This is a genomic window from Streptomyces sp. RLA123, from assembly GCF_056270165.1.
The window spans coordinates 2,468,748-2,526,418 of the sequence record NZ_JBWDOR010000003.1; the positions used below are offsets into that span (position 1 = coordinate 2,468,748).

Annotated in this window: 47 protein-coding genes (2 of these 47 cut by a window edge); 9 read left to right on the forward strand and 38 right to left on the reverse strand. The window is 72.2% G+C overall.

The features are described from left to right. Positions 1–571, forward strand: partial view of an alpha/beta fold hydrolase gene (locus RV983_RS11005; RefSeq protein WP_475985611.1) — the 3' portion only. 134 nt of this gene lie to the left of the window's left edge; 571 of the gene's 705 nt are visible here — the last part of the coding sequence; the start codon falls outside the window, past its left edge; its stop codon occupies positions 569–571. A gap of 126 nt (positions 572–697) precedes the next feature. Here RV983_RS11005 and RV983_RS11010 read toward each other — a convergent pair whose 3' ends face one another. From RV983_RS11010 to eccB, 11 genes are all read right to left on the reverse strand, one after another. After that, positions 698–1,366 (reverse strand): hypothetical protein, encoded by a 669-nt coding sequence (locus tag RV983_RS11010; protein ID WP_475985612.1) that lies wholly within the window; start codon positions 1,364–1,366, stop codon positions 698–700. A gap of 44 nt (positions 1,367–1,410) precedes the next feature. Then, positions 1,411–2,928 carry a putative T7SS-secreted protein gene (locus RV983_RS11015; RefSeq protein ID WP_475985613.1) on the reverse strand — a complete coding sequence of 506 codons (1,518 nt, stop codon included), beginning with the start codon at positions 2,926–2,928 and terminating at the stop codon, positions 1,411–1,413. After that, a complete protein-coding gene (locus RV983_RS11020) occupies positions 2,925–3,653 on the reverse strand; it encodes a hypothetical protein (protein WP_475985614.1) in 729 nt (242 codons plus the stop codon). Before RV983_RS11020 ends, RV983_RS11015 begins: the two co-directional genes overlap by 4 nt. Continuing rightward, positions 3,650–3,958 carry a hypothetical protein gene (locus RV983_RS11025; RefSeq protein ID WP_475985615.1) on the reverse strand — a complete coding sequence of 103 codons (309 nt, stop codon included), beginning with the start codon at positions 3,956–3,958 and terminating at the stop codon, positions 3,650–3,652. Before RV983_RS11025 ends, RV983_RS11020 begins: the two co-directional genes overlap by 4 nt. Before the next feature lie 51 nt (positions 3,959–4,009). Beyond that, the gene (locus tag RV983_RS11030; RefSeq protein ID WP_475985616.1) at positions 4,010–5,389 is read right to left on the reverse strand and encodes a S8 family serine peptidase; all 1,380 of its coding nucleotides are present in this window, start codon (positions 5,387–5,389) and stop codon (positions 4,010–4,012) included. Positions 5,390–5,471: 82 nt separating this feature from the next. Further along, entirely contained in the window at positions 5,472–6,935 is a 1,464-nt protein-coding gene (locus RV983_RS11035) for a hypothetical protein (RefSeq protein ID WP_475985617.1), read from the reverse strand. Positions 6,936–6,991: 56 nt separating this feature from the next. Next, on the reverse strand, positions 6,992–7,312 hold the full coding sequence (locus RV983_RS11040; protein WP_475985618.1) for a hypothetical protein: 321 nt from the start codon (positions 7,310–7,312) through the stop codon (positions 6,992–6,994). Positions 7,313–7,334: 22 nt separating this feature from the next. Then, on the reverse strand, positions 7,335–8,459 hold the full coding sequence (gene mycP, locus RV983_RS11045) for a type VII secretion-associated serine protease mycosin (protein ID WP_475985619.1): 1,125 nt from the start codon (positions 8,457–8,459) through the stop codon (positions 7,335–7,337). Between the two features lie 301 nt (positions 8,460–8,760). Continuing rightward, positions 8,761–9,051, reverse strand: a complete 291-nt coding sequence (locus tag RV983_RS11050) for a WXG100 family type VII secretion target (RefSeq protein ID WP_475985620.1) — start codon at positions 9,049–9,051, stop codon at positions 8,761–8,763. A gap of 100 nt (positions 9,052–9,151) precedes the next feature. Continuing rightward, positions 9,152–9,478: a WXG100 family type VII secretion target gene (locus RV983_RS11055; RefSeq protein WP_475985621.1), complete on the reverse strand. Its 327-nt coding sequence runs from the start codon at positions 9,476–9,478 to the stop codon at positions 9,152–9,154. A 198-nt stretch (positions 9,479–9,676) separates the two neighbouring features. Further along, complete coding sequence (gene eccB / locus RV983_RS11060) at positions 9,677–11,206, reverse strand: type VII secretion protein EccB (protein WP_475985622.1); 1,530 nt, start codon at positions 11,204–11,206, stop codon at positions 9,677–9,679. Between the two features lie 260 nt (positions 11,207–11,466). On the opposite strand from eccB, the gene eccE reads away from it, so the two are divergent. From eccE to RV983_RS11075, 3 genes are all read left to right on the forward strand, one after another. Then, on the forward strand, positions 11,467–12,804 hold the full coding sequence (gene eccE, locus RV983_RS11065; RefSeq protein ID WP_475985623.1) for a type VII secretion protein EccE: 1,338 nt from the start codon (positions 11,467–11,469) through the stop codon (positions 12,802–12,804). After that, entirely contained in the window at positions 12,804–13,649 is an 846-nt protein-coding gene (locus RV983_RS11070) for a hypothetical protein (protein WP_475985624.1), read from the forward strand. Before eccE ends, RV983_RS11070 begins: the two co-directional genes overlap by 1 nt. A 356-nt stretch (positions 13,650–14,005) precedes the next feature. Then, a complete protein-coding gene (locus tag RV983_RS11075; protein ID WP_475985625.1) occupies positions 14,006–16,372 on the forward strand; it encodes an SCO5717 family growth-regulating ATPase in 2,367 nt (788 codons plus the stop codon). A 95-nt stretch (positions 16,373–16,467) separates the two neighbouring features. On the opposite strand, the gene RV983_RS11080 is transcribed toward RV983_RS11075, so the two are convergent. The 9 genes from RV983_RS11080 to rimP form a co-directional block, all read right to left on the reverse strand. Beyond that, positions 16,468–17,421 (reverse strand): bifunctional riboflavin kinase/FAD synthetase, encoded by a 954-nt coding sequence (locus RV983_RS11080; protein WP_475985626.1) that lies wholly within the window; start codon positions 17,419–17,421, stop codon positions 16,468–16,470. A gap of 189 nt (positions 17,422–17,610) precedes the next feature. Continuing rightward, the gene (locus RV983_RS11085; protein ID WP_475985627.1) at positions 17,611–21,294 is read right to left on the reverse strand and encodes a serine protease; all 3,684 of its coding nucleotides are present in this window, start codon (positions 21,292–21,294) and stop codon (positions 17,611–17,613) included. Between the two features lie 1,387 nt (positions 21,295–22,681). Continuing rightward, on the reverse strand, positions 22,682–23,554 hold the full coding sequence (truB, locus tag RV983_RS11090; protein ID WP_475985628.1) for a tRNA pseudouridine(55) synthase TruB: 873 nt from the start codon (positions 23,552–23,554) through the stop codon (positions 22,682–22,684). Continuing rightward, the gene (rbfA, locus tag RV983_RS11095) at positions 23,551–24,033 is read right to left on the reverse strand and encodes a 30S ribosome-binding factor RbfA (RefSeq protein WP_475985629.1); all 483 of its coding nucleotides are present in this window, start codon (positions 24,031–24,033) and stop codon (positions 23,551–23,553) included. The genes truB and rbfA overlap by 4 nt, the downstream gene beginning before the upstream one ends. Positions 24,034–24,075: 42 nt before the next feature. After that, positions 24,076–24,369, reverse strand: coding sequence for a DUF503 domain-containing protein (locus tag RV983_RS11100; RefSeq protein ID WP_319665367.1), 294 nt, complete (start codon positions 24,367–24,369; stop codon positions 24,076–24,078). A gap of 144 nt (positions 24,370–24,513) precedes the next feature. Next, positions 24,514–27,675: a translation initiation factor IF-2 gene (infB, locus tag RV983_RS11105; RefSeq protein ID WP_475985630.1), complete on the reverse strand. Its 3,162-nt coding sequence runs from the start codon at positions 27,673–27,675 to the stop codon at positions 24,514–24,516. Positions 27,676–27,835: 160 nt separating this feature from the next. Then, positions 27,836–28,114 (reverse strand): YlxR family protein, encoded by a 279-nt coding sequence (locus tag RV983_RS11110; protein ID WP_475985631.1) that lies wholly within the window; start codon positions 28,112–28,114, stop codon positions 27,836–27,838. Positions 28,115–28,192: 78 nt separating this feature from the next. Continuing rightward, a complete protein-coding gene (gene nusA / locus RV983_RS11115; protein ID WP_475985632.1) occupies positions 28,193–29,179 on the reverse strand; it encodes a transcription termination factor NusA in 987 nt (328 codons plus the stop codon). A gap of 2 nt (positions 29,180–29,181) precedes the next feature. Then, positions 29,182–29,706 (reverse strand): ribosome maturation factor RimP, encoded by a 525-nt coding sequence (gene rimP, locus RV983_RS11120; protein WP_475985633.1) that lies wholly within the window; start codon positions 29,704–29,706, stop codon positions 29,182–29,184. Positions 29,707–29,874: 168 nt separating this feature from the next. On the opposite strand from rimP, the gene RV983_RS11125 reads away from it, so the two are divergent. The 3 genes from RV983_RS11125 to RV983_RS11135 are packed head-to-tail and all read left to right on the forward strand — an operon-like array spanning position 29,875 to position 31,840. Beyond that, positions 29,875–30,441 carry a hypothetical protein gene (locus tag RV983_RS11125; RefSeq protein WP_475985634.1) on the forward strand — a complete coding sequence of 189 codons (567 nt, stop codon included), beginning with the start codon at positions 29,875–29,877 and terminating at the stop codon, positions 30,439–30,441. A gap of 7 nt (positions 30,442–30,448) precedes the next feature. Beyond that, entirely contained in the window at positions 30,449–30,877 is a 429-nt protein-coding gene (locus RV983_RS11130; RefSeq protein WP_475985635.1) for a ferritin-like domain-containing protein, read from the forward strand. Between the two features lie 30 nt (positions 30,878–30,907). Beyond that, entirely contained in the window at positions 30,908–31,840 is a 933-nt protein-coding gene (locus RV983_RS11135) for an aminoglycoside phosphotransferase family protein (RefSeq protein WP_475985636.1), read from the forward strand. Between the two features lie 96 nt (positions 31,841–31,936). On the opposite strand, the gene RV983_RS11140 is transcribed toward RV983_RS11135, so the two are convergent. The 11 genes from RV983_RS11140 to RV983_RS11190 form a co-directional block, all read right to left on the reverse strand. After that, positions 31,937–33,625: a proline--tRNA ligase gene (locus RV983_RS11140; protein ID WP_475985637.1), complete on the reverse strand. Its 1,689-nt coding sequence runs from the start codon at positions 33,623–33,625 to the stop codon at positions 31,937–31,939. Positions 33,626–33,694: 69 nt separating this feature from the next. After that, positions 33,695–34,228 carry a GNAT family N-acetyltransferase gene (locus RV983_RS11145; protein ID WP_475985638.1) on the reverse strand — a complete coding sequence of 178 codons (534 nt, stop codon included), beginning with the start codon at positions 34,226–34,228 and terminating at the stop codon, positions 33,695–33,697. Positions 34,229–34,242: 14 nt separating this feature from the next. Then, complete coding sequence (locus RV983_RS11150; protein ID WP_475985639.1) at positions 34,243–35,088, reverse strand: GNAT family N-acetyltransferase; 846 nt, start codon at positions 35,086–35,088, stop codon at positions 34,243–34,245. 139 nt (positions 35,089–35,227) lie between these two features. Further along, positions 35,228–36,382, reverse strand: coding sequence for a flavodoxin-dependent (E)-4-hydroxy-3-methylbut-2-enyl-diphosphate synthase (ispG, locus tag RV983_RS11155; RefSeq protein WP_475985640.1), 1,155 nt, complete (start codon positions 36,380–36,382; stop codon positions 35,228–35,230). A gap of 100 nt (positions 36,383–36,482) precedes the next feature. Continuing rightward, positions 36,483–37,808, reverse strand: coding sequence for a M50 family metallopeptidase (locus RV983_RS11160; protein WP_475985641.1), 1,326 nt, complete (start codon positions 37,806–37,808; stop codon positions 36,483–36,485). After that, the gene (gene dxr, locus RV983_RS11165) at positions 37,805–39,082 is read right to left on the reverse strand and encodes a 1-deoxy-D-xylulose-5-phosphate reductoisomerase (RefSeq protein WP_475985642.1); all 1,278 of its coding nucleotides are present in this window, start codon (positions 39,080–39,082) and stop codon (positions 37,805–37,807) included. The genes RV983_RS11160 and dxr overlap by 4 nt, the downstream gene beginning before the upstream one ends. A gap of 77 nt (positions 39,083–39,159) precedes the next feature. Next, positions 39,160–41,097, reverse strand: coding sequence for an acyl-CoA dehydrogenase family protein (locus RV983_RS11170; RefSeq protein ID WP_475985643.1), 1,938 nt, complete (start codon positions 41,095–41,097; stop codon positions 39,160–39,162). 512 nt (positions 41,098–41,609) lie between these two features. Beyond that, the gene (locus RV983_RS11175) at positions 41,610–43,055 is read right to left on the reverse strand and encodes an aldehyde dehydrogenase family protein (protein ID WP_475985644.1); all 1,446 of its coding nucleotides are present in this window, start codon (positions 43,053–43,055) and stop codon (positions 41,610–41,612) included. An 88-nt stretch (positions 43,056–43,143) separates the two neighbouring features. Continuing rightward, a complete protein-coding gene (locus RV983_RS11180) occupies positions 43,144–44,682 on the reverse strand; it encodes a PucR family transcriptional regulator (protein WP_475985645.1) in 1,539 nt (512 codons plus the stop codon). A 319-nt stretch (positions 44,683–45,001) separates the two neighbouring features. Beyond that, complete coding sequence (locus tag RV983_RS11185; RefSeq protein ID WP_475985646.1) at positions 45,002–45,238, reverse strand: hypothetical protein; 237 nt, start codon at positions 45,236–45,238, stop codon at positions 45,002–45,004. A gap of 527 nt (positions 45,239–45,765) precedes the next feature. Further along, positions 45,766–48,078, reverse strand: coding sequence for a type IV secretory system conjugative DNA transfer family protein (locus tag RV983_RS11190; protein ID WP_475985647.1), 2,313 nt, complete (start codon positions 48,076–48,078; stop codon positions 45,766–45,768). Between the two features lie 191 nt (positions 48,079–48,269). On the opposite strand from RV983_RS11190, the gene gabT reads away from it, so the two are divergent. After that, the gene (gene gabT / locus RV983_RS11195) at positions 48,270–49,601 is read left to right on the forward strand and encodes a 4-aminobutyrate--2-oxoglutarate transaminase (RefSeq protein WP_475985648.1); all 1,332 of its coding nucleotides are present in this window, start codon (positions 48,270–48,272) and stop codon (positions 49,599–49,601) included. Positions 49,602–49,956: 355 nt separating this feature from the next. Continuing rightward, positions 49,957–50,580, forward strand: a complete 624-nt coding sequence (locus RV983_RS11200; RefSeq protein WP_475985649.1) for a phosphatase PAP2 family protein — start codon at positions 49,957–49,959, stop codon at positions 50,578–50,580. Here the strand turns inward: RV983_RS11200 and RV983_RS11205 are convergent. The 7 genes from RV983_RS11205 to RV983_RS11235 all read right to left on the reverse strand — a co-directional run. Beyond that, on the reverse strand, positions 50,552–52,057 hold the full coding sequence (locus tag RV983_RS11205) for a CoA-acylating methylmalonate-semialdehyde dehydrogenase (protein ID WP_475985650.1): 1,506 nt from the start codon (positions 52,055–52,057) through the stop codon (positions 50,552–50,554). The two genes, RV983_RS11200 and RV983_RS11205, sit on opposite strands and share 29 nt — an antisense overlap. A 100-nt stretch (positions 52,058–52,157) precedes the next feature. Further along, positions 52,158–52,850 (reverse strand): nucleotidyl transferase AbiEii/AbiGii toxin family protein, encoded by a 693-nt coding sequence (locus tag RV983_RS11210; protein ID WP_475985651.1) that lies wholly within the window; start codon positions 52,848–52,850, stop codon positions 52,158–52,160. A gap of 103 nt (positions 52,851–52,953) precedes the next feature. After that, positions 52,954–53,424, reverse strand: a complete 471-nt coding sequence (locus tag RV983_RS11215) for a hypothetical protein (protein ID WP_475985652.1) — start codon at positions 53,422–53,424, stop codon at positions 52,954–52,956. A gap of 168 nt (positions 53,425–53,592) precedes the next feature. Then, positions 53,593–54,987: an NAD(P)/FAD-dependent oxidoreductase gene (locus RV983_RS11220; protein ID WP_475985653.1), complete on the reverse strand. Its 1,395-nt coding sequence runs from the start codon at positions 54,985–54,987 to the stop codon at positions 53,593–53,595. A gap of 54 nt (positions 54,988–55,041) precedes the next feature. Further along, positions 55,042–55,842 (reverse strand): ABC transporter permease, encoded by an 801-nt coding sequence (locus RV983_RS11225; protein ID WP_475985654.1) that lies wholly within the window; start codon positions 55,840–55,842, stop codon positions 55,042–55,044. Then, positions 55,842–56,777 carry an ABC transporter permease gene (locus tag RV983_RS11230; RefSeq protein WP_475985655.1) on the reverse strand — a complete coding sequence of 312 codons (936 nt, stop codon included), beginning with the start codon at positions 56,775–56,777 and terminating at the stop codon, positions 55,842–55,844. The genes RV983_RS11225 and RV983_RS11230 overlap by 1 nt, the downstream gene beginning before the upstream one ends. Next, positions 56,777–57,671, reverse strand: the 3' portion of a protein-coding gene (locus RV983_RS11235; protein WP_475985656.1) for an ABC transporter ATP-binding protein. Its footprint extends 287 nt past the window's final position; the window shows 895 of its 1,182 coding nt (coding positions 288–1,182); its start codon lies beyond the right edge, outside the window; its stop codon occupies positions 56,777–56,779. The genes RV983_RS11230 and RV983_RS11235 overlap by 1 nt, the downstream gene beginning before the upstream one ends.

Consider the following 57,671-nt stretch of genomic DNA (forward strand, 5'->3'; position numbering starts at 1 on the left):
CGACACGGCGGGGCTGGAGGAGTACGCGGACGCGGTCGCCGCCGCCGTGGGCGACCGCGCGCACCTGGTGCTGGTCGCCCAGTCGATGGCCGGCTTCACCGCGCCGCTGGTCTGTGACCGTCTCAAGGACCGGGTCGACCTGCTCGTCCTGGTGAACGCGATGATCCCGGCCCCCGGTGAGACCGCCGGGGACTGGTGGGCCAACACGGGCCAGCCCGCCGCCCGGCGCGCGCTCGACCTGGCCGAGGGCCGCCCGGCGGACGCGGATTTCGACCCCCTGGTCACCTTTTTCCACGATCTGCCGAAGGCCCTGGTCGATCAGGCCCTCACCCGTGACCCCCGCCAGTCCGACACCCCGTTCGGCGTCCCCTTCCCGCTGTCCGGCTGGCCGGACGTACCGACCCGCGTCGTCGTCGGCCGCGACGACCGGCTCTTCCCCCGGGACTTCCAGCGGCGCGTCGCCCGCGAGCGCCTCGGCATCGACCCGGACGTCCTGCCGGGCGGCCACCTGGTCGCGCTGAGCAATCCGACGGGCCTGGCGCGACTACTGGCGGGCTACCGGACGGACTGAGGGCACCGGGGCTCACGGGGTCGCTTGGTGCCCTGCGGCTCCGTCGGCTACCTCATGGATACGAGGGCACACCGCCGCGCGGATCGACTCCGCACGACACGGTGGGCACCATCCTGACCACCCACGTCACAACGGGAGCACGTTGTTCCCCGAGCGGAGAACGGCTTGGGCGTATGCGGCCCGGACGTCCAGGCGTCGTGGATCGAGGTCGTACACCGCGGTACTGACGCCCCGTCGGTCAAGCACCGTGCCGGCACCCGGCGTACGCCACCTGGTGCGCTGCGGGCCGTCGAGGTCGATGGGATCCGAGCCGTCGACCAGCGAGTACACCAGTTGCACGAGCCACAGCGGGAACCAGATCGGGGCGAGCAGCAGGTAGAACGTCCACGCGTACCAGGAACCGGCCTTGCCCACGGTCGGTGGTGCCGCGTCGGCGGGCCGGATCGTCCACCGGACGCGCCGCGGCCAAGGCAGGACGCGTCCCGAACGGCGGCTGATCCGGGCCAGCGGGGCGCCCTCGGGGGTACAGACCTCGTACTCGGCGCGGTCGGCCGGGCGCACGACGCACAGCAGTCCGCCGTCCGCACCGCCGTGGATCCACAGCGCGTTGGAGGAAGCGGCGCCCGGGTTTCGGGACCCGGGGGATTCATAGACGTACGCCAAGGCCGCGGCGTCCCGTGGGTTGCCGGGCTGCCTGATCGCCAGGACCAGCCGGGACCCCTGCCGCTCCGGGTCGGCGGGACCGGGCGGGGAGACCCGGAACGCCTGCCGGGACGCGGGTGCGGGGAACGGCATCTGCTGAGCCGGGGCCGACCACCCCGGGTGACTGTTGCTCACGGCTATCCGAAGGGGTTGATGGTGTCGACGATCCGACCGGCCGTGGAACGGGCCTGATCGATACTTTCATGGACCTTGTCCGACGTGTACTGCACGTCCTCTGTCACGTGGCGCACGCCCTCCTTGTACAGATCCTTCGCGCCCATGGCGGCCTCGTACCCGCGTGCCGTCCAGGACCGCGGGTCGATGTACTTCCCGACGACGGTGCCCGCCTCGTTCACGACCGGCCTGACGGAGTCCGCGAGAGCGGGGATACGTGACAACGGCGTGCGCTCGATCAGCTCCGGCATGATCTTCCGGAACGGGGCGTCGAGGAGGGACGTCCCCGCCCGGTACAGCGTGGAGTCGCCGAACTCCTTGGCAACGGCGAGGGCGAACCGGTCCGCGAACTTGTCCGCGGTGACGTGGATGGCGTGCGCCTTGTTGCCGAGGGAACCCCAATTGCGCGCCACCCACTTCTCGGCGTCGTCACCGAACTTCGCGGTTCCGCCGACCGCGTCGATCAAATCGCCGGCGCGTTTCCATGAATCCGCCGCCTTCGCGCCGAAGTCGAGGACGTTCATGGGGATTTTGACACCCTTGAGTGCGCCCACGGCAACCTTGCCACCGCGTGCGAAGTCGCCGAAGGGCACGAATCCGACGATGTCGAGGCCGATGTCCAACCACGAGCCGTCCTTGGCCCCCAGAGCCCAGCCACCGGCGTGGAAGGCGAGTGCTCCGGCGTTCAGGGCCATGCCGATGGCCTCGAAGACCACGGCACCCACGATGGTCTCCGAGAAGACGAGCGCCAGGACGTCGCACGCCGCGCTCGCGTAGCCGAGCCAGTCGCCGATCTTGTAGAGCAGGTCCGCGTTGTTCTTCAACCAGTCCAGGACGTCGGCGGCGAGATCCTTGATCCTTTCGCCCAAATCCTTCAGGGAATCCAGGAAGCGGTCGAAGAGACCGGGCTCGTCCGGCGCGCGTTCGGCGGCCTTGCGGATCGCCTCCGCCGCGGCACGGGCCGCCGCCTCGTGGTCGCTCAGCAGGTCCTGGGCCTTCTTGATGACGGTGTTCAAGCCGTCCGTAGCCTCGTTGACCCGCTTGACGGCGAAGTCGAGCCGCTTTTGAGCGTCCTGCAGCGCAGCGTCGGTGTCGAAGGTCCGTCCCGCCAGTTGGAGATCCGGAGCGGACTGCGCCGAGGTCAGAGTCCGGCGGGCCTGCTCGGCCTCCGTCTCGTACCGGACTGCGAGCGTCTGGAAGTCCGTCAGTTGTGACTGCCAGCGGTGCAGGGCGTGAGCGGCGTCGATCAACGAGCCGTACCCGTCGATCAGATATTTCGGCAGTTCGCCGACTTTCCTGGCGAAGCCGTCCGCCGCGTCCCCCTCCCAGACACCGTCGCTCTTGCCCAGCCGGGTCAGCGTGCCGTGCGCCTCATTCAGCTGATTGCCGACTTTGCTCAGGGTGGTGACGAGCTGGGCCACCGACGACGGAACCCCGGGCGCCGGGTCAAAACCGAGGGCGTCGTAAGTCTGCGTGGTCATGCGTACGTCGTCCTCTCCTGGGCCTTCGCGGCGGTCGCCGGCGGGGCGCCGTCACCCGTACCGTCCTCCGTGCCCGCGAAGCTGACGGTGTCGGCGATGTCCGCGAGTACCGCCTGGTAATGGAACAGATCCTGGGCGTCGGAAGTACTCAAACAGAACAGGAGCATCCGGTTCTCCTGCGGAAACGGCAACCAGAGCTCGATCCGAACGAAAAACCTTTCCTGTTCACCGTCCGGAAGTGTCCACACGGCGCGTGAGCCCGCGACGTTCACCACGGCAGGTCCGGCGGGAAGGGTGACGAGCTGGGCTTCGCCCCCGTCGTTGGTGGAAGCGAGCGTCTCCACGATGCCGGCGGCGGCAAGCGCGGGATCCGCATTGTCCAGCTCCCGCACGCTGATCAACAGCGTGCAACGGCTGACCCGTTCGGGTGCCTGAGTTCCGTCGGCCGTTCCCCCGATGGGGAAGATGCCGAGTGCCTGGTAGACGACACCATCTGCGGCGAGCTGTTGCGCGTTCGCCGCGTGCACGGCCGTGAACATCCTGCGCAGCGGCTCCCAGTCCTCCCGGTCACCCCAGTAGTCGCGGGCGTATGCCCGCATCCGCTCCGTGAACGTGTCTTCATCCAGGCCTATACCAAGGGGTACCTCATGGAACTCCGGCTGCACCTCGAACCGGAACGCCGCGGCACCTTCCTCCTCCGGCCCGCTCTTGGGCGTCGATGTCATGTCGTCCCCCCCTTGCCCGACGGGTTGAAGGAGGCCGCGACCTGCTGCTCCAGGGTCTCGTACACCTTCCGGGTATCCTCCAGACCCTTGGTGACGCCGCCCGTCGCGTCCGCGATCAGCCCGATCCCGTACCCCCAGGCGTCCTGGAAGTCGTCGCAGGCCGCCTCCAGATCCGCGAAGCCGGAGCCCTTCGGGCCGATGTCCTTCAGAACCTTCATCGCCGAGCGCATCTCATCGGCGCAGTTCCCCAACTGGGTACCGAGATCCGCGAGCGCGTCGAGTTCCACCTTGTAGTAACCAGCCATAGCCGATGTCGTCTCCCCGTTGGATGTGCCGGACGTGCGAGCGGCTGTTCGTTACTGGCGCCCCGAGCCCCATGACGAGGGCGGCGGCGTCTGCTGCTGCCCCCCGTACGGGTTCTGCGCGTACGGGTTGCCCTGCTGCTGGGGCTGGTATTGGTGCGGCGACGCTTGCGGCTGCCCGTACTGCGGGTGTCCGCCGCCGGGCGCGCCGGGACCGCCGGGCCCGTTGTTGCCGCCGCCCTTGTTGCGGCGGGCGATCTTAACAATCACGAAGACGATCAGAGCGAGGACGAGGAGGCCGGCCAGACCGATCACGCTGAGGGCGATGAGCTGCTTGCGGTCTGCTGCGACCTGCTCGTCGTCGCTCATGGCGCCGCCGGTGACGTTCGGCGCGGCGGACGAAGGGTCGGCCGTGGCTCCCTGGCCGCCACCGTCCTGCCCGGTCTTCAGCGACTCCGGCACAGCGAGCGGGCCGTACGTCGGTCCGGCAGGCACGTCCTGGGTGAGCGCGGCGAGGGGCTGGATGTAGCCGTAGCCGTAGTGCTTGTCCGGGAGCGGGATGCCCTTCGCGGACGCGGGCAACCCAGCGGTCCTGGTGAGGCGGTTGACAATCTGACCTGCAGTCAGGTCGGGGAACTTGGCGCGGAGCAGGGCCGCCGCGGCGGCGACGAAGGCGCTTGAGTCCGAGGTGCCGGTGCCGGAGCGGTAAGCCGCGTTGGTCTTGCCTCCGGCGCTCACGATGGAGGTTCCAGGTGCCGCAAGCAGCACTTGGGGACCGAAGTTGGAGTCCTCCCAGATCTCACCGTCGTTCTGGACGCCCCCCACCGCGACTGCGCCGGGATGACCTGCCGGATAGCTGACCTGACTGCCCTCGTTACCCGAGGCCGCGATCACGACGACGTTCTTCCGGAGTGCGTACGCGACGGCGTCCGCTTCCGCGTCGGCCTTGACCGCACCTCCGGACGACACGTTGATCACGGACGCTCCGTGATCAACGGCATACCGAATCGATTCGGCGAAGCCGCCGTCGCGATGTCCGTCATCGCGGATATCGAGAATCTTGGCATCGGGAGCGAGTCCCATGACCCCGTCGGCCCCGCCCGGACCATGGCCGTGGGCCGCGATGATCGAGGCCATGGCGGTGCCATGGTCATCGCCAGGCTCAGGAGCTGTCGAGCCGCCGTCGATGAAGTCCTTGCCTTCGATCACATTGCCGCTGAGGTCGACGTGATCGGCGTTGACCCCGGAGTCGATGACCGCGACGGTGACGCCCTCGCCCTTGGAGACCTTCCAGACGGATGCCGCGTCGAAGGCCTTCAGCGGCCACTGGTCTTCTCTCGTCTGGTCCGCTGAAGCAACCGGTGCAGCGGCGAAGATCAGCGCACCTGCGAGCACAACGCCGCCCATTGAGCGCAGCGTCGGTTTGAAGGCCATTCCATGTCCTCTCTCAGGCAGTGTGGGGGCTACGGCTTCGCCGGCCGAGCCCCCACGCTGTTCTACAGGCTGCTGTGTGCCACTACTCGATGACCCGAGGAGCGTTGTTGCGTTCCGGCGTCCAGGTCTCCTCGTCCTCGACCAGGTAGTCGGGACGCTCACCCTCGCGCCGCTCTTCTTCTTCCGCCTGACCGCTCTGGCCTCGGCCCATCATGCGGTTCGCGCCCTTGCCGGTATTGCTCCCGCTGCCCGCACCCGCGGCGCCACGGCTCTTGTGCAGGCCCGAGCCGCCGGGCGTGCCGCGCGTGCCCGATCCGGTGCCCTTGGCGGCGCCCACGACACCGCCGCCACGGCGGGCGAGGCTGCCACCACGTCCGGCGGTGGCACCGCCCCTGCCGCCCGCTCCGGCGCCCGCACCGCCGGCACCCGGCATTCCGCCCCGGCCTGCCGCTCCGGCGCGGGCGGCGCCGCCCGCGCCGGAACCGCCCGCCCTACCGCCACGCCCGCCCAGGCCTCCCAAAGCCCCCGGGACACCGGCACCGGCGCCGCCGACGCCCGCGCTACCACCGGCCCCGGGGCCGCCGACACCACCGACACCACCACCGACGCCGGCGGTGCCGCCGCCATAGCCACCAGTCCCGGTCGTGCCCCCGGCGGTACCGTCGATGGCGGTACCGACCTGAGGTTTCGTACTCGGGGCCGGCTTCTGCACCCCGCCGGTGATGCCGTTGTCCCGGGGCGGCTTCACCTCCCTGACCGGCGACACTGTGCCCCCCGACGTCCGTCCCGTCGAACGGCTTGAGGTGTCCGTGCTGGGCCGCACGATTTCCGGGGGCACCACGACCGGAACGGGCGCGACGCCGCCCGGGTCACCCGGGTAGTCCTCCGACTCGTCGTAACGCCTGGGCGCCGGCTTCTTCGTCCACGTCCCCATCGAGCGCGACTGCGCGTTGTACCCCGCGCCCAGCTGCTCCATCTTCACAGCCATTTCGAGCTGCGCTTCCTTGCCCGCCGACAGCGAGCCGCGGCTGCGGTCGAGCGCGGACTGCGTGTCCACCCCGTTCGCGAGGTCCGCGTGCAGCTGCGCGTCGCTGCGGTCGAAGCCGTCGCCGAGCGCGTCGCCCCAGCTGGACAGGGTGCCGGGCTTCTCCATCGCGTCGACCTGCGGCTTGATCGTCTTGAGGACGGACGCCGCGTTGGTCATCGCCTGCGAGGTGTACTTCGCATACGTGGAGCAGTCCGTGATCATCTTGCTGATGACCGTGGCCTGCGCGCGGAACCCCTCCGCCGCGGCGCCGTCCCAGTGCTGGGTGATGTGCTCGACGGCGGCGTCGAAGACCGACTTGGCGCTGCCCGATCCGGTGATCAACTGGTCGTGCACCTGGAGCCAGCCCTTGGCGCAGGACTCGACCTCCACGTGATCGGCGTTGGCGACCATGGCCTTCATCTGGTCCATGTTCTTCGCGCCGGCGAAGTTCGTGGTGTGATCCCCGGCGTAGCACTGCGTCGGGGCCTGGTACTCGTAGTACGTTCCCTCGTCAGCCATGATTCCTGTCCCCCTCGGCGACCGGCACGACGTTCATCGATCCGCGCATGATGTGCTCACTTACCGCTGCCGGACATGCCGCCCTGCGCGTCGTATTCGGCGTCCGAGTAATGGCCGTGCACCTTCTTGGTCTTGCCGCCGAAGTCGTTCATGACGCCGTGGATGTAGGACACAACCGACTCGATGTGCGTCTTCATCTCCTCGTGCGCACGGGCCAGTTTGTCGGCCTCCTCGAATCCGGATCCGAGCGCGCCGGGCGGCAGATAGGTGTCGTTCACGGCGCAGACGTTGGCAACACCCAATTGGCTGATCACGCCGTTGAGCTTGGTGATCGTGTCCTCTAGCTCACTCAGATCGACCTTGTACTGGTCACTCATCGTGTGGCTTCCCCGTTCCTACTCATGTGTTGATCCCTCGCTTGCGACGCCAGTCGCCGAGGACGACCCCGCCTCCCACCAGCAGGGCGACGCCCCCGGCCGCGCCGCCGACCGTGTAGACGGCGTAGCGCTCGGTGCGTTGCTCGGGGCTCTCGCCGAGGACGACCGTGGCGGCCTCGATCTTCTCGTGGCCACCGGGGTTGACGACCGGATCGGGCGTCGGGGCGGCCTGGGGAGTGGTGGCGTCGTCGTTGACCGCGGCGACGGGGTCGATGACACCCCAGCCGACGAAGTCGTCGCGGCCGGGCTTGCCGCGGTCGGCGGTCTGCTCGATCTGGGTGATCACCTGGCGGTAGCCCCAGTCGGGGTGCTTGGCCCGGATCAGGGCGGCGACGCCGGAGACGTACGGCGCGGAGAAGCTGGTGCCCTGGTCGATGCAGTGACCGCCGTAGGGGACGGTGGAGACCATGTCGACACCCGGGGCCGCGACGCCCACGAACGGGCCCGGCTGGGAGAAGTCGGCGCGGGCGTTGTCCCGGTCGGAGGCGCCGACGGCGAGGACGCCGTCGTAGGACGCGGGGTAGGTCAGCTTGACCTTGCCGTCCGCACCGTCGTTGCCGGCGGCGGCGACGATGAGGACGTCGTGGTCCTTGGCGTAGTCGACGGCCTGCTCGAGCGCCGAGTCGGGCGGCATCCTGGACGCGGTGTCCTGCGAGATGTTGATGATTTTGGCGCCGCTGCGCACCGCGTAGCGGATCGCCTCGGACATCGTCTTGACCGTGCCGCCGCCCTGGTTGTCGTTCTGGCGGACGGCGAGGATCGAGGCGCGCGGGGCGATGCCGACGAAGCCGGTGTCCGCGGCGGGGCGGGCGGCGATGATGCCCGCGACCTTGGTGCCGTGGCCGACGTCGTCCTTGGTGCCGTCGCCGTGACGGTCGAAGTAGTCCTTGCCGCGCGCCCCTTGCCGACGCCACTGCCGACCTCGCGGGCTATGGCCGGGGCGAGTTGTCTGTTCCCGTCGTCGACGCCGGTGTCGATGACGGCGACGACGACGCCGAGGCCCTGGGTGTCCTGCCAGAGCTGGTCCAGGACGATGCGCTGCAGCGACCAGGGCGTGCCCGCGATCGGGTCGGACGGGAAGGAGCACTGGGTGTCGTCGATCTGGAAGCGTTCCCCCAGGCCGCCGCCGTCCGCGAGGACGGTCCGTACGCCGTCGGCCGAGGCGTCCACCGCGGGAGCGCGCCCGGCGGCCCCGGCGGCCGGCGGGCCGAAGGCGGTGATCGCCGCGGCTGCGGCGATTGCGGCGGTGCGCCTCACGGCGTGCGATCCCACTGCTGTTCTGTCCTCCCGTTGTGTGCGGTTCGCGGGCCGAACCGCCGATGAGGGCGAGCACGTACGTCGTCCGTACACGCCCGCCCTCATCGCGTATGACGCGGCCAGGCGCGCAATCAGCCCCAGATCTGCCGGTTCTTGTTCTCGGTGTCCTGGTAGTTCTGCGCGGCGGTGTCGAGCGCGCGGGCGATGGCCTCCAGCGTCTGGTGCATGGAGGCGGCGCGCTGGTCCCACTCGGTCTGCTTGGCGCGGTAGGCCTCCTGCGCCGAGCCTTCCCACGTGGCGGCGATCTTCTTGACGCCGGACTCGAGTTCGTCCAGCTGGCGCTTGACGTTGTTGGCCGTCGTACGGACGTCCGTCGCGGCCTGGGAGATGGTCTGGAAGTTGACCAGGATCTGCCCGGACATGTGATGTCTCCTCAGATGTTGGATTCGGACCGGAACGGCCTGCGCTGCGTGCGCGGCCGCACGCGCGTGACGAGCGGCGGGCACCGGCGCACGGGGCCGGTCATCCGAACGGGTTGCCACCCTGGGCCGAGATGCTCTGGATGGACGCGCGCTGCTCCTCCTCGGAGGCGGAGTAGTTCCGGGTGCTCGCGTCGACGGCTTCCTTGATGTCGCCCAGGATCTGGTTGATCTTGTTGGCGTCCTCGTTCACCTGCGTCTGCAGGTTGTTGTACGCCGTGGCAGCGGAACCCTTCCAGCCCGAGGTGATCGTGTCGATCACGGTCTGGAGGCGGCGAATCTCGCCCTGGATCGAGGAGTTGACCGTGGAGATGCGGCTGCTGAAAGCAACCATCTCCTCCTCGGTCATGGTGAACTGCTGTCCAGCCATGTGTGGCATCCCCCATGAGACGTAGAAGATCCGGTATCCGATCGACAACGTTGGGTGTCGTCGGTCTTCAACTCTAGCCAATACCCGTGACAAGGCGAACAGGTAACCGGTTCCGTATCGGGATCCTGACCCTCATCACCAAACCCTCACGTTACTGCGGGGGTTGACGGTCGGTCGACGGTATTGTTCCGGCCTTGATCAGGAACCCTGCGCCTGCTTCGCGGCGCCTTCGTCGAGGGTCGGACCGGTCGCCAGAAGATCGGACCAGATCTTCGGCACGGGCACCGGGGAGTTCTTCCCGTAGCCCAATTTGGTCTGGACGACGGCGACTTCCTGGTCCTGCTTGGCGGCACCGCCCGCGTCACTGTCCCCCGTCGTCGGCACCGAGTAGCGCAGGCCGGTGTCGGTGACGAGGTAGATCGACCCGATGCGCTTGTCGGTGCCGTCGTACGCCTTGTAGAACAGGCCGCTGCCCGGGGAGACGTAGGTGTTCGTACCGCTCTGCGCGACGTCCCGGGGGAACTTGCGGCCGGCCCACATCGTCATCGCGGGCTGCTTGGTGAGCTTGTCGTCGGTGCCGCCGTACACGCTGCACGCCACCCGGCGGCCGGCCTTCTCGTCCTGGGTGTTGGCCTGGGTGACGGCCTTCTCGGGCCAGCCCAGGTTGTTCAGATAGGTCTCGCTCGCCTGCGCCGAGGCGACCTCGCCGATGCCGACGGACGCGGGCTCCGGCGAACCGCTGTACAGCGACGCCGCCTGCGGGATGTTGAGCAGCAGCTTCGCCACGAAGTCGGTGACCCGTACGACCCGGTCCTTCTGCACCACGTACTGGTCGTTGTTGGCCTTGAGGACCAGGCCGACCTTCGCGTGCTCCGGGCTCAGCCCCGAGGCGGCCGAGGCGGCGCCGAGGTCCGCGACGGGCGGGAAGTAGAGGGCGCCGTTCCTGCTGTTGAGCGTCGACAGGAAGGCCGCGTCCACCTTCTGCGGCTGTGCGGAGGCGCCGAAGACGACCTGGCGCAGGAGGTTCACCGTGACCGGGTCCTGCTTGCCGCCGGGGTCGCCCAGCAGATAGGCGTTGCCCTTGTCCGTCACCAGGTACTGGGCGCCGCCGGGCACCTCTATGTACATGGCCTCGTCGGCCCGCAGCCGGTTCCGGCCGCCGACGAGCGCCGCCTCCTTGGGCTTTTGCTGATTGATGACGAACACCGCGCGCTGCGTGGCCGCGTTCGTGCCGCCGCCCGGTGCCTCGCACAGCGCCCAGGTCTTGGCCTTGCCCGCGTCGTCGGCGCCCGGCAGCCGGTCGGGGGCGTACGGGATGCCGATCGTGGTGCCCAGCGTCATGCCGCTGTTGTCCAGCACCGATTCCTTGACCTTGATGACGCCGAACTTCTCCGGGTCCAGGAGCAGCCGGGCGGAGGCGAGGTTGAGGACGGGGTGCAACTGCGCCTCGCCGTTGGTCTTCAGGACCACGTAGCGGGTGGTCGACTCGTCGCCGACGATGACCTTCTCGGCCGGCTTGTTCCAGCCGGTCGGCGCGGAGGGCTTGAGTATGCCCCAGAAGCCGAAGGCCACGACTATCAGCAGCGCCACGACAAGACTGGGGGCGACGGTCTTGAGCGGGCGCGGGGCCGCTTCCTCCGAACCGTGCGGCGAGGGCTGGAGAAACGCTGCCACCGTGCGCTTGCGCGCGAACGAGTAGGCGTTCAGCTCATCCCTGCGTGTCGCCATCCTTGCGTCAACTCCCCGTTGTTCGCTGCTGTGTCGGCGTGCCCGGCGGCAGGGCCCGCATCGCCGCGACGACGGCGGGGCCAATGGGGCCCCTACTATGCCGTGTGACGATCGCACCGTACGGTACGGGGTAGGGTGATCGGCCCGCCAGCCGCCGCCGAGAGCGTCCCGTGGGACGACCGGGGCCCTGGGCACCGCGGAGCGGCCGAGCACACGTACGAAGCAGACGTACGAACGGAAGCAGAAGGGCTGTACGGGGGATGACCACCGCGACCAGGTCCGGGCGCACGTCCGGGAACCAGCCACCGCCCGCCCACTCCGGTCCGCCCGGGTCGCCGGGCGGCGCCTCCCCGGGTCCGCGGGCCCGGGCGGCGGCCCCGGTGATGACCCGTCGGCCGGGCGGCATCGGCCCGGTACGGGTACAGCAACTCGTGCTGATAGAGCTGGCGCTCGCACTCCTGCTGGGCGGCTTTCTTATCCACAGGGTGATGGGGCCGGTCGTTGCCGCCGTCATCGCACTGCCGCTGGTGCTCTTCGGCCTGCTGCGCAGGCGCGGCCGCCCGATGCCCGAGTGGATGTCCGCGGCAAGGGCGCTGAAAGTCCGTCAGCGACGCAACGCGGCCCCGGTGCCGCCGGGCACCGACCCCGGCTTCGTGCCCGCCGTCGAGTGCGATCCGGCGCTGCGCACCTACAGCTTCACCGACGAGCGCGAGCAGCGCGAGATCGGCATGGTCGGCGACGGGACCTTCCTGACCGCCGTGGTGCAGGTGCAGGCGGTCGACGAACCGCTGCGCCCGGCACGCGGCACGCGCTCGCTGCCGCTCGACCTGCTGCACGGCCTGCTGGAGGTGGACGACATCCGCCTGGCGTCCGTGCAGGTCGTCCAGCACACACAGCCCGCGCCGGCGCCGCACCTGCCGCCGCAGGCGGTGGCCGCAAGGTCGTACGCGCCGCTCCAGGCGCAGTCGCGGACCCCCGGGCTCCGGCTGACCTGGATCGCCATCAAGCTCGACCCGGAGCTGTGCCCGGAGGCCGTCAAGGCCCGCGGCGGCGGCATCGCCGGTGCCCGCCGGGCGCTGCTGCGCGCCGCCGACCACCTGACGAGCCGGCTGGTGGGCGCCGGGCTGCAGGCCCACGTGCTGACCGAGCCGGAGATCATCGCCGCGGTGGCGACGTCGAGTTGCGTGAACCCGCTGGCCACCACCGGCGGCGCCGCCCTGGACGGCAGCCGTCAGGCGCGCCGTACGTCGGAGAGCCCGCGCGCCTGGCGCTGCGACGACCGCTGGCACACCACGTACTGGGTGAGCCGCTGGCCCCGGCTGGGCACCCAGGCGACCGGGCTGCCGGACCTGGTCGGACTGCTGACCTCCTCCCCCGCCCTGGCGAGCACCTTCTCGCTGGTGGTCGCACCGGGCGGGAGCCGGGCGTCGCTGCTGTCCGGCTACGTGCGGCTGACCGGCCGCAGCGAGAACGAACTCGTGGAAGCCCGCACCCAATTGGAGCTCCGGGCGACCGCCTCCAAGGTGGGTCTGGTACGGCTGGACCGTGAGCAGGTGCCCGGCATCCTCGCCACGCTGCCCCTGGGAGGTACCCGCTGATGTCGGCCCCGACCGTTCCCGCCTTCGGAGGACAGCGCCCCGGCGCCGGTTCCGGATTCCCCGGCGGAGCCGAACCGCGCCCCTCGCACCTGCCGCTCGGCCCCGATCGCGGCGGCCCGGCGGGCGAGGGCACCGCGCGGCGCACCCTGCGCGCCGCCTTCGGTCTCCTCGGCCCGCGCCGCGACCGTCACACGATGGCCGCCGAGCAACTGTCCGGCCTGTCCCTGCCGATCGGTGACGACGGTGTGGTCATCGGCGTCGACGCCGCCAACCAGCCTGCGGTGCTGGCCCTGAGCCGGCCGGCCCGGCTGGACGTCCTGCTCATCGGCAGCATGTGGCTGGCGCAGGTGCTGTCGCTGCGTGCCGCCGCGACCGGGGCGCGGGTGGCGGTGGAGACCGCCCGCCCGCAGTCCTGGGCGCCCATGGCACAGGCGGCGGGCGGCGGTCAGCAGTGCGTGACGGTGCACGAGGTCGGCCGCATCGCGCCGCAGGGCCCGTCCGTGCAGAGCCCGGTGGTCATCGTCCGTGACTGCGGCGCCCGCCCGCCGCGCAGCCGGGTCGCGGCGCAGTCCTGGCAGTCCGTGATGACGCTGCTCCCCTATCTCGGCCCGACCGCGCCGCGCCTGCTGAGCAGCGCGGACCTGGTCGGCATCCAGCGGGTCTCCCCGCAGGAGGCCGAGGTCATCGGCCAGGTGATGGGGCTGTCGGACGCCGACGTCGCCACGCTGCCGACACTCGGCGACAACGTGACGATGTGGTGCACGCGCAAGCACCGGCAGTTCGTCATGACGCAGCCGACCGACGCGGAGTCGGGTCTGCTGGGCCAGGCCCGCCGGGTCGACTAGCCGTAGCCGTACGGTCCGGGTCCGCCCGCCCCGGGCCCGTCGGCGTCCTTCCCCCGCCCGGTCCTCGACGGCGGGGGACGCGGGCGTTTCCCGGACCCGGTGGCGGGCATGGGGGCACGGGGGACCGGTGCGGGTGCCGGGGCGTCAACTCGCCGAGGCCCGGCGACCGGACAGGACAAAGCGGGCCTCATGTCATGGTGCGGGCCGTGAGGCCAATGGCACTTGCCGTCCGTGCGGGGCGAGTGATTAGGCTCTTGCGGTGAGCCGCGAAAGGCTTGCCGCGGATCTCCACGACCGGGGGAAGCGTGTCCGCGCCCGACGGGGCGGGCACGTACATCAGTTGACCAGGAGGCACAGTGAGCAGCGATCAGGACGACATCCGCGCGGGCGCGGCCGCCCCGGACGGGGATCAGTCCGACGCGGACCTCACGGGTGAGTTCCAGATCGACTACGCGCCCCCGTCCTGGTACACGCAGCAGGCGGGCGGCGGTTCGACGTCCGCCGCGGCCGGCACTCCGCCGCCGTCACCGGTGGGACCGCCTGTCGGCCCGCCCGTGACGACCCCGCCCGTGACGACCCCTCCCGCCGCGGATCCGTCCTGGAACAGCGGCCCCCCGCAGACGCCGCCGCCCGCACCCCCGGTGTCGCCGGCCGCCGAGATCGCCCGCCCGGAGCCCGCGCGCACCGGGGTACCGGCGGAGCCGACGCGGGAGCGGGCGCCCGTGGACCCCGGACCGGACGCGCAACAGCCGCCGGAGCAGGCACAGGAGAACCGGGAGCCCGAGCCGCCCGCCCCCGCCCCCGCTCCCGCCCCCGTCCCTGCCCCCGCGCCGCAGTCCCTCGTACCGCCGCTGCCGCCGGAGTACCAGCCCGCGGCCCCCCAGCAGCAGCCTCCACAGCCGCCGCAGCCCCAGCAACCTCCGCAGCCCCAGCAGGGCTACGGCTACCCGCAGCCCACCGAGGGCACGCCCTGGAACGACCCCAACGCGCCGCAGCAGCCCGCGCAGCACCCGTACGGCTACGGCTACCCGCCGCCCGTGCAGGGTGGTTACGGCTATCCGCAGTCCGCCCAGGGGACGCCGTGGACCGACCCCCACGCGCCTCAGCCCCCGCACCCCCAGCAGGGCTACGGCTATCCGCCACCGCACCAGGCGCCGGCCCCGCAGCCGCCGCACCAGCCGCCGATGCCGTACCCGCAGCAGGGCCAGCCGCCGTATCCCCAGCGCCCGGTCCCCGGCCCGGCGCAGCCCATGCCGCCGCAGGCCGGCCCCAACCCGCCCGTCCCGCAGCAGGGTTACGGCTATCCGCAGCAGCCGGCCCCGCAACCGCACCAGGCGCCGGCCCCGCCCCAGCCGCACCAGGGTCAGCCGGAGGCGGAGGCCCAGCCGCCGCAGCCGCAGCCCCCCGTCGATCCGCGGACCGCGGCCGGCTGGGGCGGCCCCGGCCCCGGACAGGACCAGCAGCAGCGCGTCATGCACGGCGCCCCCCTGGGTTACAACGCGGCCGTCGAGCTGTCCTCGGACCGCCTGCTGCGCCAGCAGCCCAAGGCGCGCAAGAACAACAACCAGCCGTCCCGCTTCAAGATCGGCGCCAAGAAGGAGGAGCAGGAGCGCCAGCGCAAGCTGGACCTGATCCGCACCCCGGTGCTGTCCTGCTACCGCATTGCGGTGATCAGCCTCAAGGGCGGCGTGGGCAAGACCACGACGACCACCGCGCTCGGCGCCACACTCGCCTCCGAGCGGCAGGACAAGATCCTCGCCATCGACGCCAACCCGGACGCCGGCACCCTCGGCCGCCGGGTGCGCCGGGAGACCGGCGCGACCATCCGCGACCTGGTCCAGGCGCTGCCGCACCTCAACAGCTACATGGACATCCGCCGGTTCACCTCGCAGGCGCCCTCCGGTCTGGAGATCATCGCCAACGACGTGGACCCGGCCGTGTCCACGACCTTCAACGACCAGGACTACCGGCGCGCGGTGGGTCTGCTCGGCCAGCAGTACCCGATCATCCTGACCGACTCGGGCACCGGCCTGCTCTACAGCGCCATGCGCGGCGTGCTCGACCTCGCGGACCAGCTGATCATCGTCTCCACCCCGTCCGTGGACGGGGCCAGCAGTGCCAGTACGACACTGGACTGGCTCTCCGCGCACGGCTACGCCGACTTGGTGCAGCGCAGTCTCACCGTCATCTCGGGGGTCCGCGAGACCGGGAAGATGATCAAGGTGGAGGACATCGTCGCGCACTTCGAGACCCGCTGCCGCGGCGTCGTCGTGGTGCCCTTCGACGAGCACCTGGCCGCGGGCGCCGAGGTCGATCTCGACATGATGCGGCCCAAGACCCGCGAGGCGTACTTCCACCTCGCGGCCATGGTCGCCGACGACTTCATGCGCGCGCAGCAGGCACAGGGCCTCTACCCGGCCCCGCAGCCGATGCAGCAGCAGGGGGGCTACCCGCCCCAGGCCGGACAGCCCTACCCGGGGCAGCCGATGCCGCCGCAGCAGGGCGGCTACCCGCCCCCGCCGCCGCACCAACAGCCGTACGGGCACCCGGCCCCGCCGCCCCCGCCCGGCCCGGGGGGCATGCCGCAGGGCTGGACCCAGCAGCCGCCCCCGCCGGCGCCGCAGGCCCAGCAGGCGCCGCAGCAGCAGCCCGAAGAGCCCGAGCAGCCGGGGCAGCCGGGCACACAGGGACCGATCCCACCGGGCTGGACGCACCAGCAGTAGGAGCACGAAACCCGAGGGCCCGCCCCGCCGTCACGGCAGGGCGGGCCCTCGGCCCTGGTGCGCCCTCTCCCCCGGCGGGGAAGAGGGCGCGGCGATCACTCGGAGCCGTGCGTCTCCACCAACTCCCGGGCCTGCTTGACGTCGTCCGCCATGCGTTCCAGCAGCGCGTCGATGGTGTCGAACTTCTCCATCCCTCGCAGGTACGCGAGGAAGTCCACGGCGACGTGCAGTCCGTACAGGTCCAGGCCGACACGGTCGATGGCGTACGCCTCGACCGTGCGCGCGGTGCCGTCGAAGGTGGGGTTGGTGCCGACGGAGATCGCGGCGGGCATGGCCTCGTCGCCGACGTGCAGCCAGCCCGCGTACACGCCGTCCGCGGGGATCGCGGTGTGCGGCACCGTCTCCACGTTCGCGGTGGGGTAGCCCAGGTCGCGGCCGCGCTGCGCGCCGCGGACGACCACGCCCTCGACGCGGTGCGGGCGGCCGAGGATCTCCATGGCGCCGGCCACGTCGCCCTCGGCGATCAGGCGCCGGGTCATCGTGGAAGAGAACGGCTGTCCGTCGCCCGCCGCGCCGGTCAGGTACAGGTCGACGACATCGACCTCGTAGTCGTACTTCAGGCCCATCGCCGACAGGAACTCCACGTCCCCGGCCGCCTTGTGCCCGAAACGGAAGTTGGGGCCCTCGATGACGACGCGTGCGTGCACCGCCTCGACCAGCACCGTGCGGATGAAGTCGCCCGGCGAGAGCCGGGAGAACTCGGCGGTGAAGGGGAGGATCAGCAGCGCGTCGACGCCCAGCTCTGCCATCAGCTCGGCACGGCGGTGGTGTGCCGCCAGCAGCGGCGGGTGGCTGCCGGGCCGCACGACCTCGCTGGGGTGGGGGTCGAAGGTGACGACGACGGAGGCCGCGCCGAGCTCCCGGGCACGCTCCACGGCACGGCCGATGATCAGCTGGTGCCCACGGTGCACGCCGTCGTACGAGCCGATGGTGACGACGCTGCGTCCCCAGTCGCCCGGGACGTCCTCCAAGCCTCGCCAGCGCTGCACTGTGACCGCTCCTCGACCGCTGTTGGTTGTCCGTTTGCAGGTCCAAGACTGCCATGCCGGGCACCCCACCGGCGCGGCGCCCCCACGGACGCGGCGGGCCGCCGCCCGCTCCGGGCCCGCGCAGCGGGGTGCCATCCGGACCCGGAACCGGCTCCATGATCGTCACGGCCGCCGCTTCCATCACCCGGTTCACAGCACCAGGGCGGTCGCCTCCGGTGCCCGGGCGGGCCGGGTGCCCGGAGCCGGCTGGTCGAAGGCACGCCGGGCGCTCGGCCCGACGAGCGTGTCCCAGACCCCGGCGCCGCCGTCCGACGTGAGCCAGCCGCGCACCTGCCGGGCGAAGCCCGGATGGGCGGCGGCCAGCTGCACCAGCCGGCGGTCGAAGAACGTCGCTCCCTCGGGGGAGCGGCAGAGCATGACGCCGACGCGGTGCACCAGGTCGCGGGTCATCGGCGCGGGCCGCAGGGCGCAGCCGCCGGCGGCCGCCGTGAGCAGGGCGTCGAGCACGCCGTGATCGCGTTCACGTTCCAGGAGGATGTCCAGGAGCTCCTGGCGCAGCGGCCGCGAGGCGGGGCCGCCGGGTGCGGCCAGCACGGGTGCCAGGGCGCGCCGCACCTCGGGGGGATGCTCCCGCAGCAGCCCTGCGGTCAGCGGGAGCAGCACCGCCCGCACGCCCGGGCCGTCCTCCAGGCGGCGGTCGAGGTACTCCGCGACATGGGTGGCACCCTCGGGACGGTGCTCCAGGTGGTCGCGGACGAGGTCGGCGGCGCGGCGGGCCAGCGACTGGTCGCCGATCTCCGCCAGGGCGCGCAGCACCTCGGCGCCGCCCCCGCCCGGCTCGCGCAGCCGGGTGCGGAAGGCGGCCAGAACCGGGTCGGGACGGGTGGCCAGGGCGGTGGCCAGCGCGTCCGCGGGCAGCCGCGGGTCGCCGGCGGCGAAGCGTTCCAGGGCGGCGGGCAGGTGGAAGGACCGGGTGGCCGGGTCCCGTACGAGGACGGCGAGGGCCGCGCCGTGCAGGGTGCAGTCGGCGGGGCGGGCGAGGATCGCCAGCGCGGCATAGCGCAGCAGGCGGCGGTCGGCGGGAACGGTGACGTGCGGGGCCGTGCGCAGGCTGTAGGAGGCGGCGGCCACATGGCGTTCCGGGCGTCCGTCGTGGGCCCAGCGGTCGACGGCCCGGCAGACGGCGGCCGGTTCGTCCTCGGCGAGCGCGGCCAGCAGCTCGTCGGCCCGCGGGTGGGCGGCGGCGACCAGGGTCTCGGTGAGATCGTCCACGGCGCGGTGGCGGTGGGTGTGCAGCAGGGCCTGCGCGGCGGTGGCCACGCTCGGACGGGGACCGCCCGGAACCGACTGCAGCGGCCGCTCGTCGGCGAACCAGGCGCAGACGGCGGGCAGCGCCTCGCGGGGCGCCGCGGCCAGCTCCTCTCCCGCGGCGGTCAGGAAGCGCTCCTCGTCCCCGCCCTGCGGCGGCGCGTCGGCGGGGAGCAACTGCCGCAGCAGCGCCAGCCGTTCATCCAGCGGCAGCCGCAGCCGGCGCCAGAACCACGGCCCGAACTGCCCGAGCCCGGGGGCCTCCCGGAATCCCCCGGCCTCGATCGACCGGGCCGTGATCCGTTCCGCCAGCAGCCGCAGCACGTCCCGGTACGGCAGCGCGTCCGGCACCCTCAGCAGCGCCTCGCCGAGCAGATGCGCGGCCCACCACACGGCGTCCGCCCGGCGAGCCCGCTCCCATTCCTGGCCGGCCGCCGGACTCGCCCCGCTCCGGCCGCGTGGGCGCGGCACGCCGTCGAGCAGTGGGATCCCGGCGCCGCGGAGGGCGGAGGGCGGCGTCGCATGCCCGTCGAGCGCGAGCACCAATGCCTCCAGCCTGCCGGCGAGTTCGGCGGACCCCGACCGGCGGGCGGTCAGCAGCAGCGACTGCACGACCGGCCCGATGCGGTGCCGGGGCACGGGCAGCGAGCGCGGCGCGGACGGCGGCGCCAGCGGCGGCGCGGGCGGTACCGGCGGTGTGCCGCCCCGCCCCGCGGCGGCCGGCGGCCGCGACGGCAGACGTACGGGGGCCTCCGCCGCACCGCCCTGCGGGGTCGCGGCGGACCAGCGGTGCACCAGCGCGTGCAGCGCCTGGTCCAGCTCCAGATGGCCGCCCTGGAGCCAGTCCGCGAACTCCTCGTGCGCGAAGCGGTATCCGGCGCCCGCGGGGACCACGAGCCCCTCGGTGAGCACCGCGGAAGCCCACCCAGTACGCCACGGGAACAGCTCCTCGAACGACTCGCGGTCCAGCTCCCCCTGCCCCGGCCCAAGGCAGCGCCGCGCCGCCTCGTGCGCCCGGCCCGCCACGCGCGCCGCCAGGCGCCGCACCGCCGAACCGCGCGGGTCGCCCCGGCCTTCGGCGGCCAGCCGCACCGCGATCCGCAGGCACACCAGGTCCAGGTGCGCCTCGAAGACCTCCGCCCGGTCCGGGCGCTGCCCGGGACCGTCCGCCACGCCCTCCGGGAGCGCCGCCCGCACCTCCGACAGCAGCCGCAGCGCCAGCGGATGCGCCTCGTCCTGCTCCGCGAGGGCCCCTTCCGGGACGCCGTACCGCTCGCGCGCCCGACGGGCCTGCGGCTCCGCCAGGTCCCCCAGGCGCACGCAGGCGGGCAGGGACCGGGTGCCGCCGCGCCGCCCCGGGTCGTGCAGCACGCCCCGCGGGAAGAGCCCGCCCGCCTGCTCCCAGAACTCCGGGCGGCACGCCACGACCAGCCGCACCCCGGCCGCCCGCAGCCAACTCGCCGTGCCCGCGACCCAGTCCGGCAGGCAGTGCGCCAGCACCGGCGGCATCTCCTCGGGACCATCCAGTACCACCAGCAGCGGGCGCCCGGCGCCCTCGGCCAAGTGCGCCACCGCATCCGGCGAGGTGTCGGGCGCGGCATCCCCGGGCGCCGTCCCCGCGTGCACGATGCGGCCCGCGGCACGCAGCGACCGCTCCACCGCGTCCTTCAACCCACCGTCCCCCGCGTGGAGTTCGGCCCCCCGCAGCCACAGCGTCGGCGCCGGCTCCGCACCTGTCGCGCGCCGCACGGCCAGTGCCGCCAGCTCCGTCGTACGGCCGCAGCCCGGATCCCCCACCAGGCCCAGCACGAGCGGACGGCCTCCCCCACCGCCCTCCGCGAACGCCCGCAGTACCTCCTCCGTCTCCGGGCGCACGACCGGCTCCCGCCCCCACAACCCGTGCGGCGCGCCCGCGGAGCCCACGGAGGTGGCGGTCAGCTGGAGCGCCCCCGCGAGATTCAGGTGCGCCGCGTACGCCGGGACCGTCGCCGCGTTCCGGTCCAGCAGTTCGCCCAGCCCCCGCAGCGGCACAGCGAAGCCGTCCGCCCGGTGCCCGGCGTGCAGCGCGGTCACCACGACGCCCAGCACGGCCCCCGTGTCCGGGTCGAGCACGGGCGCGCCCGACACCTGCGGACCCGGTTCCCACCCCCGCGCGGCCAGCTCGTACACCTCGTCCAGCACATGGAAGCGGTCCGTCGCGGTGTAGGTGACGGACGCCGTCCCGACGATCTCCGCGTCCGTCCACTCCCGGCCCCGCAGCCGCACTCTCCCCGGCCGCACGGCCGCCGCGACCGGCAACGGCGGCACGCCCTCCAGCCCCTCCACCGCCACGAGCGCCAGCCCGAGCCCGGGCAGCGGTGTGATGGCGTCCGCCTCCGCGAGGATCGTCTGTTCGCCCCACGCGTGCAGCACGACGCGCACCAGCCCGTCGACGGCCTCGTGACTCGTCACCAGCGTCCCGCACCCACCGGCCGCCTCCGCGAGGAATCCCGTCCCTCGCGGCCGTCCGGCCAGGTCACAGACGCGCACCAACGCCCGTTCCACCTCAGCGGACTGCACCGCCATCCGCGCACCTCCCCGCCACAGTGCCCGTTTCGACCGTAGACGTCCGGTGATCGTTCCAACAGATCCCCAGGTGAACGCGCCCCCAAGCGCTCCCTCTCTTCACTCCGAGCGCCTGCCCGTTGGGGTGAATTGATCTTGCGGCCTGGATAGGCACCACTGCGGGGGGAATCGTGCGGCGCGGGCCGCGAGGGGGGAGGGTCCGCGCCGTACGCTGCGCTTCGCTGTACCGGGTTTTTTTCCCCGCCCGCCCACCTGTGTGCCCTGTGAAGTCAGTGACCCCGACGCAAGTTGTCTGAGGGCCGGGTTCGGGGCCTCCGGGGCTGGCCATTCTGGACAGCACATTTAGGTGCCTCAGGCGCCTGCTTTGATTACCCCGGGTTGTGCACCCAAATATGCTCCAGTGTCCAGAACGCCCACCCCTACGACCCCGCCCCCTCCGTTGTGTTTGCGCCTGATCCCCGGTGGGGGGTGTGGAGGCGGTCCGGGGTGGTCGCGGTTGCCTGGACGCGGCCTCGCGGTGGCGGTCGGGGCGTGCAGTCGGCTGTGAACCCATGAGGTTGCCCGGTGCCCCCTCCCGCCTTGTGTGGGGGCGACGGACGCCCGGTGGGCGGTGCGGGGCCGTTCCGGGGTGGTCGCGGTGCTTTGCGGCCCCGCGGTGGCGGTCGGGGCGTGCAGCCGGCTGCGAGCCCGCGGGATTGCCCGGCGTCCCCTCCTGCTGTGCGTGCGACGCCAGGCGCCCGATGGGGGGTGGGGGAGGTCGCGGTTGCCTGGATGCGGCCTTGCGGTGGGGGTCGGGGCGTGCAGCCGGCTGTGAGGCCAGGGGGTGCCCGGTGCCCCCTTCCGCCGTCCGGGGTGGTCGCGGTTGCCTGGATGCAGCCCCGCGGCTGGCCGTGAGCCCTCGGTGGAGGTACAGGGGGCGGTTGTGGCTCGTGTCATCGTCGGTGCAGCGCAGTCGGGTTGCGGGAATGATCACCCAGCGGCGCCGGGCTGCGGTGTGGCGGCCCCGCTGTGCGGGCTGCGGTCGTCGGCCTGCGGAGTGGACGGGGTCCGGTCTGTCGAGGGTTCCCGCGCCGTTGGCGCTGCGTCGACGGGTGCCCCAGGCACGGCGCCGCCCTCACCCCCCACCGGGGATCAGGCGCATGACGAAACCTGAGGGGGCGGGGGTGTAGGGGTGGGCGTTCTGGACACTGGAGCATATTTGGGTGCACAACCCCGGTGCGCAATGTGAAGGCCCTGAGGCACCTAAATGTGCTGTCCAGAATGGTCAGCCCCGGAGGCCCCGAACCCGGCACCCACGTAAACGGGCGCCGGGGTCACTGACTTCACGGGGCTGGGGGCACCCCCGGCCGAAGGTTGGGGGAGGGCGGGCGGGCGGGGAAAAACCCGGTCAGGCGAAGTTGGCCAGGATGCGCGCCTGCCCCTCACGCCCCTCCACAAGCGCCAGAAAGCGCCCGTCCGGCCCGAACACCCCCGTCGGCTCCGCCCCCACCGCGGGGGGCGCGTCGAGCCGGACGCCGTTGCCGAGCAGACCGGCCGCGCGCTCGTCGACGTCCCAGCGGGGGAACGCCGCCGCGGCGGCCTCCGCGATGGGAAGGACCGCGAAGGACTCGGCCAGTTCCTCCAGCGTGCGGGCGAGGCCCGCTCCGTAGGGCCCGACCCGGGTGCGCCGCAGCGCGGTGAGGTGGCCGCCGACGCCCAGTCCCGCACCGAGGTCCCGCGCGAGGGCGCGGATGTACGTGCCGGAGGAGCACTCGACCGTGACGTCGACGTCCACGAGGTCGTCGTCCTCGCGCCGCACGTCCCGCACGACGAACGAGGACACCGTCACCGGCCGGGCGGCCAGCTCGAACTCCTCGCCGCCGCGCACGCGCGCGTACGAGCGGACGCCGTTCACCTTGATCGCGCTGACCTTGGACGGCACCTGCATGATGTCGCCGGTGAGCGCCGCTATACCCGCGTCGACGGCCTCGCGGGTGACCGCGCCCGCGGGGACCGCGGCCGTGATCTCGCCTTCGGCGTCGTCCGTGACGGTGGTCTGGCCGAGCCGGATCGTGGCTTCGTACTCCTTGCGCGTGAGCGCGAGGTGCCCGAGCAGCCGGGTGGCCTTCTCCACGCCGATGACGAGGACGCCCGTCGCCATGGGGTCGAGCGTGCCGGCGTGGCCGACGCGACGGGTCCCGGCGAGCCTGCGCAGCCGGGACACGACGTCGTGCGAGGTCATACCGCCCGGCTTGTCGACGATGACAAGCCCGTCCTTCACCGGGCTTCTCCCTCGGCGCCCTGGTCGCCCTCGGCCTCGGCCTCGGCCTCGTCGTCGTCGTCGGACGGCTTGCGGTAAGGGTCGGCCTCTCCGGCGTACGCGGCGTCGGTGGCGCTCTTGCGCACCTCCTCGTCGGCCGCACGGGCCTTGGCGAGCAGGTCGTCGATGGTGCGCGCGTTCTCCGGGACCGCGTCGGCGACGAACGTCAGCGACGGCGTGAAGCGCACGCCCGTCTGCCGTCCGACCTCCGAGCGGAGGACGCCCTTGGCGCTCTCCAGCGCCGCCGCCGAGGCGGCACGCTCCTCGTCGTCCCCGAAGACCGTGTAGAAGACGGTCGCCTCCCGAAGGTCACCGGTGACCCGGGTGTCCGTGATCGTGACGTACCCCAGCCGCGGGTCCTTGATCCGCCGCTGGAGGGTCTCCGCGACCACGACCCGGATGCGGTCCGCCAGCTTGCGCGCCCGCGCGGTGTCGGTCATGCCTGCTCTTCTCTCTACTCTTCACTCTTCGGTACGTGAGTGTCAGTCGTCGTCCCCGTGGATCTGCTGCCGCGCCGACAGCAGGTCCACCTCGGGGCGGGCGACCATCCATCGCTCGCAGCGTCCGAGTACGTCATTGATGTGCCCGAGATCCCCGGACACAACCGCCACGCCGATTTCGGCCCTGCGGTAAAGATCATGGTGGTCGACCTCCGCCACGCTGACCGCGAACTTGCGGTGCAGCTCGGCCACGATGGGCCGGACGACGGAGCGCTTCTCCTTGAGCGACCGGACGTCGCCGAGAAGCAGATCAAAGGACAGCGTCCCTACAAACATGGGTGTCAGGTCAAGCCGACCTGTGGGGCCTCGTGGCGAACAGTGCGAGCACTGCGAACAGTAAGCACCACACTAAAGGCAACGGCCGGGGCCGATCGACGGAATTTTTCTTCCACCGACCGGCCCCGGACACGGCACCAGCGATCAGACGCGCGGCTTCTCGCGCATCTCGTAGGTCGCGATGACGTCGTCGATCTTGATGTCGTTGTAGTTGCCGAGGTTGATACCGCCCTCGTAACCCTCACGAATCTCGGTGACGTCGTCCTTGAAGCGCCGCAGACCCTCGATGTTGAGGCTCTCGGCGACGACCTTGCCGTCGCGCAGGAGGCGCGCCTTGGTGTTGCGCTTGACCTCGCCGGAGCGGATGAGCACACCGGCGATGTTGCCGAGCTTGGAGGAGCGGAAGACCTCGCGGATCTCGGCGGTGCCGAGCTCCACCTCCTCGTACTCGGGCTTGAGCAGACCCTTGAGCGCCGCCTCGATCTCCTCGATGACCTGGTAGATCACCGAGTAGTAGCGGACGTCGACACCCTCACGCTCGGCCAGCGACGTGGCGCGGCCCTCGGCCCGCACGTTGAAGCCGATGATGATCGCGTCGGAGCCCGCCGCCAGGGTGACGTCGGTCTCGGTGACCGCACCGACACCCCGGTGGAGGATGCGCAGGTCCACGTCCTCGCCGACGTCGAGCTGGAGCAGCGAGGACTCCAGGGCCTCGACCGAACCGGACGCGTCGCCCTTGATGATGAGGTTGAGCTGCTGGACCTCGCCGGCCTTGAGCACCTTGTCCAGGTCCTCCAGGCTGACCCGGCGGCGGGACTTGGCGAAGGCCGCGTTCCGCTCGCGGGCGGCACGCTTCTCGGCGATCTGACGGGCCGTACGGTCCTCGTCGACCACCAGGAAGTTGTCGCCGGCACCCGGCACGTTCGTCAGACCGAGCACCAGGACCGGGGTCGAGGGGCCGGCTTCTTCGAGCGTGTTGCCGGCGTCGTCGAGCATCGCGCGGACACGGCCGTACGCGTCGCCGACCACCATGGTGTCGCCGACCCGCAGGGTGCCGCGCTGGACCAGGACGGTCGCCACGGCGCCGCGGCCGCGGTCGAGGTGGGCCTCGATCGCGATGCCCTGTGCGTCCTGCTCGGGGTTGGCGCGCAGGTCGAGCGCGGCGTCCGCGGTGAGGACCACGGCCTCCAGCAGGCCGTCGATGTTGAGGCCCTGCTTGGCGGAGATGTCGACGAACATGGTGTCGCCGCCGTACTCCTCGGCCACCAGGCCGAACTCGGTCAGCTGACCGCGCACCTTCGTCGGGTCCGCGCCCTCGACGTCGATCTTGTTGACCGCGACCACGATCGGCACGTCGGCCGCCTTGGCGTGGTTCAGCGCCTCGATCGTCTGCGGCATGACGCCGTCGTTCGCCGCCACCACGAGGATCGCGATGTCGGTGGACTTGGCACCACGGGCACGCATGGCGGTGAACGCCTCGTGACCGGGGGTGTCGATGAAGGTGATGGCCCGGTGCGCGCCGTTGACCTCGGTGGCCACCTGGTAGGCACCGATGTGCTGGGTGATGCCGCCGGCCTCGCCCGCGACCACGTTGGTCTTGCGGATCGCGTCGAGAAGGCGGGTCTTGCCGTGGTCGACGTGACCCATGACGGTCACGACCGGCGGACGCGCGACGAGTGCTTCCTCGCCGCCCTCGTTCTCGCCGAACTCGATGTCGAAGGACTCGAGCAGCTCGCGGTCCTCCTCCTCCGGGCTGACGACCTGGAGGGTGTAGTTCATCTCGTCGGCAAGCATCTGCAGCGTGTCGTCGGAGACGGACTGGGTCGCGGTGACCATCTCACCGAGGTTCAGCATCACCTGGACGAGCGACGCCGGGTTGGCGCCGATCTTCTCGGCGAAGTCCGTCAGCGACGCGCCACGGGACAGGCGCACGGTGTCGCCGTTGCCGCGAGGCAGCATCACACCGCCGACGGACGGGGCCTGCATGGCCTCGTACTCCTGGCGCTTCGCACGCTTCGACTTGCGCCCACGGGCCGGACGGCCACCGGGGCCACGGCCGAAGGCACCCTGCGTGCCACCACGGCCACCCGGACCACCGGGACGACCGCCGAAGCCGGGACGGCCACCGCCGCCGGCGAAGCCACCGCCGCCGGCACCGGGGGCACCGCCACCCGGACGCGGGCCGCCGAAGCCGCCGCCGCCACCGGGACGACCGGCACCGCCGCCGCCACCGGGACGACCGGCGAAGCCGCCGCCGCCACCGGGACGACCCGCGCCGCCGCCGCCACCGCCGGGACGCGCGCCCGGACGGGCACCGGCGCCGGCACCGGGACGACCGGGACCGCCGCCCGTGGAGGCGGGACGCTGCGGCATCATGCCCGGGTTCGGACGAGGACCGCCGCCCTGCGGACGGGGCATCCCGCCCGGGGTCGGACGAGCACCGGACGGGGCACCGCCGCCGGGACGCGGCGCGCCACCCGGACGCGGACCGGCGGCACCCGGGGCGCCACCGGGGCGCGGACCGGGCTGGCCGGGGGCTCCGCCGGCCGGACGCGGCGCCTGCGGGCGCGGCATGCCGGTGGAGCCGGAGGTGAAGGGGTTGTTGCCCGGACGGGGACCGGCCGGACGTGCGGCACCACCCGGACGCGGCGCCTGGCCGCCCGGACGCTGGCCGCCGGGGCCGCCCTGGCCACGGCCACCGTCACGCTGACCGTCGCGCTGTCCCTCACGCTGACCGTCCCGCTGGCCGGGGCGCGGCGCGCTGCTGGGACGCGGACCGGGCTGACCGGAACGCGCGGCGGGGCGCTCGGTGCGCTCGGCCGGGGCCGGACGCTCGGGAGCCGGACGCTCGGGAGCCGGAGCCTGCGGAGCGGCCGGCGGGGCGGAGAACTCCGCCTGCGGCACCGGGGTGACCGGCGCGGGCTTGGCCGGAGCCGGCTTGGGGGCCGGCGTCGGGCGCGGACCGGGAGTCGGCGCGGAGCCGGTCGCGGGCCGGGCGGTGGGGGTGGATCCCGTCGCCGGCTTGGGAGCCGGGGCAGCGGGACGGGCCGGCGCGCCCGGAGTGGGGGCGGCCGGCTTTGTGGGCGCTTCCTTGCGGGGCGCCGCGGGCCTGGCGGCGGAGGGCTTTCCGGGGGCGGAACCGCCACCGGGGCCCTGCAGTGCGTCAGTCAACTTGCGAACAACCGGCGCCTCGATCGTCGAGGACGCCGAACGGACGAATTCGCCAAGTTCTTGGAGCTTGGCCATGACGACCTTGCTCTCAACTCCGAACTCCTTGGCGAGTTCGTATACCCGGACCTTAGCCACTTCGCTCCTTCATGAGGTCCGGGGTGGTCGTCCGCCGGACCGTCGCTACTTCATGGGCGTACTCATCGCGTGCTCATCGAGTGCTCATCGCAATCTCGACCTACTTCCAACTCGCGGGGTACCTGGACCGCACGGTCGCCCGTGCGCTCTCCTTGCTCACTCACAGTGTCGCCTGCTCGACATGATCGCGGAGTTCCGCGGTGTCCAGCGGTCCCTGGGCCCGGAAGGCCCGCAGAAACGCCCGACGGCGGACCGCCAGGTCGAAACAGACGGTGTCGGGGTGCACATAGGCACCCCGACCGGGCAGCGTACCGCGAAGATCGGGGACACAGGAGCCCCCGACCGTCACCACACGCAGCAGATCGTGCTTGGCCGCTCGCTCCCTGCAGCCGATGCATGTGCGCTCCGGGCGTGCTGGGCCGTGCGTCCGGCCAGACATCTTTAGTCTACCTCCCCGCGCCGACCTCACCCCTCTGGGTTATGCGACGCACGGTCGAACCTCTACGGAAAACGGGTGCTACTGCTCGGCCGGCTCGGTGTCCGGGCGGATGTCGATCCGCCAGCCCGTGAGCCGCGCCGCCAGGCGCGCGTTCTGCCCTTCCTTGCCGATCGCCAGCGACAGCTGGTAGTCCGGCACGGTCACCCGGGCGGAACGGGCACCCATGTCGACGATCTCCACCTTGCTCACCCGCGCGGGTGACAGGGCGTTCGCCACCATCTCACCCGGTTCGTCGGACCAGTCGACGATGTCGATCTTCTCGCCGTTCAGTTCGGCCATCACGGCACGCACCCGGGCGCCCATCGGGCCGATGCAGGCGCCCTTGGCGTTCAACCCCGAACGGGTGGAGCGCACCGCGATCTTCGTACGGTGGCCGGCCTCGCGGGCGATGGCCGCGATCTCCACGGACCCGTCCGCGATCTCCGGGACCTCCAGCGCGAAGAGCTTCTTCACCAGGCTCGGGTGGGTGCGCGACAGGGTCACGGACGGGCCGCGCACACCCTTGGCGACGCGGACGACGTACGAGCGCAGCCGGGTGCCGTGCTTGTAGTCCTCGCCGGGGACCTGCTCCTGCACGGGCAGGATGGCCTCCAGTTTGCCGATGTCGACCAGTACGTTCTTCGGGTCCTTGCCCTGCTGGACCACGCCGGTGACGATGTCGCCCTCGCGGCCCGCGTACTCGCCGAAGGTGATCTCCTCCTCGGCGTCACGCAGCCGCTGGAGGATCACCTGCTTGGCGGTGGTCGCCGCGATCCGGCCGAAGCCGCTCGGCGTGTCGTCGAACTCCCGGGACTCGGCGCCCTCGGGGGTCTCCGCCGCGTCCTCCTTGGCCCACACGGTCACATGGCCGTTCGTGCGGTCCAGCTCGACGCGTGCGTCGCGCCGGCTGCCGGGCTCACGATGGTAGGCGATGAGGAGCGCCGACTCGATCGCCTCGACCAGCAATTCGAAGGAGATCTCCTTCTCCCGGACCAGACCCCGCAGGGCACTCATGTCGATGTCCACGGCTACGCCTCCTCAGTACTCTCGTCGCCGTCGGTATCGGCATCGGCCGGGTCCTTGCGACTGAATTCGATCTCCACCCGCGCCTTGGCGATCTCGCCGAAGGCGATGCGGGCGGGCTTGGGCTTGCGCCCCTTGACACCCGGGACCTCGAGGTCGAGACCGTCCTCGTCGACCGCCATGATCCGCGCGACCAGCTCACCGCCGTCGACCCGGGTCAGCTTGACCAGTCGGCCCTCGTTGCGCCGGTAGTGACGCGGCGCGGTGAGCAGGCGGTCCACGCCCGGCGAGGAGACCTCCAGCAGGTACGCCGTGCCGCCCATGGCGTCGGCGTCGTCCAGTGCCTGCGAGATCTCCCGGCTCAGATCGGCGAGGGTGTCCAGCGGGGCGCCCTCGTCGGAGTCCACGATCACCTGGAGTTGGCGCCGGTTCCCGGCCGCGGTCACCTTGATCTCTTCCAGATCCAGCCCCGTCTTCGCGACGAGGGGCTCAAGCAGCCCGCGCAGCCTCTCGCTCTGGGTGGTGCTCATCCGGGTGACTCCTCGGCCGCGTGTGCTGTTGTGGTGGAAGGTCGTGTGTCGGGCCAAAGCCTATCGGTTCGGGTGCCGGAACGACGATTCGGCGCCCGCGGAGGGCCGTCGCAGGGCGCGTCCCCGGCGCCGGTACCCTCTCCGGTGGTGATCACGGGAAGGGGCACTGTGCCACTCAGGAACATTCCGCGCCGGCGTGCGGTCCGCACCGCTCTCGTCCTGCCCGTCCTGCCGGCCGCGGCCGGACTGCTCGGCGGCTGCTCCGACCAGCCGGGGCGGCGCTCCGGCGCCCCGGGGCCGTCCTCGCCCTCCCCCGCTCCGGGCGAGATCCTGCGCGAACGGGCCGTCCGGGACAGCGGCGCGCTGCTCGCCCACTACGACGCCACGATCGCCGTCCACCCGGGGCTGGCCACGCGGCTGCGCCCGCTGCGGGCCGAAGTGGCCCGGCACGTCGCGGCGTTCGGGCCGCCGGCCGGCCGCGGGCCCGTCTCCTCACCGAGCGCCTCGGCGTCCGTCCCCGCCGCCCCCTCGTCCTCCCCCGCGCCGTCGGCCCCGGTTTCCGTGTCCGTTCCCCCCGGCGAGGACGCGGCACGTGCCGCCCTCGCCGCCGCCGAACGGACGCTCGCGGGCGAACGCGCGGGCGCGCTGCTCGACGCCCCGCCCGAACTCGCCCGCCTGCTCGCCTCGGTGGCCGCATGCGGCGCGGGACACGTCCTGCTGCTCAAGGAGAAGTGACCGGTCCATGGCACAGCAGCAGCCGCTCGCGGCCGTCCAGGCCGCCCTCGCGGCCGAGCACGCCGCCGTCTACGGCTACGGCGTCGTCGGCGCCCGCATCGGTGCCGACCCCACCGGGCGGGCCGCCGCCGGCTACGACGCCCATCGCGCCCGCCGCGACTCCCTGCGCCGCACCGTCACCGACCTGGGCGGCGAGCCCGTCGCGGCCTCGGCGGCGTACACGCTGCCCTTCCCCGTCCCGGACCGCGCGGCGGCGATCCGCCTCGCCGCCGAACTGGAGGACCGGGTCGCCGGTGTCTACGCCGACCTCGTCCGCGCCGCCGACGCCGGCCTGCGCCGCGAGGCCGCCGACGCGCTCCGCGAGGCCGCAGTGCGTGCGGTGGGCTGGCGCGGCGGGAGCGTAGCCTTCCCGGGGCTGGCCGAGCGCGGCCGGTAGACCCGATCCGCAGGAGGGACAGACCCCCGCATGACCCCGGCACCGCAGCACCTCGAGCCGCCCGAGCGGCTGATCCGCACCATCAGCGCCTGGGAGGGCGACCCGGGCCGCGCCTGGCTCGCCGCGCTCCCCGAGCGCGCCGCGGACCACCTCGCGCGCTGGGACCTGCGACCGGAACGGGTGCTCTCCCCCGGCGGCCAGATCAGCATGGTCGTCCTGGTCCGCCAGGCCGACGGCACCCCCGCCACGCTCAAGCTCGGCCTCGTCACCGACGAGACCCGGCACGAGCACGCCGCGCTCGCCCGCTGGGACGGACGCGGCGCGGTCCGGCTGCTGCGCGCCGACCCCGACGAGGGCGTCCTGCTCATGGAACGCCTCCACGGCGACGTCTCGCTGCGCTCGCTGCCCGAGCCGAAGGCGATGCTGGAGGCGTGCGCCACGCTCCAGCGGCTGTGGGTGCCGCTGGCGCCGGACGACGCCCACCCCTTCACGTCCGTGGCCGACCACACGGCCGGGCTCGCGGCGCGGCTGCGGGAGCGGGCCGGCGAGCCGTACGTCGACGCGGATGTGCGGCCCCTCATCGACGAGGCCCTCGCGACCCGGGACGCCCTGGCGGACGCGTCCGGGCCTTCCGTGCTGCTGCACGGGGACTACCACCACGGCAATGTGCTCTCCGCCGACCGCGTCCCCTGGCTCGCCATCGACCCCAAGCCGCTCGTCGGCGACCCCGCCTTCGATCTCGCGTGGCTCGTCCGCGACCGCCTGGAGACGCTGGTGGCCATGCCCGGCTCTCAGGCGGCGGCACGGCGTCGGGTCACCAAACTGTCCGACGCGCTCGAGGTGGACCGGGACCGGGTGCGGGGGTGGGCGCTGTTCCGGGCGGTCGAGGCGGGCGTCTGGGCGTTCTCGGTCGGCGACCGCACGGCGGGTGAGCTCCTGCTCGAGTTCGCGGGCCTGCTCTGATCCCTGCCGGGTTTTTCCCCTCGCCCTCCCTCCCTCGGCCGAAGCCTGGGGGAGGGAGGGCCGGCGGGAAAAAGCCCGGTACAGCGAAGCGCAGCGCTACGCCGAGAGACGGGAGACCGCGTCCGCCACGGTCAGTTCCTCCCGCTCCCCCGTACGCCGGTCCTTGAGCTCGACGACGCCGTCGCCCGCGCCCCGCCCGACGACCAGGATCGTGGGCACGCCGAGCAGTTCCGCGTCCGTGAACTTGACGCCGGGCGAGACGCCGGCGCGGTCGTCGACGATGACCCGGACACCGGCGGCGTGCAGTTTCCCGGCGACCTCGAGCGCCAGCTCGATCTGCAGGGCCTTGCCCGCGGCGACGATGTGGACGTCGGCCGGGGCGATCTCGCGCGGCCAGCACAGGCCCTGCGCGTCGGCAGTCTGCTCGGCGATCGCGGCGACGGCGCGGGAGACGCCGATGCCGTAGGAGCCCATGGTGACCCGGACCGGCTTGCCGTTCTGGCCGAGGACGTCGAGCTCGAAGGCGTCGGCGTACTTGCGGCCGAGCTGGAAGATGTGGCCGATCTCGATGGCCCGGTCCAGTTTGAGGCCGGCGCCGCAGCGCGGGCAGGGGTCGCCGGGCTCGACCGTGACGACGTCGAGGTACTCGTCGACCTGGAAGTCGCGGCCCACGACGACGTTGCGGGCGTGCGTGTCGGGCTTGTTGGCGCCGGTGACCCAGGCGGTGCCGGGGGCGACGCGGGGGTCGGCGAGGTAGCGGACGCCGGTCAGGCCCTGCGGGCCGACATAGCCGCGGACCAGGTCGGGGCGTCCGGTGAAGTCCTCCGCGGTGACGAGCTCGACCTCGGCGGGGGCGAGGTGTTCGGCGAGCTTGCCGAGGTCCACCTCGCGGTCGCCGGGGACGCCGACGGCGACGATCTCGCCGTCGACCTTGACCAGGAGGTTCTTCAGCGTCGCGGAGGCCGGGACGCCCAGGTGCGCCGCCAGCGTCCCGATGGTCGGGGTGTCGGGGGTGTCGACCTCCTCGACGGGCGGGTGGTCGGCGTTCTCGACGGGGGCCACGACGGTGGTGACGGCCTCGGTGTTGGCCGCGTAGTCGCACGCGGGGCAGTCCACGAAGGTGTCCTCGCCCGCCGCGGCGGGGGCGAGGAACTCCTCGGAGGCCGAGCCGCCCATGGCGCCGGAGACGGCGGAGACGATCCGGAAGTCGAAGCCGAGGCGCGAGAAGATCTTGATGTAGGCCTCGCGGTGGAGGCGGTAGGCCTCGGCCAGGCCCTCGTCGGTGGTGTCGAAGGAGTAGGAGTCCTTCATCTGGAACTCGCGGCCGCGCAGGACGCCGGAGCGGGGCCGGGCCTCGTCGCGGTACTTGGTCTGGATCTGGTAGAGGATCACCGGCAGGTCCTTGTACGACGCGGCCTGGTCCTTGACGACCTGGGTGAAGATCTCCTCGTGGGTGGGACCGAGCACGTAGTCGGTGCCCTTGCGGTCGCGGAGCTGGAAGAGCAGGTCGCCGTACTCGCCCGCGCGGCCCGTCGCCTCGTAGTTGTCGCGCGGGAGCAGCGCGGGCAGCAGGACCTCCTGCCCGCCGATGGCGTCCATCTCCTCACGGACGACGCGCGAGACGTTCTCCAGGACCCGCTTGCCGAGCGGCAGCCAGGTCCACACCCCCGCCGAGGAGCGGCGGACGTATCCGGCCCGGACCAGGAGCTTGTGGCTCGCGGTCTCGGCGTCGGCCGGGTCGTCGCGCAGCGTCTTGAGCATCAGCTTGGACATGCGCAGGACCATGGGGCTCTCCAGGGGGTTTCGTGCCGTTGTGGCGAGGATATCGACCCGCCGGGTGCCCCAGGAAACCGATTAGCGCAGGAGCGGCAGCCAGGCACCCATGACCGCGTACGGACTCGCCGCGCTGGGGAAGTGCACCGGGCGTGCGAGATCGGTGTAACCGAGGGCGCGGTACAGGCGGCGGGCCCGGCTCTCGGTGTCGATGGCCGACAGGATGCTGCGGGGCTGGGCGGCGGCGTCGGTGATCGCGGTGATGAGGGTGCGCCCGATGCCGCGGCACTGGAAGTCGGGGTGGACGTGCAGTTCGGTGATGGTGAAGGAGTCGTCGAGCCAGTCGTCGGTGCCGGTGCGGCGCAGGTAGGGCTCGACGACTGTGGACCACCAGTGCGTACGGTGGTTGGGCATGCCGTACACGAACCCGGCAAGCCGTCCGTCCGGGGCGAGGGCGCCGAGCGCGCGGACACCGGGGAGACCGAGGTGGCGCAGCACGATCTGGCGGCGGATGGCGACCTCCTCCGCGCCCAGCCCGAAGGCGACCGCCTGGACGGCCAGTGCCTCGTCCACCCGTGCCGTCAGGTCGATCGGCTCGACCGCCACGTCATCCATGGGCGGGGACACTACTAGAACAGGACGCTCATGAACGCGCCGACCTCGGTGAACCCGACGCGCCGGTAGGCGGCCCGGGCGGCCGCGTTGAAGTCGTTGACGTAGAGGCTGGCCACGGGGGCGACGTCGCGCAGCGCGTAGTGCAGCACGGCCGCCATGCCGGTCTCGGAGAGCCCCCGGCCGCGGTGGTCGGGGTCGACCCAGACGCCCTGGATCTGGCAGGCGTGCCGGGTGACGGCGCCGATCTCGGCCTTGAAGACCACCCGGCCGTCCTCGATGCGCGCGAACGAGCGCCCCGCGGAGACGAGTTCGGCGACCCGCGCCTGGTAGATCAGACCGCCGTCGCCGGCGAGCGGGGAGACGCCGACCTCCTCGGTGAACATGGCCACGCATGCGGGCATGATCACGTCCAGTTCGTCGCGCCGCACCCGGCGCACGAAGGGGTCGGGTTCGACGTCGGCGGGCAGTGCCCGGGTGACCATCAGCGGCTGGTGGGAGCGGATCTCACGGGCCGGTCCCCAGCTCCGTTCGAGCAGCGACCACAGCGCGGCGGTGGACTCGGCGGCGCCGACGATGGAGGAGCAGCGGCGGCCCGAGCGCAGCGCCCGGTCGGCGAAGGCGCGCACGGCTTCGGGGCCCGCGCAGATGGGGACCAGGTTGGCGCCCGCGTAGCACAGGGCCTCCAGCCGGCCGCCGAAGTACCAGCCCCACAACTCGCCGCCGAGCCGCCACGGGTCGAGCCCGGCCACAGCGACCCGGGAGGCGACGAAGGCGTTGGCCACCGGATCCCGGTCGAGCACCGCGAGGACGGCGTCGAGTTCTCCTGGTTCCAGAACCTTGGTCGTCGTGGTCGTCAACACGTGGGCGCCTCACCGTACGGGCAGCGGTGGTCGGGGAAGTCCCAGAACCTTACCCCGCCGCAGCGCGTTCCGCCCCTGCCGCCCCGCATCCCGGACCGGGAGGGGAGACAGGGGCGGGACGGTACGCCTGCGCGGGAAGTCAGCTGACGGAGACGGAGGGCTCGCCGGAGGTGATGCCGTCGGCCTCCATCTGCTCGGCGAGCTTCATGGCCTCCTCGATGAGGGTCTCGACGATCTTCGACTCCGGCACGGTCTTGATGACCTCGCCCTTCACGAAGATCTGCCCCTTGCCGTTGCCCGAGGCCACCCCCAGGTCCGCCTCGCGCGCCTCACCCGGACCGTTGACGACACAGCCCATCACCGCGACCCGCAGCGGGACCTCCATGCCCTCGAGCCCCGCCGTCACCTGATCGGCCAGCTTGTACACATCCACCTGCGCCCGCCCGCACGACGGGCACGACACGATCTCCAGCCGCCGCTGCCGCAGGTTCAGCGACTCCAAAATCTGGATGCCGACCTTCACCTCCTCCGCCGGAGGAGCCGACAGCGACACCCGGATCGTGTCCCCGATCCCCTCGCTCAGCAGCGCGCCGAACGCCACCGCCGACTTGATCGTCCCCTGGAACGCCGGACCCGCCTCGGTCACCCCCAGGTGCAGCGGGTAGTCGCACTGCGCCGCCAGCAGACGGTAGGCGTTGACCATCACCACCGGGTCGTTGTGCTTCACCGAGATCTTGATGTCCCGGAAGCCGTGCTCCTCGAACAGCGAGCACTCCCACAGCGCCGACTCCACCAGCGCCTCGGGAGTCGCCTTGCCGTACTTCTCCAGCAGACGCCGGTCCAGCGACCCGGCGTTCACCCCGATCCGGATCGGCGTGCCCGCGTCGGAGGCCGCCTTCGCGATCTCCTTCACCTTGTCGTCGAACTGCCGGATGTTGCCCGGGTTCACCCGCACCGCCGCACAGCCCGCGTCGATCGCCGCGAACACGTACTTCGGCTGGAAGTGGATGTCGGCGATCACCGGGATCTGCGACTTCCTCGCGATCGTGGCGAGTGCGTCCGCGTCGTCCTGCGAAGGGCAGGCCACCCGCACGATCTGGCAACCGGAGGCGGTGAGCTCGGCGATCTGCTGAAGCGTGGCGCCGATGTCCGCGGTGACGGTGGTGGTCATGGACTGGACGGAGACCGGTGCGTCGCCACCGACGGCCACGGATCCGACCTGGATCTGGCGGCTCTTGCGGCGGTCGGCGAGCTTGATCGGAACGGACGGCATCCCGAGCGAAATCGCGGTCATGTGCGTGGCATCCCCAAAGTACGCGGATCGAGGTCCCGGCGGCATGGGCGGGCTCCGTTGAACGAGACTACGTCACCCCACCCACGCCCAGGACATCGCGCTAGGTCAAACGCACCGGATTGATGAGATCCGCGGCCATGACCAGGGCCGTGAAGCAGATGAAGACGCCCGCGATCACATAGGCGACCGGCATCAGCTTCGCCACGTCGAACGGGCCCGGGTCGGGGCGCCGGAAGACACGGGCGAGACTGCGCCGCAGGGACTCCCACAGGGCGCCCGCGATGTGGCCGCCGTCCAGCGGGAGCAGCGGCAGCATGTTGAAGAGGAAGAGGGCCAGGTTGACCCCGGCGAGCAGGTTCACCATCAGGGCGATCTTCTGCGTGGCCGGCAGGGGCAGGGAGAAGACGTCACCGCCCAGACGCGCCGCGCCGATCATGCCGACCGGGGAGTCGGGCTGGCGTTCGGCGCCGGCGAAGACCGAGTTCCACAGGGCGGGGATCTTGCCGGGGAGCGCCCCGAGCGACCGGACGCCGTCCTCCGCGGTGGTGGCCATGTGGTCGACCGACTGGCCGAAGTCCAGCCGCACGACGCCGTTCGCGGGCGTGAAGCCGAGGAAGCCGGCCTGGACGTACTGGCCCTTGACGACCACGCCCTCGCTGTCGGTCTTGACGACCTTGTTGGCGATCAGGTTCGCGTGCAGGTCCACGGTCTTGCCGTCGCGCACCACGGTGATGGTGGCGGGGCCGATGGTCTTGCGGATCTGCTGCTGGAGCACCGTCCACTGGGTGTCGTCGACCTTGACGCCGTTGAGCGCCACGATCCGGTCGCGCTTTTGGAGTCCGGCCGCCTTGGCGGGCGCCGCCGGGTAGGAGCCCTGGGCGCAGGGGTCCTTGGAATCCAGCGCCTTGGTGTCGGACGCGGGGATGACGCAGTCGGAGACCGAGCCGACCGTCGTGGTCTGGGTCTGGAAACCGAAGACCATGAAGAGCATCAGGAAGAGCCCGAACGCCAGGACCAGGTTCATGAAGGGTCCGGCGAACATCACGACCACGCGCTTCCACGGCTTGCGCGTGTAGAACATCCGGGTCTCGTCGCCGGGCTGGAGCTCCTCGTAGGCCGCCGAGCGGGCGTCCTCGATCATGCCCCGGAAGGGCGAGGTGGAGCGGGCGGTGACCCGGCCGTCGTCACCGGGCGGGAACATGCCGATCATGCGGATGTAGCCGCCGAGCGGAACGGCCTTGACGCCGTACTCGGTCTCGCCCTTGTGCCGCGACCAGATGGTCGGCCCGAAGCCGACCATGTACTGGGGGACGCGGATCTTGAAGAGCTTGGCGGTGGAGAGGTGGCCGAGCTCGTGCCAGGCGATGGAGAACAGCAGGCCCACGAAAAACACCGCGAGCCCCAGGACCCACATGAGTGCCGTCATACGCGTGCCGCCTCCGTTGTCGCCTGTTCCGCTTGTTCCGCAGCCAGTTCCCGGGCACGGGACCGTGCCCAGCTTTCCGCTTCGAGGACGTCCTCGACGGTGAGAGAAGTTCCCGCCGTGGGGCTGCCGTGCTCCTCCACCACCCGCGCGACAGTGTCCACGATGCCGGTGAAGGGCAGCGAACCCGCGAGGAACGCGGCCACGCACTCCTCGTTGGCCGCGTTGAACACCGCGGGCGCGGTACCGCCGAGGTTACCGACGTGGCGCGCGAGCGCCACCGCCGGGAACGCCTCGTCGTCGAGCGGGAAGAAGGTCCAGGTCGCCGCCTTCGTCCAGTCGCACCCCGGCGCGGCGTCGGGCACCCGCTCGGGCCAGCCCAGCCCCAGCGAGATCGGCATCCGCATGTCCGGCGGGCTGGCCTGGGCCAGTGTCGAACCGTCCGTGAACTCCACCATCGAGTGAACATACGACTGCGGGTGGACGACGACCTCAATGCGGTCGAAGGGAATGTCGAAGAGCAGGTGGGCCTCGATGACCTCCAGGCCCTTGTTGACCAGGGTGGCGGAGTTGATCGTCACCACCGGTCCCATGTCCCAGGTGGGGTGGGCCAGCGCCTGCTGCGGGGTGACCCCGGCCAGCTCCTCCCTGGTCCGCCCCCGGAACGGGCCGCCGGAGGCCGTGACGACGAGCTTGCGGACCTCGGAGCGGGCGCCGCCCATCAGGGCCTGGAAGAGCGCGGAGTGCTCGGAGTCCACCGGCACGATCTGCCCGGGCTCGGCCACCGCCTTCACCAGGGGCCCGCCGACGATCAGCGACTCCTTGTTGGCGAGGATCAGGACGCGGCCCGCCTCCAGGGCGGCCAGCGTCGGGCGCAGCCCGATCGAACCGGTGATGCCGTTCAGCACCGAGTGGCAGGGCCGGCCGGCCAGCTCGGTCGCCGCGTCGGGGCCCACGAGCACCTCGGGCTGCGGCTCGCTCCCGTACCGCTCGGCCAGGGCCTCGCGCAGCGGTTCCGCGGCCTTCTCGTCGGCGACGGCGACCGTCTCGACGCCCAGCTGAAGTGCCTGGTCGGCGAGCAGCCCGACCCGGCCGCCGGCCGCGGACAGGGCGACCACCCGGAAGCGGTCGGGGTTGCGCAGCACGACGTCGATGGCCTGGGTGCCGATCGATCCGGTCGAGCCGAGGATCACGATGTCGCGCGGGCCGTCGTGGGCGGCGGTGGCCGTGTCCGGTCCGGTCGGCCGCAGGTGCGGGTCGGCGAGAGAGTCGGTCATCCCCCCATTGTGTCCGGTCGGCGGCACGCCGAGGGCACCGCCTCCGGGAAGCGGTGCCCTCGGGTGCGGCCGGCCGTTCAGCGGATCGGCCGGTGGACGTTCTCCCTGCCGGAGGGTCCGGGGTCGGTGGCGGCGATCCACGGGCCGTCGCCCGAGGGATCGACGATGCCGGACTCGAGCCAGGTGTAGGCGCCGCCGAGGACGCCGTCGACCACCTTGCGGTCGATGGTGTCGGTGTTGGCCCACAGGCGGCCGAACAGCTCCTCCACCCGCAGCCGCGACTGGCGGCAGAAGGCGTCGGCGAGCTGGTAGGCCTCGCGCCCGTTCTGGCTGCGGGTGCGCAGCATCTCGGCGCGGACGCAGGCGGCGCTCATGGCGAACAGCTCGGCCCCGATGTCGACCACACGGCCGAGGAAGCCCTGTTTGGTCTCCATGCGGCCCTGCCAGCGCGACATCGCGTAGAAGGTCGAGCGGGCGAGCTTGCGCGCGCTGCGCTCCACGTAGCGCAGGTGCGCTGCGAGGTCGGGGTGGCCCGACGGGTGGAAGCTGCCGTACGCGGCCGGGAGTTGGCCGGGGCCGGCGACCAGTTTCGGCAGCCAGCGGGCGTAGAAGCCGCCGGCCTTCATACCGGCCTTGGCCTTGTCGCCGAGGGCCTTGTCGGGGTCGATGAGGTCGCCGGCCACCGACAGGTGGGCGTCGACGGCCTCGCGGGCGATCAGCAGGTGCATGATCTCGGTCGAGCCCTCGAAGATCCGGTTGATGCGCAGGTCGCGCAGCAACTGCTCGGCCGGCACGGCCCGTTCACCGCGCGCGGCGAGCGACTCGGCGGTCTCGAAGCCGCGGCCGCCGCGGATCTGGACGAGCTCGTCGGCCATCACCCAACCCATCTCGGACGCGAAGAGCTTGGCGAGCGCGCCCTCAATGCGGATGTCGTTGCGGTTCTCGTCGGCCATCTGGCTGGACAGCTCCATGACGGCCTCGAGGGCGAACGTCGTCGCCGCGATGAAGGCGATCTTCGATCCGACGGCCTCGTGCTCGGCGATCGGCTTGCCCCACTGCTCACGGGCCACCGACCACTCGCGGGCGACCTTCAGGCACCACTTGCCGGCCGCGACGCAAGACGCGGGCAGCGACAGGCGGCCGGTGTTGAGGGTGGTCAGGGCGATTTTCAGACCCGAGCCCTCGGGGCCGATGCGGTTCTCGGCGGGGACCCGCACCCGGTGGAAGCGGGTGACGCCGTTCTCGATGCCGCGCAGACCCATGAAGGAGTTGCGGTTCTCGACGGTGATGCCCTCCGAGCCCGCCTCGACCACAAAGGCGGTGATGCCGCCCTTGTGGCCCTCGCTCCTCGGCACCCGGGCCATGACGACCAGCAGATCGGCCACGACGCCGTTGGTGGTCCACAGCTTGACCCCGTCGAGGACGTAGGAGTCCCCGTCCGGAACCGCCGTGGTGGCCAGGCGCGCCGGGTCGGAGCCCACATCGGGCTCGGTGAGCAGGAAGGCGGAGATGTCGGTGCGGGCGCAGCGCGGCAGGAACCGCTCCTTCTGCTCCGGGGTGCCGAACATCTTCAGCGGCTGGGGAACGCCGATCGACTGGTGCGCGGAGAGCAGCACGCCGACGGCGGGGCTGGCGGACCCGACCAGGGCCAGCGCCTTGTTGTAGTAGACCTGCGTGAGACCGAGTCCGCCGTATTTGGGGTCGATCTTCATACCGAGGGCGCCGAGCTCCTTGAGCCCGGTGATGACCTCGTCGGGGATGCGCGCCTCGCGTTCGATCAGCGCGCCGTCCACCTTCGTCTCGACGAAGTCGCGGAGCTTGGCCAGGAACTCCTCGCCACGCTGGACCTGTTCGGTCGACGGGGTGGGGTGGGGGTGGATCAGGTCGAGCCGGAAGCGTCCCAGGAACAGTTCCTTGGCGAAGCTGGGCTTGCGCCATTCCTGTTCCCGGGCTGCCTCGGCGACCTGGCGTGCTTCGCGTTCCGAGACGGTGGGGCGGGCTGGACTTGCGGACATGGGGGCATCACCTCGTGTCGTTACCGACGGGTGCTACGTGTTCGTTAGTACCCCGGTTCCGGCATGGTCACCAGCCCTCGCGCGCCGCGGACCGGGCCCGTGCCGCCCGCCGGCCCCTCTCGGCCGCGCCGGGGCGGGGCGGGCGCGGGCGTCCCCGCGGCCCGCCGGGGGCGCCGCGGCAGGCCGGTCCGGCGGCGCGCCGGTCGCGGATGACGTGGTGTCAGCAGGGCTTTCACGGTGTCCGCTTCGCGGTCCGGGCGGGCGGGTCCGCCGCTCTCGGGCGCCGGTCCGTGACGCCGCTGGACGGGCTCGCGCGCGGCACTGTGCCGGGAGTACCCGGGGCACCCGTTCCGCCTCCGGGGGATTCGCCGCGGCGCCCGGCTCCACCCGGGTGAACGCCCGGGCCGCCCCGAGGGCCGCACGCCTGGGGCCAGCACTTCACGGAGCGTCGGGCGGGGACAACGCGGCCGGGGCGCACCGCACATGCGCCCCGGCCGCTGGAGAGGGTCGGTCTACAGGGCGAGCCCGGTCAGCACGAGGACCCGCTCGTAGGTGTAGTCGTCCATCGCGTACCTGACGCCCTCACGTCCGACACCCGAGTCCTTGACGCCGCCGTAGGGCATCTGGTCGGCACGGTAGGAGGGCGCGTCGCCGATGATGACCCCGCCGACCTCCAGCTCCCGGTGGGCACGGAACGCCGTCTGCAGATCGTGCGTGAAGACACCGCTCTGGAGGCCGAACTTGGAGTCGTTCACCACGGCGAACGCCTCGTCGGTGCCGTCGACCCTGTGCAGCGACAGCACCGGGCCGAAGACCTCCTCGGTGGCGATGATCGCGTCGGCCGGCAGCTCGGCCAGCACGGTCGGCTCGTAGGCGGCGCCGTCGCGCGCGCCGCCGGTCAGCAGCTTCGCACCCTTGGCCACGGCATCCTCGACCCAGGACTCCACGCGCCGGGCGGCGTTCTCGTCGACCAGCGGGCCGACGTCGGTGGCGTCGTCCGACGGGTCACCGGTGACCTGGGCCCTGACCTTGGCCACGACCTTCTCCGCCAGCCGGTCGTAGACCGCCGTGTCCGCGACGACCCGCTGCACGGAGATGCAGGACTGGCCGCCCTGGTAGTTGGCGAAGGTCGCGATGCGGTTCGCGGCCCACTCCAGGTCCTCCTCGGAGGACCAGTCGGCGAGGACGACGGCGGCGGCGTTGCCGCCCAGCTCCAAGGTGGTGTGCTTGCGCGGCACCGAGTCCATGATCTGGTAGCCGACCCGGTCCGAGCCGGTGAAGGAGACGACGGGCAGACGCACGTCCTGGACCAGCGCCGGCATCCGGTCGTTGGGAACCGTCAGCACGCTCCAGGAACCGGCCGGCAGGTCGGTCTCGGCCAGGATCTCGCCCAGGACGAGGGCCGACAGCGGGGTCGACGGCGCCGGCTTGAGGATGATCGGGGTCCCGACGGCGATCGCCGGGGCCACCTTGTGGGCCACCAGGTTGAGCGGGAAGTTGAACGGCGCTATGCCCAGCACGCTGCCGCGCGGGAAGCGGCGGGTCAGCGCGAGACGACCCACACCGCCCGCGTCGGTGTCCAGGCGCTGCGCCTCGCCGCTGTTGAAGCGGCGCGCCTCCTCCGCGGCCCAGCGGAACACCGAGACGGCACGGCCGACCTCGCCTCGCGCCCACTTGACCGGCTTGCCGTTCTCGGCGGTGATCAGCCGCGCGATCTCCTCGGTCCGCTCGGCCAGCCGCTTGGACACATGGTCCAGAGCGGCGGCGCGCACGTGTGCCGGAGTCGCGGCGAACTCCGCCTCGACGGCCTTGGCGGCCGCGACCGCCTCCTCGACCTGGTCCTCGGTCGGCACGCCGACCGAGGCCACGACGCTGCCGTCGTACGGGTTCACGACATCGAAGCTGTCCTCGCCGGTGACCGGGCGGCCGGCGAGCCAGAAGGCGGTGGAGGTGCTCATGCGGACACCGTAGGACGGGCGGCACCCGGACGGGCTTGTCCACGGCGGAGTACGGACCTGGCGCGATGTGCCGTTTCGGCACGCGCCATCAGCGCCCGGCGGCCTTCAGGGCGAGCCACAGCTCCATCCGCACGTCCGGGTCGTCCAGCGAGCGGCCCAGGATCTCTTCCACGCGCCGCATGCGGTAGCGCAGTGTGTGCCGGTGCACGCCGAGATCGGTCGCGGCGGCGTCCCACTGGCCGTGCCGGGACAGCCACGCCTGAAGCGAGGCGACCAGATCACCGCGGGCGGTGGCGTCGTGCTCCCGCAACGGGCGGAGCAGCCCGTCCGAGAACGCCCGCACGGCGTCCTCGCTCAGCAGCGGCAGCACCGAGCCGGAACCGACCTCGTCGTGCTCGACCAGGCTGCGGCCGCGGCGCCGCGCGACCGCCAGCGCCCGCTCGGCCTGCTCATGGGCGCCGGGCACGGCCGCGGAGCCGACCGCGGCGGACAGCCCCGCCACGAGGTCGTCGTCGCTGTCGATCGCCGCCAGGCACGCGGCGAGCACCGCGCCGTCGGCCGAGGCCAGGACCGTCAGCCGGTCGCCGTCGCGCACCGACAGCACCGGCTCCGCCGCGCGCAGCGCCGCCGCCTCCACCCGTTCGGCCAGCAGGCCCACGGTCTCACCGGCGGCCGCCAGGGGCTCGGCCACCAGCACGCGCACAGGCGCCTCCAGCAGACCGCCGTACAGCCGCCCCGCCACCGTGCGGGCGTGCTCGGCCTCCCCCACGAGCAGCATCCGCAGCAGCGCGCCGCCGAGCCGCTGCTCGGTGTCCTGCAGCGCGCGGGACTGCTCAAGGGACAGCGTCAGCAGCGCCACGGCAGCGTGCACGATGTAGCGGGCGGACGTGTCCAGGCGCTCCTCCGTCCCCACCGCGAGGAAGCCGCGCGGGCGGCGGCCCGTGCCCAGCGACTGCAACTGCACCCGGTCCTCCGTGCCCGCCGGGCCCGCCACGGCCGCGCTCGCCGGTGCGGGCTTCCCGCGCAGCCGGTCCACCTCGTCGGCCAGCCGTGCGGCACGGCGGCCCGCCCAGTCCGGAGCGGCGGCCACCACGGCGCCCGACGCGTCGTACAGCGCCGCCCAGCCGTTCAGCTGCGCCGCCAGCCGGGCCAGCAGCGCGCTCGTCCCGTCCGGCGCCAGCGCGGCCCGGGTCAGCTCCCGCTGCGCCTCGAAGCCGGCCGTCACCGCCTTGTACTGGTCGGCGGCTATCGCCGCCGACACGGCCTTGCTGATGGCGATGAACGGCGTCTTGCGCGGCACCTCCAGCAGCGGCAGCCCGTGCGCCTCCGCCGCCTCCACGAGCGCCTCCGGCACGGTGTCGTGACTCAGCCCCACGCCGAAGCCCAGGCCGACGACGCCGGCCCGCGCCAGGCGGCTCACGTACTGCGCGAGCGCGTCCGGCGACCCCATGTCCAGCTTGAGGCCGGTCGTCAGCAGCAGCTCCCCGCCCTCCAGGTACGGCGCGGGGTCGTCCAGTTCGCTGGTGTGCACCCATCGGACGGTCGCCTCGTCCACGTGGCCGCCTCCGGCGAGGGCGGTCAGCTTCAGGGCGGGGTTCCGCAGGAGGGCGCTGAGGGTTGGCGGCACGGTCTTTTTCTCCATCGCGGAGTGCGGTCTCTTCCGATTCTGCCTCACCGTATACCTGCGGCGCCGCCAGGTTTTTCCCCGCCCGCGCTCCCCCCAACCTTCGGCCGGGGGTGCGCCCAGCCCTGTGACGTCAGGGCGCCCCGACGCGCGTATGTGGGTGGGCCGGGTCCGGGGCCTCCGGGGCCGGTCATGCGCCTGATCCCCGGTGGGGGGTGGGGGGCGGTCGTGGCCCAGGCCATACGTCGACGCAACGGGGCCGGGCAGGGAGTGATCACTCACCGGCGCGAGAGGGATCGACCCGCAGCGTTGTGAATGCGGCTCATTGGGGGCCACCAGGGTCAGTGAGCGCCTGCTGGTAGTCCGAGGCGGTCACCGATTTCATGGCCTCCCTCGACCGCGGGCACTCGTCGACCATCGACAGCGGTTGGCGCGCGATCGCGGACGAGGCGCCGGCCTGGCTGCGGCAGCAGATCCTGGAGTTCGTCAGGGCGTGCAGGTCGCGGTCGATGTCCGCGGCTGCGAGGGCATCGCGGTCCGGCGTGGCGGGCCGTCTCATCGGTGGATCTCGGTGCAGGCCGCACGGCTGTGGTTGTCGACGGCGGCGTGGACGTGGCCGAAGCCCATGCTGCTGCGCTGTGCCGGCTCCGGCCGGTCTGTCGGCCGTGGATGGGGCTCCGGCCGGGTTTCCTCACGTCGATGTGGGTCGGCTCGCCGGGCCGGTCCGGGTGGGTCAGCCGGTTCGCGCCATGGCGTGTCGGGGGCGGACGACCCGACCCCGTCGCGCCGACGGATGGCCTGGGCCACGACCGCCCCCACCCCCCACTGGGGATCAGGCGCATGACGAAACCTGAGGGGGCGGGGGTGTTGGAGGCACCCCCGGCCGGAGGCTGGGGGAGGGTGGGCGTTCTGGACGCTGGAGCATACGTGGGTGCACCACCCCAGTGCGCAGATCAGGGCCCTGAGGCACCGAAATGTGCTGTCCAGAATGGCCGGCCCCGGAGGCCCCGAACCCGGCCCCCACAACAACGGGCGCCGGGGCGCGTGACGTCACAGGGCACCCGGGAGGGCGGGCGGGGAAAAAACCTACGACCGGAGGTCGACCAGGACGGGGGGTGCGTGCTCACCGTCGACGGCCGTCAACGACAACACCGCATGCCCCGCAGGGACCACGTGGGCGAGGTCCGACGCGGACCACCGCTCGCGTTCGACCTTGCGGACCGTGATGGACTCCGCCGTGACCGCTTTGCCCGTGACGAGCCGCCGCACGGTGTGCAGCACGCGTGTGAGGGGTTCGTCCGCGATGATCTGGCGGTTGGTGACGTCCTGGACGTCGACCCATTCCTTGCCCCAGACCTCCGCGAAGCGGGCCCCGTCCCAGGCCGTGACCCCGGAGAGCGCGGCGCGGCAGCCGACCGCGCCGAGGAGGGCGGCGCGCAGGGGCTCGGGCACGTCGTCGAGGGTGCGGAGGGTGAGGACGGCCCCGGCGTTCGCGGAGCGCATCCGCTGGAGGCCGCGTACCGATTCCGCGGTGACGGTGTGGGAGGCGTCGTCGAGGACGAGGCAGGCGAAGAGGGAACGGTCATGCCGGGCCACGGCGCACTCGGCGAACTGGGCGAGGACGAGCCGCGCGAGGATGCGGGAGACCTCGGCGTGGCCGCGTTCGGGGAGGTCGATGCGGACCCGGAGGGGGTGTTCCAGGCCGCGCAGGGAGAACGGGTGGCTGCCACCGGTGGTGTCGAAGAAGCCGGCGAACGCGGGACGGTCGAGGAGGGCGATGCGGTCGGCGAGCAGCGGTCCAGCGTCGCCGGGGCGGGCGGACTGGCGCTCGCGGGCGTCGAGTTCGCGCAGTTGGGCCAGCGCGGCGGGGCCGCGGTCCTGGAGAGCGGTGCGCAGGGCGGCCAGCGCCGCGGGCGTGCCGTCGAGAAGTTCGCGCAGTTCGGGGACGGAGGGGAAGCGGCCGTGGGCGGTGTGGAAGGGCCCGAGCAGCTGGGCGAGCGCGGTGGCGGCGCGCCGGCTGTCGCCGCCGGGGAGTGCGGCGGCGAGGTCGCCGACCAGGGCTTCGGCGAGGAAGCCGGCGGCCTCGTCAGGGTCGCCGGCCCCGCCGTACAGGTCGAGGTCGTACGCGGAGTCGGGGCGGCCGATCTTGACGACGACGTCGAAGGACTCGTCCGGGGCGAGCCGCGCTCCGTCCGTGCCGACCACGACGACCGCCGCCCGCCCGGCGAGGGCCTGGAGGCACATGAACTCGAGGACCGGCCGCACGATGCGCACGGTCTTGCCCGAGCCGGGCGGTCCCACGGCGAGCAGGGAGGTGCCGAGCACGGAGGCGTCGAGGGCGAAGCCGGCGGCGCGGTGGGTGCGGGGGTTGCGTTCGTCCTCGGAGGCGGTGCCGATGCGGACCTGTCCGGCGAGCAGGTCGTGCAGGGCGGCGCGCACCGGCAGGTCGCGGGCTCCGCTGGGGTGGGCGCAGGCGGCGGCGCCGTAGCGGAGCACGGTGTCGGTGAAGGCGGGGAGCCGGCCGGGCTCGGACCGCACCGACTGCCAGGCGCGGGCCAGCCGCGCGAAGTCGACGTCGTTCATGTGCCCGGCGCGCGCATCGCCGGCGAGCCGGTCCGCGGCGTCGGCGGCGCCGCCGTCACGCAGCGCGGGGAACTCCGCCGGGTCCTGCCGGGGGTCCGCGGGCGGGCGCGCGGAGGCGGCCGGATCCTCCTCGCGGGCCCGCTGGAGCGGGGCGGAGATGAAGCGCCGCCACATCTCGGGCCAGCGGCCGAGCCGGGCGAAGAAGATCAGCAGGGCGCCGCCGATGAGCGCGTAGTAGAGGTACGAGGCCCAGGCGTAGGCGGTCTGGTTGCCGCCGGCGTGACGCCAGGAGTCGGGGGTGACGGCGAGCAGGGGCCACAGCCAGTAGCTGCCGAGGTAGCCGTTCCACAGCAGCGACCACAGGAGCCAGCCGCCGAGGAAGGCGATGACGGCGCCGCTGACGAGCTGGCGGCCCGGCACGGCCTCGGGGTCGTCCGCGGGCCGCGGACGGTGGCCGTTGCGCCATACGCCGGGCTCGGCGGCGGGGCGCGGCGCGCGCAGCCAGGCGACGAACCCGGCGCCGTCGGGGCCGGCGGGCGGGGTGGCCTCCGGGGGCGCGGGCCAGCCGCCGGAGGCCGGGCGGGCGCCGGGGGCGGAGGTGGGCGGCGGGGGCGTGCCGGTGCGCCCCTTCTCGGTGGCCGGGCTGCGGCCGCCGGGGTCGCCGGGTCCGGGCCGCGCGCCGGGGACCGGGGGCGGTCCCGAGGGCACGGGTGGGACGCCCGGCACCGGCCGGGCGCCCGGAACTGGCGGTGTGCCGGGGCCCGTACCGCCGGGCGGAGGCGCCGCAGGCCTCCCGTGTGTACCGTCGATGTCCATCGCGTGTGCCACCCCTCGCAGGTCCGCACTCAATGTAGTCGAGCGGCCACCCGGGTCCGAAGGATCTTGGCACGCTCATGTCCGTCACGTCGAAGAGTCCTCGTACAGTGCGCCCCCGCGGAGTGTGCGGGGTACCGCCGTACGGGCTTAGCCTGCGGGAAAGGACAACGGTTCGAAGGAGTACGCCCGCCATGACCGATCTGGCCCAGGAGCGCCGCCTCGTCACCCCGATCCCCGGCCCCAAGTCGCAGGAGCTGCTGGCGCGCAAGGCTGCTGCGGTCGCGAACGGCGTCGGTGTGACCCTTCCCGTCTTCGTCACCCGAGCCGGCGGCGCCGTGCTGGAGGACGTGGACGGCAACTCGCTGATCGACTTCGGTTCCGGTATCGCGGTGACCTCGGTCGGCAACAGCGCGGAGGCGGTCGTGCGGCGCGCCTCGGCGCAGCTCGCCGACTTCACCCACACCTGCTTCATGGTGACGCCGTACGAGGGCTACGTGGAGGTCGCCGAGGCCCTCAACGAGCTGACCCCGGGCGACCACGAGAAGCGCACGGCGCTGTTCAACTCCGGTGCCGAGGCCGTCGAGAACGCGGTGAAGATCGCCCGCGCGTACACCAAGCGCCAGGCCGTCGTCGTCTTCGACCACGGCTACCACGGCCGCACGAACCTGACGATGGCGCTGACGGCGAAGAACATGCCGTACAAGCACTCGTTCGGCCCCTTCGCGCCCGAGGTCTACCGGATGCCGCTGGCCTACCCGTACCGCTGGCTGACCGGCGCGGAGAACTGCGCGGAGGAGGCGGCCGCCCAGGTGATCGACATGATCGCCAAGCAGGTCGGCGCGGAGAACGTGGCCGCGATCGTGATCGAGCCGATCCTGGGCGAGGGCGGCTTCATCGAGCCGGCCAAGGGCTTCCTGCCGAAGATCGTGGAGTTCGCGCGCGAGAACGGCATCGTCTTCGTCGCGGACGAGATCCAGACGGGTTTCTGCCGCACCGGCGAGTGGTTCGCGTGCGAGGACGAGGGCATCGTCCCCGACCTGATCACCACCGCCAAGGGCATCGCCGGCGGTCTGCCGCTGGCCGCCGTCACGGGCCGCGCGGAGATCATGGACGCCGCGCACCCGGGCGGCCTGGGCGGCACCTACGGCGGCAACCCGGTGGCCTGCGCGGCCGCGCTCGGCGCCATCGAGACGATGAAGGAGCTGGACCTCAACGCCAGGGCCCGCCGCGTCGGCGAGATCATGCTGGGACGCCTGCACGGCATGCAGGAGAAGTTCGACGTCATCGGCGAGGTCCGCGGCCGCGGCGCCATGATCGCGGTGGAACTGGTGGAGCCCGGGACCAGGACCCCGAACGCCGCCGCGACCGCCGCGCTGGCCAAGGCCTGCCACGCGGAGGGCCTGGTGGTCCTGACCTGTGGCACCTACGGCAACGTGCTGCGCTTCCTGCCCCCGCTGGTGATCGACGAGGACCTGCTGAACGAGGGCCTGGACATCATCGAGAGCGCGTTCACCCGCCTGTGACCAGGCGTTTCCCCGGTGCTGGGGAACCCCCGGCACACACGGTGAAGAAGGTGTGCGGGCCTGATGGCGGGAGGGTGCAACCCCTGTCTGACGCCTCGCCCGTGACGTACGGTTTCCGCAGATGGAAGAAACACCCCGTCTGCGGAAGTCCGCGGGCGACACTGTGCCGGTGACTCCCCATCACCGGTACAGCAGTGCCCTCGCGCACACCGCCGAAGCCTCAGGCTCCGGCAATCCTCGCCGATCGGTCGGCCGCTTGCCCCAAACCCCCCGGGGCGGGCGGTACGGCGATCGTTCTGGCCGCCCCGGAACTCTCCCCCCTGTTCCGGGGCGGCCAACTTCTCTGCTGATCGTCGTGTGCACGGCGCTCTTCGGACTGCTGACCTGGCAGGAGGCGGTTCGCGGGCGCCTGCTGGCGTGGGACGGGCCGGTGCGCACCGCGATCGCGGGTCCTTCCGTACGCCCGGCCGGGGCCGCCTCGCCCCTCGCGCAGTTCCTCGCCGACCTGGGCAACGCGCAGATCGCCGTGCCGGTACTCCTGAGCGCAATGGTCTATACCATGTGGCGACTCCGGCGGGCCGGACTCCCCCGCTGGTGGCTGCCGGCGCTCGCGTACGCCCTGGCGATGGTCGCGGTCCCCGTGCTGGTGAGCCTGCTCAAGCCGCTGATCGGCCGGGCCGGGCCCGGCTCGCTGACCCTCTCCCCCGGCTACCCGGGGCTCTACCCCTCCGGCCACGCCGCCACCGCCGCCGTCGCGTACGGGGGCGCCGCGCTGCTGCTGGCGCACTTCCTCGTAGGTGCGGCGGCACGGCGGCTGCTGGGTGCGGCCGCCGTGCTGCTGAACGCTGCGGTGGGGGTCTGTCTGGTCCGGTGCGGCTACCACTGGCCGCTCGACGTCGTGGGGAGCTGGCTGCTGTGCGCCGCCCTGCTGCCGGGCGCCGCCCTCGCGGTCAGTTGTTGGTCGGGAAACCGAGGTTGATGCCGCCGTGGCTCGGGTCGAGCCACCGCTGCGTGACGGCCTTGCCGCGGGTGAAGAAGTGGACGCCGTCCGGACCGTAGGCGTGGGTGTCGCCGAAGAGCGAGGCCTTCCAGCCGCCGAAGGAGTAGTACGCCACGGGCACCGGGATCGGCACGTTGATGCCGACCATGCCGACCTCGACGTCGTGCTGGAAACGGCGCGCGGCGCCGCCGTCGTTGGTGAAGATGGCCGTGCCGTTGCCGTACGGGTTGGAGTTGATCAGCTCCAGGCCCTCGTCGTAGGAGCCCACGCGGACCACGGACAGGACCGGGCCGAAGATCTCGTCGTTGTAGACGGACATGCCGGGCTTGACGTCGTCGAAGAGGGTCGGGCCGAGCCAGAACCCGCCCTCGGTGTCGTCGCCGGTGACACCGTGCGCGCGGCCGTCCACGGCGAGGGTGGCGCCGTCGGCGAGGCCCGCGTCGAGGTAGGACGTCACCTTGTCGCGGTGGGCGCCGGTGACCAGGGGGCCCATCTCGGAGCCGGCGTTGCAGCCGGGGCCCATCGTGAGGCCGGCCATCCGCTCCTTGATCTTCCCGACCAGCTCGTCGCCGATCGGGTCGACCACGACCAGGACGGAGACGGCCATGCAGCGCTCGCCCGCCGCGCCGAAGCCGGCGTTGACGGCGGCGTCGGCGGCGAGGTCCAGATCGGCGTCCGGCAGCACCAGCATGTGGTTCTTTGCACCGCCGAGGGCCTGGACGCGCTTGCCGTAGCGGGTGCCGGTCTCGTAGACGTAGCGGGCGATGGGGGTGGAACCGACGAAGGAGACGGACTTGATGTCCGGGTGCTCCAGGAGGCGGTCGACGGCGACCTTGTCACCGTGCACGACGTTGAAGACGCCGTCGGGCAGCCCGGCCCGCTTCCACAGCTCCGCGAGGAAGTTGGCGGCGGACGGGTCCTTCTCGGAGGGCTTGACGACGACCGTGTTGCCCGCGGCGATGGCGATCGGGAAGAACCACATCGGCACCATGGCCGGGAAGTTGAACGGCGAGATGATCGCGACGGGGCCGAGCGGCTGCCGGATGGAGTAGACGTCGATGCCGGTCGAGGCCTGCTCGGTGAAGCCGCCCTTGATCAACTGGGGGATGCCGCAGGCGTACTCGACGACCTCCAGGCCGCGGGCGATCTCACCGAGGGCGTCGGAGTGCACCTTGCCGTGCTCGGAGACGATGATCGCGGCCAGCTCGTCGCGGTGGGCGTTCAGCAGCTCCCGGAAGGCGAACAGCACCGTGGCGCGCTTGGCGACGGAGGCGTTGCGCCACTCCTTGAACGCGGCGGCGGCCGCGCCGACCGCCTGGTCGACCTCGGTGATCGCCGCGAAGTCCACCCGCCCGGTGACGGCTCCGGTCGCCGGGTCGTACACGTCGCCGTGGCGCTCCGCGGTACCGGCCCACGCCTGCCCGGCGATCCAGTGCGTGATGTGCTTGTCCGTCACGGCTGTTCTCCCTGTCGTCCTTCGCGTCCTCTCCCGCCAGTCTCGCCAGTGCGCGAGGCGGGCCTCAAGCACCAATGTGTCGGCGGCCGAGGCGTTCCCTTTACATGTCGTACAGATCGTCGGGGCGCTCCATCCCCTCCATGAGGTCGAGCCGGATGTCCTGGGCCCAGGCGAAGGCCCAGCGCTTGAGCTCGGCGGCCTCTTGGGCCTCCAGGCCGCGGGCGGCGTAGGCGCGGTCGTCGGCCTCGACCAGTTTGTCCAGGCGGTCGGCGAGCGCTCCGGGCTCGAAGTCCTCGTCGCGGCGCACCGCCATGGACAGCAGTTCCCCGGGGGCGAACCACGCGGTCATCGCCCGGACGTCGACGAGGTCGCCCGGCAGGGCGCGGTCGACGAGCGCGGCCACCTTCAGCGCGGCGCAGTCCTCCAGTGCGACGGCGGGCACCGGCCGCGACAGGCCCAGACCGATCAGGACCGGGGGGTGCGACAGCGGCTCCTTGGCGACATGGACGGTGTACGCGAGCGCGCCGGGGAGCGCCGCGGTGAACTGCGCGGAAAGCGGGGTCCGGGGCAGGTCGGCCACCTCGTAGCCGGCGGCGGTGCACGCGGCCTCAAGTGCCGCCGCGATCCGCCCGACGGAGGTGGAGCTGAAGGTCACCAGGTCCAGGTGGCGCGAGGGGGCGCCGCGCAGCCCGTGGGCGTGGACCGCGTGACCGCCGGCGAACGCCAGACCGTACGGCTCGCAGACGGGCAGCACGGTCTCGACGAACGCGGCGTGGCCCGGCGCGAGTCCCACGTCAGGCCGCCGCCGTCGGGTGTGCGGACCGGGTCGTGGCCCGGTCGCGTTCCGTCGGGATCATGGAACCAGTGTCGCGCACCGGGGCCCGCGCCCGGCCGCCTCACTCTTCCGTGTCGCGGGGACGGTGCACCGCGAGGTGCGCGGCGGCCTCGTGCATGGCGAGCTCGAGCACACCGGGGTCGGTGAGGTGGCCGGTGCCGTCCGGCGGGACGAGCCAGCGCACACCGCCGGTGGCCCGGCCGGGGTAGGGCACGACGATCCATGTGCCGTTGCCCGCGGTGCGCACCCCGGTGCCGATCCAGCGGGCGGCGGTGCCCGGTGGCACGAGGAAGCCCATGCGGGAGTCGCCGAAGTCGGCCAGGACCGGGCCGGGCCGGTCGACGAGCCGGGTCAGCACGTCGAGGGTGGGGTAGCCGAGCTCCCCGGTGAGGATGAGGAGGTCCCAGAGCCGCCCGGCGGGCAGGAGCGTCACCCCGAGGGGGTTGCGCTCCCATTCCCACCGGGTCGTCTCGGGGTCGGGTGCCACGGAAACCAGCCATTCGACCGCGCCGCGCGCGCCGGTGCCGACCATGCCGGTTCCTCCGTTCCGTGTGTGTGCGTTCATGTCTGTCACACGGTGAGAGCGGCGCGACGGCCGATCATTACGCGAGTTTTCGGATCTTTCGGCGGTGATTCCCGTCACAGTCCGCCGGCCGGGCTCCGGGGCGGCCCCGGAAGGCCCGGGTCGTCCCTCGCGCTCTCAGCTGTCGAAGCCGAGCCCGAGCCGGTCCATCGTTTTGAGCCACAGGTTGCGGCGGCCCGCGTTGCGGTCGGCGCGGCCCAGCGACCACTTGGTCAGCCCGATCCCGGCCCAGGCCAGTGGCTCGGGCGGGAAGGGCATCGGCTTGCTCCGCACCATCTCCAGCGCGGTGCGCTCGGTGGACGCCCCGGCCAGCAGGTCGAGCATCACGTCGGCGCCGAAGCGGGTCGCGCCGACGCCGAGACCGGTGTAGCCGGCGGCGTAGGCGACCCGCCCGTCGTGGGCGGTGCCGAAGAAGGCGGAGAAGCGCGAGCAGGTGTCGATCGCGCCGCCCCAGGCGTGCGTGAAGCGGACGCCCTCCAACTGGGGAAAGCAGCGGAAGAAGTGCCCGGCCAGTTTCAGGTAGGTCTCCGGGCGCTCGTCGCGCGCGGCGTCCAGGCGCCCGCCGTAGGGGTAGATGGCGTCATAGCCGCCCCACAGGATGCGGTGGTCCGCCGTCAGCCGGAAGTAGTGGAACCGGTTGGCGCTGTCGCCGAGTCCCTGGCGCCGCTTCCAGCCGATCGCGCCGAGCTGCCCGGCCGTCAGCGGCTCGGTCATCAGGGCGTAGTCGTAGACCGGGACGACATAGTGGCGCACGCGCTTGACCAGCGACGGGAAGACGTTGGTGCCGAGCGCGACGTGCCGGGCGAAGATCCGTCCGTACGGGGTGCGGACGGCCATGCCGGAGCCGTTGCGGGCGAGCCCGGTGGCGCGGGTGTGCTCGTAGACCCGCACGCCCAGCTCCTCGCAGGCGCGCTTGAGGCCCCAGGCCAGCTTGGCCGGGTGGAGCATGGCCACGCCGGTGCGGTCCCACAGACCGCCGACGAAGGTGGGCGAGTCGACCTCGGCGCGCACCTGGTCACGGTCGAGCACCTCCAGTTCGACGCCGTGCAGGGCCGCCTCCTCGGCCGCGGCGCGCAGTGCGTCGAACTGGTAGGGCTCGGTGGCGACGTCGATCTCGCCGGTGCGCTCGAAGTCGCAGTCGATGGAGTAGCGGGCGACCGCCTCCTCGATGCCGTCGAGGTTGCGGTTGCCGAGCTCCTCCAGTGCGGCGAACTCGCCCGGCCAGCGGGCGAGTCCGTTGGCCAGGCCGTGGGTGAGGCTGGCGGCGCAGAAGCCGCCGTTGCGGCCGGACGCCGCCCAGCCCACCTCCTTGCCCTCGACGAGGACGACGTCGCGCCGCGGGTCGCGCTCCTTGGCCAGCAGCGCGGTCCACAGCCCTGTGTAGCCGCCGCCGACCACCAGCAGGTCGCCGTGCTCGTCGCCGACGAGGGCGGATCCCGCCCGCGGCCTGCCGGGGTCCTCCAGCCAGTACGGTGTCGGCTGCGCGTCGGCGAGCGAACGGGCTGGATCCATGGGTTCTCACACCTTTGGGATGCGGGGCCGGGGCCGGCACAGGTCGTGGCCGGTCTACGTATGGGCTTTCCTGCGGCGTCCCAGCAGCTGTCCGACGACGACGCAGAGCACGGCCACCACGAACATCAGCGTGCCGATGACGTTGACCTGGACGGGCAGTCCCTTCTGGGCGGCGCCCCAGACGAACATCGGGAAGGTGACCGTGGTGGGTCCCGCGTTGAACTGCGTGATGATGAAGTCGTCGATGGAGATCGCGAAGCTCAGCAGCGCGCCTGCCGCGATGCCGGGCGCCGCGATCGGGAAGGTGATCCGCCAGAACGTGGACCACGGTGTGGCGTACAGGTCCTGGGCGGCCTGCTCCAGCCGGGGGTCCATGCTCATCACGCGCGCCTTGACCGCCGTCACCACGAAGCTGAGGCAGAACATGATGTGCGCGATGAGGATGGTCCAGAAGCCGAACTGGATGCGCATGTTGAGGAACAGGGTGCCGAGCGAGGCACCCATGACGATCTCGGGCATCGCCATCGGCAGCCAGATCAGCCCGGTGACCGGCCCGCGGCCGCGGAAGCGGTGACGGGCGAGCGCGAAGGCGACCATGGTGCCCAGCACCGTGGCGCCGATCGTGGCGAGGACGGCGATCTCCAGGGACAGCGACACCGAGTCGCACATGTCGCCGACGCCGCAGGGGTTCTTCCAGGCGTCGAGCGAGAAGTGGTTCCAGGTGTAGTTGAAGCGGCCCTTGGGCTGGTTGAAGGAGAAGATCAGGACGACGACGTTGGGGAGCGTCATGTACGCCAGGGCGGCGACGCCCGCGAAGACGACCAGGTGGCGGCGCACCCAGGTGAGAACGGGCATCAGACCAGTTCCTCCGTTCCCGCCTTGCGGATGTACACCGAGACGATGACCAGGATCACGGCCATGAGCATGAAGGACAGCGCGGCGGCGGTCGGGTAGTCGAGCACCGTCAGGAACTTCGACTGGATGACGTTGCCGATCATCTGCTCACTGGGGCTGCCCAGCAGTTCGGCGTTGATGTAGTCGCCGGAGGCCGGGATGAAGGTGAGCAGCGTGCCGGCCACGACGCCGGGCAGCGAGATCGGGAACGTCACCTTGCGGAAGGTGGTGAAGGGGCGGGCGTACAGGTCGCCGGCCGCTTCGTGCAGCCGCGGGTCGATCCGCTCGAGCGACGTGTACAGCGGCAGGATCATGAAGGGCAGGAAGTTGTACGTCAAACCGCACACCACCGCCAGCGGCGTGGCGAGCACGCGGTCGTCGGCGGTGAGGCCGAGCGCGGCGGTGGCGTTGAGGATGTGGAGCTTGTCCAGCGCCGAGACCACGACGCCGTCGTCGGCCAGGATCGTCTTCCAGGCCAGGGTGCGGATCAGGAAGCTGGTGAAGAAGGGCGCGATGACCATCACCAGCAGCACGTTGCGCCAGCGGCCGGCCTTGAAGGCGATGGTGTACGCCAGCGGGTAGCCGATCGCCAGGCACAGCACGGTGGCGATGCCGGCGTAGATCAGCGACCGCAGGTAGAAGACGTCGTACTCCTGGAAGGCGTCCCAGTAGGTCGCGAAGTGCCAGGTGACGCGGTAGCCGGTCTCCAGTGAGCCGGTCTGCACGGAGGTCGAGGCCTGGTAGACCATCGGGGCGACGAAGAAGACCAGCAGCCACAGGATGCCGGGCAACAGCAGCCAGTACGGGACGAGTCTGCGCCGTCTGGCGGCAGCGCCGGGCGGTGCCGGCGGGGTCTGGGCGGGCGCGCCCGCGGGCGCCGGGGAGAGGGCGGCCATTACGCGCTGACCTCCCCCGCCTCGATGTCCTGGGCGGCGTCGAGGCCGAAGGTGTGGGCCGGGCTCCAGTGCAGGACCACGTCGGCCCCGGGCACCAGGCGGCCGTCGCGCTCCACGTTCTGCGCGAAGACCGCGAGTTCGGGGCACCAGGGGCTGTTGACGACGTACTGCGTGGAGACCCCGATGAAGCTCGCGTCCACGATCCGGCCGGTCATGGAGTTGCGGCCGTCGGGGATGTCGCCGGCGTCGTCGGCGTGCACGATGGTGATCTTCTCGGGCCGCACCCCGGCGAGGACCTTGTCCCCGGACCGCGCGCTCTTGGCGGCGCAGCGCGCGGCCGGCATGACCAGCCGCCGGTCCCCGACGCTGAGCAGCAGGTCGGCGCCGTCGGTGCCGGTGATCTGGGCCTCGATCAGGTTGGACTGGCCGAGGAAGTTGGCGACGAAGGTGCTGCGCGGGTTCTCGTACAGGTCGCTGGGGGCACCGAGTTGCTCGATGCGGCCGGCGTTCATCACCGCGATGGTGTCGGCCATGGTCATGGCCTCTTCCTGGTCGTGCGTGACGTGCACGAAGGTGATGCCGACCTCGGTCTGGATGCGCTTGAGTTCCAGCTGCATCTGGCGCCGCAGTTTGAGGTCCAGCGCGCCCAGCGGCTCGTCGAGCAGCAGCACCTTGGGGTGGTTGATCAGGGCGCGGGCGACGGCGACGCGCTGCTGCTGACCGCCGGAGAGCTGATGCGGCTTGCGGCGGGCCAGGTGGCCGAGCTCCACGAGGTCGAGCATGTCCCCGACCTGGCCCTTGACGGACTTGATGCCGCGGCGGCGCAGACCGAAGGCGACGTTCTCGTAGATGTCCAGGTGCGGGAAGAGCGCGTAGTTCTGGAAGACGGTGTTG

Excerpts from the sequence above, each read along its gene's own strand:
- RV983_RS11070 (WP_475985624.1), top strand. The coding sequence starts at position 12,804 with ATGTCGGCCCCGACCGTTCCCGCCTTCGGAGGACAGCGCCCCGGCGCC.
- RV983_RS11020 (WP_475985614.1), bottom strand. The coding sequence starts at position 3,653 with ATGACATCGACGCCCAAGAGCGGGCCGGAGGAGGAAGGTGCCGCGGCG.
- RV983_RS11170 (WP_475985643.1), bottom strand. The coding sequence starts at position 41,097 with ATGTCCGCAAGTCCAGCCCGCCCCACCGTCTCGGAACGCGAAGCACGC.
- RV983_RS11230 (WP_475985655.1), bottom strand. The coding sequence starts at position 56,777 with ATGGCCGCCCTCTCCCCGGCGCCCGCGGGCGCGCCCGCCCAGACCCCG.
- RV983_RS11010 (WP_475985612.1), bottom strand. The coding sequence starts at position 1,366 with ATGCCGTTCCCCGCACCCGCGTCCCGGCAGGCGTTCCGGGTCTCCCCG.
- RV983_RS11085 (WP_475985627.1), bottom strand. The coding sequence starts at position 21,294 with ATGGCGGTGCAGTCCGCTGAGGTGGAACGGGCGTTGGTGCGCGTCTGT.
- RV983_RS11190 (WP_475985647.1), bottom strand. The coding sequence starts at position 48,078 with ATGGACATCGACGGTACACACGGGAGGCCTGCGGCGCCTCCGCCCGGC.
- gabT (WP_475985648.1), top strand. The coding sequence starts at position 48,270 with ATGACCGATCTGGCCCAGGAGCGCCGCCTCGTCACCCCGATCCCCGGC.
- RV983_RS11040 (WP_475985618.1), bottom strand. The coding sequence starts at position 7,312 with ATGAGTGACCAGTACAAGGTCGATCTGAGTGAGCTAGAGGACACGATC.
- ispG (WP_475985640.1), bottom strand. The coding sequence starts at position 36,382 with ATGACCGCGATTTCGCTCGGGATGCCGTCCGTTCCGATCAAGCTCGCC.
- RV983_RS11025 (WP_475985615.1), bottom strand. The coding sequence starts at position 3,958 with ATGGCTGGTTACTACAAGGTGGAACTCGACGCGCTCGCGGATCTCGGT.
- RV983_RS11215 (WP_475985652.1), bottom strand. The coding sequence starts at position 53,424 with ATGGTCGGCACCGGCGCGCGCGGCGCGGTCGAATGGCTGGTTTCCGTG.
- RV983_RS11035 (WP_475985617.1), bottom strand. The coding sequence starts at position 6,935 with ATGGCTGACGAGGGAACGTACTACGAGTACCAGGCCCCGACGCAGTGC.
- RV983_RS11135 (WP_475985636.1), top strand. The coding sequence starts at position 30,908 with ATGACCCCGGCACCGCAGCACCTCGAGCCGCCCGAGCGGCTGATCCGC.
- eccE (WP_475985623.1), top strand. The coding sequence starts at position 11,467 with ATGACCACCGCGACCAGGTCCGGGCGCACGTCCGGGAACCAGCCACCG.
- RV983_RS11030 (WP_475985616.1), bottom strand. The coding sequence starts at position 5,389 with ATGGCCTTCAAACCGACGCTGCGCTCAATGGGCGGCGTTGTGCTCGCA.
- RV983_RS11055 (WP_475985621.1), bottom strand. The coding sequence starts at position 9,478 with ATGGCTGGACAGCAGTTCACCATGACCGAGGAGGAGATGGTTGCTTTC.
- RV983_RS11220 (WP_475985653.1), bottom strand. The coding sequence starts at position 54,987 with ATGGATCCAGCCCGTTCGCTCGCCGACGCGCAGCCGACACCGTACTGG.
- eccB (WP_475985622.1), bottom strand. The coding sequence starts at position 11,206 with ATGGCGACACGCAGGGATGAGCTGAACGCCTACTCGTTCGCGCGCAAG.
- RV983_RS11160 (WP_475985641.1), bottom strand. The coding sequence starts at position 37,808 with ATGACGGCACTCATGTGGGTCCTGGGGCTCGCGGTGTTTTTCGTGGGC.
- rimP (WP_475985633.1), bottom strand. The coding sequence starts at position 29,706 with ATGAGCACCACCCAGAGCGAGAGGCTGCGCGGGCTGCTTGAGCCCCTC.
- RV983_RS11130 (WP_475985635.1), top strand. The coding sequence starts at position 30,449 with ATGGCACAGCAGCAGCCGCTCGCGGCCGTCCAGGCCGCCCTCGCGGCC.
- RV983_RS11175 (WP_475985644.1), bottom strand. The coding sequence starts at position 43,055 with ATGAGCACCTCCACCGCCTTCTGGCTCGCCGGCCGCCCGGTCACCGGC.
- RV983_RS11140 (WP_475985637.1), bottom strand. The coding sequence starts at position 33,625 with ATGGTCCTGCGCATGTCCAAGCTGATGCTCAAGACGCTGCGCGACGAC.
- dxr (WP_475985642.1), bottom strand. The coding sequence starts at position 39,082 with ATGACCGACTCTCTCGCCGACCCGCACCTGCGGCCGACCGGACCGGAC.
- rbfA (WP_475985629.1), bottom strand. The coding sequence starts at position 24,033 with ATGACCGACACCGCGCGGGCGCGCAAGCTGGCGGACCGCATCCGGGTC.
- RV983_RS11225 (WP_475985654.1), bottom strand. The coding sequence starts at position 55,842 with ATGCCCGTTCTCACCTGGGTGCGCCGCCACCTGGTCGTCTTCGCGGGC.
- RV983_RS11015 (WP_475985613.1), bottom strand. The coding sequence starts at position 2,928 with ATGACCACGCAGACTTACGACGCCCTCGGTTTTGACCCGGCGCCCGGG.
- RV983_RS11100 (WP_319665367.1), bottom strand. The coding sequence starts at position 24,369 with ATGTTTGTAGGGACGCTGTCCTTTGATCTGCTTCTCGGCGACGTCCGG.
- RV983_RS11145 (WP_475985638.1), bottom strand. The coding sequence starts at position 34,228 with ATGGATGACGTGGCGGTCGAGCCGATCGACCTGACGGCACGGGTGGAC.
- RV983_RS11050 (WP_475985620.1), bottom strand. The coding sequence starts at position 9,051 with ATGTCCGGGCAGATCCTGGTCAACTTCCAGACCATCTCCCAGGCCGCG.
- RV983_RS11110 (WP_475985631.1), bottom strand. The coding sequence starts at position 28,114 with ATGTCTGGCCGGACGCACGGCCCAGCACGCCCGGAGCGCACATGCATC.
- RV983_RS11185 (WP_475985646.1), bottom strand. The coding sequence starts at position 45,238 with ATGAGACGGCCCGCCACGCCGGACCGCGATGCCCTCGCAGCCGCGGAC.